Raw genomic sequence first — 44457 nt, forward strand, 5'->3', positions numbered from 1 at the left:
TGAGAGGTTGATACCTGTTTCTTGCATTCCTAAACCTGCCGAGACTTTGAATTGTGAAGGAGTGAAAGCACCTATCGTTTTAGTGAACGGTTGTTTTTTCAGATCGGCAATTTCTTCAGGAGAGAAAGCATTATTTTTATTGATAAAAGTGCCAAGCGTACTCACTTTCTTTGTAGCAATAATGAAATCTTTTTTCATAAAACTATCTCCTTTTGTGAATACTGGAATGACATCTTTGTAGAATTGCACGCTGAGCAATACGATCATCATACCGAACAGATTGGCTAAAAAGAAACCGGCTAATTGACCGATATTTATATGTTGGCGGAGAAGTTTCCAGACAAGAGTGTTCATTTACAATCTTCTTATTTATGGTTTACATATAAAGGGTTCATCAAGCATTTTACTTTGGAAAGTGTGTTATAGTTGCAACACCCGATTGTAAGGCAATTCAATATGCTTTCCAATAGAGGTTACAATCACTCCGGCACTTTGCATTTCAGCTTCAGCAATGATGAGTTCGCCCATTATTCGGCTATTCTCATCATCGAGATGACTGATAGGTTCATCCAGAAAAATAAAGTCGAAAGGTTGGCAGAGTGCACGTATAAAGGCAACTCGTTGTTGTTGCCCAAAAGAAAGTTTCCCTGCTTTCACGTACAATTTATCGGTAATGCCCAATTTTTCAAACAGCGATAAAATTTCTTTTTTCTTTTTATATCCCGTCAGGTTATTTTTTAATTGTACATTTTCAAGAGCAGTAAGCTCAGTAAAGATGCGTAAATCTTGAAAAAGCATACTCAATGAATGTTTTCTCAGGTGAACCCATTGATTCACAGAGTATGCTTTGATATTGGTATCATCGAAATTGATAATCCCTTGATAGTCGTTGCGATTGCCATAAATGTAGCTACACAACGATGATTTTCCGGTACCGGAAGCGGCCTCTATCAAGTACATCTCACCTTTCTGAAAGGTGAGATTCTGATGCCATACATCTGAGGTTACCGAATTACGGTCAGCAAACACTTGGGGCAGTGTTTGCTGGAGGTGAATACTATTCATACCGTTCATTTGCAGATTACATGCCGGCAAATTGTTTGGCAGAATCTACTATTTGTTTAAGTGCATTAACATTTTTATCTTTCAGGCAAAGAGCAACTTCGTTGACTTCACTTTCTGAACTAGAAGACAAATAGGAAATCTGAGAAGCTAAATCAAAATATGTTTTAGCCTCTTTGCCTCCAAAGCCTGTTACCATTTTTACAATAGGCAAGTCCAGAATAGCTTCTACATTAACAGCTATAAACATATTCTTATCTTTCATGCCGGAAGCGTACGGAGTATCTTTGATAGACTTATCTTCTGTCTTACCAATATTCTTATAGAGCAGTTCGTCATTAGTGGCGTACATAAATTTATCTTTTACTCCGAAGAATACATTCATATTTTTCGTTTTGTAAACATACTCATTTTTGCCTAATTCAATAATATCTTCTCCTTTTTTTAATCCTAGGTTTTGTTTGTTTTTATAGAGAGCTTCAAGTACAGAGCCATTTTTCATTTCTGCATAAGCTGCAAAAGTAGGCATGCTGGTCATAGTTACATTGATCAGCCCACCAGAGATATCGCCATTGAAGGAGCTGAATAAATCCTTTATTTCAGCAGCCTTTGCGATAGATACTTGGTCGCGAAATTCTGCATTCTCGTTGATTATATTATATATTGCTTCTCCATTGACTCCTGCATTGAAGAACATTAATGTAGATGCCGGGAAGTATTTCGTAAATGTATTATTTGATTTTTTAAAAGCTTCTTGTTGCTTCTTAATCAGAGCTTTTGCTTCATCATTTTCTGTATAATTTTCAGTCTTGAGCACAATACGTCCTTTTTCAAAATTCAGTCCACCTAACAACGTGATGTCTTCTAATTTAATATTAGGAGGAAGTGCTAAACTGACTGGTTCTCTGTATTTTTTTGGAGTAGCCATCATAGAAACGAAGAAATTGATATCGTTCTTTGCCTTTATTACTCTCTGGAAAGCAGCGGATTTAACAATGCTGCTATCGGGCGTTTGTTTCATCAAGTTTCCGATTGCTTTCTTAGCTTCTTCTGTCTGTGTGTGTCCATTTACTGCAACGATCATGATTGCAGAATTGTTGAAAGCAATTAAGCTACCATTCATGGTAGTAAACCTATAATCTTCAGTTTCTGTAATGGGTTGAATAAGTTGTTCCTTAAGCATTATGTCTAAAGAAGAATTCAGGTCGTCTTCGTTATTTATTTTGGCTACCACTGTAGGATAAGGAAAAGTAGGAGAAGTAAATATATAGAATGGCGATCCCACATCAATTCCCGATTCACTGGGAGACTTTATCACTTTTTCCAGTTGCTGGAAGGTCGCTGCATTCATTCCGCTTTTCAATGCGTCCAGTACTTTTTGTTTAGCTGCTTCATTTTCTTTATCATTTAATCCGGCTTTGTCAATTAACGATTTCAAATCGATAGCTGCTACAGCCGAAGCATCAGAAGGTATTACGTTTGTATATTCCGATTGTTTGGAACATGCTGCGAGAAAAACAATCAGTACTGCCAGTGCTGAGAGTTGTGAAATCATTTTCTTTACCATACTATATTTTTTTAATGTTAAGCAATTATTGATTCATCAGATTCAGTGTGTGGCAAGCTACCAATGCGGCTGTTTCTGTTCGAAGTCGAGATTTCCCGAGGCTGATTGGGATAAAGCCATGTTCAATAGCTTTCCTGACTTCCTCTTCACTAAAGTCTCCCTCCGGACCAATCAGAACAAGAGCGTCCTCTCCGGAATTCAATTTATTTTTTAAAAACGGTTTTTCCCCTTCATAACAATGAGCAATAAACTTCTGTCCTTGAAACTCCTGAGTAATAAACTTATCAAAGTCAATCATTTCGTTGAGTTTGGGCAGACGAGCTTTTAGAGATTGCTTGATGGCGGAAACCAGAATCTTTTCAATGCGCTCTGTCTTAATTACTTTCCGTTCCGAAAACCGGCAATTAAGAAAAGTCAGTTCATCAAATCCTATTTCTGTCGCTTTTTCTACAAACCATTCGTTACGATCCATATTTTTGGTGGGTGCCATAGCAATATGTAAATGGCAGGGCCAAAGTGGTGCCTGAAAAATAGTTTCTTTTATGGCAACGAGACAACGTTTGTTTGTTGCCGCCGTAATCTCTGCTTTATAAAAAAATCCTTTTCCGTCTGTCAGAGTTATCTCATTCCCGGTATTCAGGCGCAAAACGCGTGTACAGTGTTGAGCTTCCTCCTCTGGAAGTTCATTACTGGTCTGTATATTGGGAGTATAAAATACGTGCATAATAATTTATTGATTTTGATTTCTTACATTGATTTGATCCCGTATTTTAGCCGCCAGTTCATAATTTTCGGCCTTGATCGCTTTTTCTAATTCTTCTTCAAGTGATATGGAAGTGGCATTGGAAGGTACTGGGTTTTCCTGCTCCTCTTTGTTATTGCCGGAATCTTCATTACGGGGCCTTTCTTCATCTGACATATGGAGACATTCCCGTTCAAGGATCGAATCATATATAAGAATAGGACAGTCTGCACGCACAGCTAAAGCAATAGCATCTGAAGTACGTGCATCAATACGTGTAATTTCGTCGTCTTTTTTAAGGTAAATATAAGAAAAAAAGATACCTTCTTTTGCTTTGTAGATTAATACTCGGAGGAGACTTGCACCCATTACAGTAAGACTCGTCATAAACAAGTCATGAGTTAGAGGGCGAGGGGTTTTGATTCCTTTTAGGTACAAAGCTGTTGCTTGAGCTTCTGCGGGACCGATGATAATGGGCAACTGCCGTTCACCGTTAACTTCACCCAGCAACATGGCAAAAGCACCGACTTGTGCCTGGCTATTTGTGATATTTCTAACTTGTAATTCTATCTTTTTATCCATTGTTCTTTAACTTAATTTTCTAGCTTTCCTCGTTGGTGCTTGTATTTAAATACTAGTGCAAATAAAATGCCTATAACTAAGGCATAAGCTGCAAAAATAAGCCATATATCAACCCATTCGCGGCTAACTAACTGGCCATTAGCATATACAGAGAAAGCGTCTACAACAGCACCACTGGCATATCCTCCTATAATCGCGCCTAATCCGTTGGTCATCATGAAAAATAATCCTTGTGCACTGGCACGGATGGAAGAATTTGTCTCTTGTTCAACAAATAACGAACCTGAAATGTTGAAAAAATCAAAAGCCATGCCATAAACAATCATAGAAAGAATCAGCATCCATAAGCCACTTCCCGGATCTCCGAAACCGAACAATCCAAAACGGAATACCCACGCAAACATGCTGATAAGCATTACCTGCTTGATTCCGAAATGTTTCAGAAAGAAGGGTATGGCAAGAATGAATAATGTCTCAGACATCTGTGATATAGACAACAGGATTACCGAATGTTTCACACCAAATGAATCTGCGAATTCCGGAATATTGGCAAAGCTGCCGAGGAAGAGGTCTCCATAAGTATTTGTAATCTGTAGTGCCGCTCCCAAAAGCATGGAGAATAAGAAGAAAATAGCCATTTTCTTTCTTTTGAATAATACCAGTGCATCCAGCCCAAAAGAGGAAAGAAGTGATTTTCTTTCAGTCTTGGCAGGAGGGCAGGCTGGGAGAGTGAAAGAATACAGTCCCAACAATAAAGCAGATGCACCACCTACATAAAGTTGGGCACTTGAATTTTTAAAACCAGTAAGGTCTACCGCCCACATGGCGCAGATAAAACCGATAGTTCCCCATACGCGGATTGGAGGAAAATCTTTGATCAGATCGCATTTATATTGTTCCAATGCATTGTACGAGACGGTATTCGCAAGTGATAAAGTAGGCATATATACCAGCAGATTGAGTAGCATAGCCCAATACATTTGGTCGTATCCGGTAGCTGTAGAAGCGTAGAAAAGACATGCGGCACCTGCTATGTGGCAAAATCCGTATAAGCGTTCGGCATTGAACCATTTATCGGCAATAATGCCGATAATGCCGGGCATGATCAGGGAAGCAATTCCCATAGTGGCGAAAATGGCTCCAATTTGTCCTCCTTCAAAATGAAGTTCTCTACCCATATACCCGCCTAATGAAATTAACCATGAACCCCATACAAAGAATTGCAAGAAATTCATAATGATCAAACGAACTTTTACACTCATAACTTTTTTAATTTGTGTTTCTCTTTTATTGAATAATAGATGCAAATATAATATTTTCGTTGATTGAATGGTTAAGTAAATCGATAAAAAGGTAATATAATGGGATAAAAAGGGGTAAAATCGTAAAGAAAGGTATATAAAAAAGAAGGCTATCTATCCCAGACAGCCAATCTTTGTTAACCTTAAATCTAATACCATGAAAAACACAGTGCAAATATACTGCGTTTTATGTTATAGAACATAATGTTTTGATGAAAATCTTCTATTTATTAACTCTAATTAACTTTGTTGGTGCTTTAATTCTGTTATGTAATCCAAAAGTATCAAGGATTACTCAACGTACAGCACTAATCCCTTTAGGTATTCACCTTCCGGATGATAAATATTAACCGGATGATCGGCAGGTTGAGTCAACTGGTGAAGAATACGAACGCTACGACCTGACATAGCTGCTGCTGTGAATACTGCTGTACGGAAATTATCTTTGGTGACTACTTGCGAACAAGAGAATGTAAACAGGATACCTCCAGGTTTTATTTTCTCAAAAGCTTTTGCATTCAACTTTCGGTAGCCTTGCAGTGCATTTCTCAGTGCATCTTTGTGTTTGGCAAAAGCCGGTGGGTCAAGAATGATCAAATCATATTGATCTCCCATGCGGTCGAGATACTTGAAAGCATCTTCGGCAAAAGCCTCGTGACGCGGATCATTGGGAAAATTCAACTCCACGTTTTTATTCGTTAAGTCGATTGCTTTTGCAGAACTATCTACAGAATGAACAAGTTTAGCTCCTCCACGCATAGCATAAAACGAAAAACCGCCGGTATAGCAAAACATATTTAATACAGAACGGTCTTTTGCGTAACGTTCTAGCAATGAGCGATTCTCTCGTTGGTCTACAAAAAACCGGTTTTCTGTCCTTTCAACCAATCTACATGAAATTTCAGACCGTATTCCTGAGCCACGTTATCACTGCTCCCTCCTTTCAGGAAACCGTTTTCAGGGAAAAGGTCGGCTTTGAAAGGAAGAGTTGTTTCGGATTTATAATAAATGTTCTCGATTTTATCCCCCATTACTTCGGACAATGCTTCCGCAATAACCATACGGTCTATGTGCATTCCGGCAGAGTGTGCTTGCATGACAGCGGTTTTTGCATAAATGTCGATGACTAATCCAGGTAAATTGTCACCTTCTCCATGTACCAGACGATAAGTGTTGTTTGTCGGATTGACAGCGATACCAATGCTGCGGCGCATATCGTAGGCGATAGCAGTTTACGTTTCCAGAAATCCGGATTAATAGGTTCTTGTTGGAAAGAAAGCACTCGTACGGCTATACTTCCAATCTGGAAATGACCTTCGGCTATAAACTCTTTTTTAGAGGTATATACTTCTACTACTTCACCTTCTTCTGGTTCTCCGTCGATACGTGAAATAGCTCCGGAGAAAATCCAGGGGTGAAATCTTTTAAGAGACTCTTCTTTGCCGGGTTTGAGATATACTTTATGCATGGTCGTTTATTTTAGATAGAATAGAAATAAAATACTATTTTTCAATTATTTGTTAGCTGTAGCCGGTGAATTGGTAATTATTTCTTCCTCGGGTGAAGGAAGATTCTCAACTTCATAATCCCCTGTACGTTTCAGTTCCTGCAAGAGATTATAAATGTTAAGACATGCCCAAGCGTCAGTAGCGGCGTATTGTTTTTGTCCGTCACTTAATACGTCAGCTTCCCAATTGGATAACCGTTGTGATTTGGAGATCTTTTCTTTAAACAAGATGCCATATATTTTCTGTAAGCTTTTGTCTTGTATTCCAAATTGGCGTACATAATCCTGTAACTCGACACAATTCTTTTGATTAAAAGGAGCCCGCTTATGCAACATCATGAAATCATCTTTCAACGAAAGTCCCACTTTGATAATATTCGGATTTTCTAATAGATCAATGAGCGGCTGTATAAGTCCCATCATATTGAGGCGGAACAGAAAACAGCATTCATCAGAAGAAATCTGAAGGAGAGCTACCTTGTGAGATTGTCCTTTGGTAAAAGACGGACGTGTTTCGCTGTCAATACCCAATATGGGTTGGGACTGGAGATATGCAACCGCCTTGATTGTTTCCATTTCCGACTGGATAACATGAATTCGTCCCGGAAAAATAGTTTTCGGGAGATCTTTTATTTCGTCTTTATTTATAGTTCTTTTTAATATCATTTTGTTTATTCATCATCATGACAATGGCAGCCGTCTTCGTGGCAGTGACAATCATGATCATCGCAATGGCTTTCATCATAGTCGTGGCAATGGCAATCATCTTTTCCACAACAATAATCGTCATTGTCTGGTTCGTTATATTCTTCTTCGTTATTCTCATCCTCCTCATCATTCTGGTTGTATTTCACATCGTGAAGTGCACGTAGTGTATTCACTAGTTTCTGTCCCCAGAGCATTCCGAAGTTTTCCTGGCAGATGGCCAATGAATCGTTCATCGTTTCATTCAATCCAAGTTGGAAGACGAAAATAAAATCTTTAATATCCTGGTAGATATCAGCCAGATCTTCCGAAATAGATTTCTTGATGGGCTGATCGCTATAAGCCATGTCCTGTACGAATACATCCAGATAATCATCCTTTTCCCCCATTAAACCTACTAGGTTTATACGTAGAATTTCATAAATTTCTTCAGTGACATACGTTTCAGGAGCCTCGTCTCCAATAGTTTCGCATTTGGGAAGCATGGAAGCTTTTAGATAAAGTAGGGGCAATATTTTTAGTGACGTATCAACGAAAGCACTACGTTTCATACTTTCGGCACGTTCGAGAAATCTGCAAAACTCGGCAGCCACCGTTACAAATTCAATCACATTTTTTTCAAATATCGTTCGGCTCTCTTTTTCCATAATCAGCTTGATTTGAAACGCAAAGGTAAGAAAAAGGATTGAATGAGCGCAGCGCTCGTTATTTTTTTATTATTTTTGCGGCTTAGATTCAGATTCCAATTTATTAAAAGTTATAATGTTCATGGCAAAAAAGAAATTAGATAAGGAGGCAGATCAAACTCCATCTTCCCTTAGTAAGATTGTTGCGTATTTTAAGAATGAGACGATCCACTTTGTGATTGGATTGATGTTAGTTATCTTTTCTGTTTATTTATTGTTGGCATTTTCCTCGTTCTTTGCTACGGGAGCGGCTGATCAGAGTATCATTGATAGCGGAAATCCCGCTGATTTGGCAGCAGTAGATAACCATGTGAAGAACTATGCCGGTTCGCGTGGAGCGCAGTTGGCAAGCTATTTAATTAATGACTGTTTCGGAGTCTCTTCTTTCTTTATCCTTGTCTTTTTGGCAGTGGCAGGATTGAAGTTGATGCGAGTACGCATTGTCCGTTTATGGAAGTGGTTTATTGGCTGTACTCTCTTACTGGTTTGGTTCTTCCGTTTTTTCGGATTTGCTTTTATGAACCATTATCAGGATTCTTTTCTCTATTGGGGAGGTATGCATGGTTATAATGTGAGTCGTTGGCTGATATCTCAAATAGGTGTACCTGGTGTATGGATGCTTTTGTTGGTCACAGCGATTTGTTTCTTTATATATATGAGTGCACGAACTGTTGTTTGGCTACGCAAATTATTTGCGTTGAATTTCTTGAAACGGAAGCAAAAAGAAGAAGGTCAAGTGCCACCGATGGGAGAAACACAAGAGTTTACTACCTCTCAGCCACAGGAAGTGGAATTTAACCTGAAGAGAACTTATAAACAAAATTCTCCTGCACCGATAAAAGATGTACCAGTTGAAGAACCGCAGGATGATTCATTCTTATACACTTCAGAATCGGAGACAGTTTCTAAAGAAACTAATGAAGATGAAGTAACAATGGTTTTTGAACCGGCAGCTCCCAATACAACAGTTGTATCAACAGAAGACTCCGGCAATGGATTTGAACCGGGATTTGATGTAGAATCGGCTCCTGAAGAAGAAGAATACCAAGGTCCTGAAGTAGAACCTTATAACCCGACTAAAGATTTGGAGAATTACCGATTCCCGACTATCGACCTGATGAAGCATTTTGAGAATGATGATCCTACTATTGATATGGATGAGCAAAATGCAAATAAGGACCGTATTATCAATACATTACGTAGCTTTGGCATTGAGATTAGTACGATTAAAGCAACGGTGGGGCCTACGGTTACTCTGTATGAGATTACTCCTGAACAAGGAGTACGAATCTCTAAAATTCGCGGTTTGGAAGATGATATTGCATTGAGTTTGTCTGCTGACGGTATTCGTATCATTGCTCCGATACCGGGTAAAGGTACGATCGGTATTGAAGTTCCGAATAAGAATCCGAAGATAGTATCCGGCCAGAGCGTGATCGGAAGCAAGAAATTCCAAGAATCTAAATTTGATTTGCCGATTGTACTGGGTAAAACTATTACTAACGAGGTATTTATGTTCGACCTTTGCAAGATGCCACACGTGTTGGTGGCAGGTGCGACCGGTCAGGGTAAGTCTGTTGGATTGAATGCTATCATTACCTCTTTATTATATAAAAAACATCCGGCTGAGTTGAAGTTTGTATTGGTCGATCCCAAAAAAGTTGAGTTCAGTATCTATTCGGTTATTGAAAATCACTTCCTGGCGAAGCTTCCTGATGGAGGCGAACCAATTATTACCGATGTGACAAAAGTAGTTCAGACATTGAATTCGGTTTGTGTGGAAATGGATACGCGTTACGACCTACTGAAAATGGCTCATGTGCGTAATGTGAAAGAATATAATGATAAATTTATCAATCGTCGTCTGAACCCTGAAAAAGGGCATAAGTTTATGCCTTATATAGTGGTGGTGATCGATGAGTTTGGAGATTTGATTATGACTGCCGGTAAGGAGGTTGAACTTCCTATCGCCCGTATTGCACAGTTGGCACGTGCAGTTGGTATTCATATGATTATTGCTACACAGAGACCGACTACAAATATTATTACCGGTACGATTAAAGCCAATTTCCCGGCTCGTATTGCATTTCGCGTTTCTGCTATGATGGACTCTCGTACTATTCTTGACCGTCCGGGAGCCAATCGACTGATAGGTAAAGGGGATATGCTTTTCTTGCAAGGGGCTGATCCGGTACGTGTGCAATGTGCTTTTATCGATACGCCGGAAGTAGAAGAAATTACGAAGTTTATTGCCCGTCAGCAAGGTTATCCTACTCCGTTCTTCCTGCCTGAGTTTGTCAGTGAAGATAGTGGTAATGATGTGGGTGAAATAGATATGGGACGTCTTGATCCGTTGTTTGAAGATGCTGCCCGCTTGATTGTGATTCACCAGCAGGGGTCTACTTCATTAATTCAACGTAAATTTGCAATCGGTTACAATCGTGCCGGACGCATCATGGATCAGCTTGAAAAGGCTGGAATTGTAGGACCTACCCAAGGTAGCAAAGCGCGTGACGTACTTTGTATGGATGAGAATGATCTTGAAATGCGTTTGAACAATTTGCAATAAAAGAGCGTTATATAAGTAAATGATGAAATACATTTTTAGTGTTTTAATAGCTTTACTGTCATGGCCTGTGGTTGCTCAGCAATCACAGGCTAAAGCTGTTTTAGACAAAACTGCCGAAGCTTTTCGGAAAGCAGGTGGAATACAGGCAGAGTTTAGTGTGAAATATTATAATAACGGGCAGTTTGCAGGAACTTCCAGTGGGGTAATTTGTTTGAAAGGAGAGAGGTTTCAACTGAAAACTCCTGAAGCGGCTACATGGTTTGATGGGAAAACACAGTGGAGTTATCTGGAAAATAGTGAAGAAGTGAACATCACTACTCCTACTCAAGAGGAATTGCAATCTATCAATCCATATACATTATTATATATGTATCAGAAGGGGTTTTCATATAAGCTGGGTTCTATTAAGAGCTTCGGAGGAAAATCGATAACGGAAGTGACTCTGACGGCAACTAGCAAGAAACAGGATTGGGAGTCTGTTACTCTTTATGTTACTTCGGGTACGTATCAGCCTGTTTTCATAATGCTTCAACAGCGTGGTGCAAAAAATCGAAGTGAAATCACGATTACCAGCTATAAGACAGGATTGAACTATCCTGATACTGAATTTGTTTTCGATCGGAAACAATATCCGAATGCAGAAATTATAGATTTAAGATAAAAGAGATCAGAAGATGGAAACAGAAAAAGTAAAATGCCTGATTATCGGGTCAGGACCTGCCGGATATACGGCAGCTATTTATGCAGGTCGTGCCAATTTGTGCCCTGTACTTTATGAAGGATTGCAACCCGGCGGTCAGCTGACTACAACAACGGATGTAGAGAACTTCCCGGGATATCCCGAAGGAATCAGTGGTCCGCAGTTGATGGAGGATTTGCGTAGCCAAGCTTCCCGCTTTGGAACGGATGTCCGCTTTGGAATAGCTACAGCAGCTGATTTAAGTAAAGCCCCATATAAAATAACGATTGACGGAGAAAAAGTAATTGAAACGGAAAGTTTGATTATTTCTACCGGAGCTACAGCTAAGTATCTGGGGCTGGATGACGAAAAGAAATATGCTGGTATGGGTGTAAGTGCTTGTGCTACTTGCGACGGCTTTTTCTATCGTAAGAAAGTTGTAGCTGTAGTTGGTGGTGGTGATACTGCTTGTGAAGAAGCTATTTATTTGGCTGGTCTGGCATCAAAAGTATACGTGATTGTCCGTAAGCCTTATTTGCGTGCATCAAAGATCATGCAGGAACGTGTGATGAAGCATGAGAAAATTGAAGTGCTTTACGAACATAACGCTGTGGGATTGTTTGGTGATAACGGAGTGGAAGGTGTGAATCTGGTGAAACGTTGGGGAGAACCTGATGAAGAACGTTATAGTTTGCCTATTGATGGTTTCTTCTTGGCTATCGGTCATAAACCGAACTCAGATATATTTAAGGATTACATTGATACGGATGAAGTAGGATATATTATTACTGAAGGTAATAGTCCTCGTACAAAAGTTCCAGGAGTATTTGCTGCCGGAGATGTGGCCGATCCGCATTATCGTCAGGCTATTACAGCCGCAGGAAGTGGTTGTAAGGCTGCAATTGAGGCTGAACGTTACCTTTCGGAAAAAGGAATTATTTGACGTTTACTCAAAAAGAATTGATCACGCAGGGACGAGAATCTAATTCTACTTCTTAGTGTTATAAAAAGCCTGTTTTATTGTCACTTGTCACTTTTTGAAGCTAATAAACTAATAATCAGAAGGATAAAAGTGACAATAGCAAGGTGATAATAGAGTGACAATAGGTTTTAAAGCAAAGTCTATTGTCACTTTTTATTCTAATGTGTTGATGTATTTGTCTGATTATCAATGTAAAATAACTATTTCCTTTTTTTTCTCTTTTTTTCCTGATATCCTTCTTTTGGGGCAATAAATCACTTTTTTATAGTAATGAGTAACTGGAAAGTCTCTTTTGCTCTCTCATTATTTCTTTGTTTTTATTGTAATCTATTATTTAACTAGTTTGGTATTATAGTTTCCATTGCCTCAAACCTTTAGTTTCAATAGCCTGAAACTTTGGGTTTCAAGGCATGAAACTAAAGGTTTCACACTGATAAACTAAAGGTTTCACCCAATGAAACTAGAAAAGTATTGTACGAATTGGAAGAAAGTTACCTACTACAATGTAATGTGATACCTGCTGTATCTATATCAGCTCCCATGGGCGGATTTCTTTTGGAAAGACTGATTTCAATCTCTTCAACGGGAGGAAATGCAATAAAAAGTTTAGATACTATTCGCTTGCACACATGTTCTAAAAGTTTAGCCGGAATAGACATTTCATTCTTAATGACTTCATGTATTTCAGCATAATTGACGGTGTCCATTACCTCGTCCGTTGCGGTGGCAAGACTAATATCTACTTTTAGTTTTATATTGATGATATATTCATTACCGATAAGATTCTCCTGTGGTGCTACACCGTGATAAGCATAGCAACGAATGTTTTCTAAGAAAATGTAACTGCTATTTATTCTCATATCTTTTTATTTCTGTCGAAGTAAAGGTAAAGCTTTATTTCTTTTTATAGAACATTTTCACTATTTTTGTTCGCTAAAATATAATTTTATGGGACTGAAAGACTTTATAAAATCGGATTTGAATAATCTGTTATATCGTGAATATCGATTGAATCGGAAAGTGAAAAGACATTTATCTCCTTACTACAACGAACAAGAGCCCGTTGGAAAGAATGAGAAGAAAATAATTATTTTTATGGCGGACGGGCGAAAAAAACATGGTGGATTGGCAGATCGTCTTCGTGGTATGATCTCAACCTTTAAATATTGTCAGGAGCATAAATTGGAGTTTCGTATTCATTTCACATCTCCTTTTGAATTAGAAGATTTGCTTGTTCCCAATCAATATGATTGGCGGATTCGTAATGATGAGATTTCTTATAATTCGTCCTTCTCACTCCCTGTATATATTGATTCCAGTCATTATCCGGAAGCCGATAGGATATTCCAGCGTAAAATGGCAGAGAAAATGCTGAGTAAAAATTATAAGCAAATTCATGTGTATACTAATATGTATTTTGCTGATGATGAATTCGGACCTTTGTTTAATCAATTGTTTAAACCGACACCTGCTTTACAGGCGTGGATTGATGAGAATTTATTAAAATTGGGGGACAATTATATTTCTTTAAGTTTCCGTTTCCAGAATTTGTTTGGTGATTTTCCTGATGGAAGTACAGTTTATTCGCCAGAAGAACAAAAGGAACTACTTGATAAATGCATAGCAAAGATACAATCTTTGCATGAAGCACATCCTGAAGCGAATAAAGTTTTGATAACTGCCGATAGTGAATGTTTCCTGAAACAAATATCGAAATTGGATTTTGTATATGTACTGCCCGGTAAAGTGGGACATATGGATCATCGTTCGGAACAAGATATTAACGTACACATGAAAACATTTCTTGATTTCTTTGTACTCTCACATTCCCGAAAGATCTATTTACTAGTTACTGGGAAAATGTACAAGAGTGGTTTTGCTAAAAGAGCTGCAAAATTACAGGGAGTTCCTTTTACAGAAGTCGATTTTTAGCAAATCTTTTTGTGCTACCAATTGCGGAATTACTTTTAAAAGAAGGGGTGTCAGCAAAAGGCAGATAGCCAGTGTCAGTAATAATAGTACGATGGCTTGTAACCAACTATTATGAATATAGTGGTCTAATAGAGGACTGACAAAGTGCAAGATAGGAGCATGGATACTGAGGGTGATAATTGAATATCGTCCTAAGTATGAAACAATAGCTAGCTTTTTTATTTTTTTGCATAATAGCATAATTGTGAATATTCCGGCAAATGCGGCAATGTACACTTGGAAAATATTTCCTGGGTAATTGTTTGTGCGCATTCCTAATGGGGTAGCAGTTAAATACATCACAACTAACGCTAAAGATATAAAGGCAGGGATAATCTTATCGAACCGATGATGGGGAAAAAGAAAAAAGTTGTATCGGCGAATCCAGAATCCTGCAACATAGAAGGGGAGTGCTGTCATGGCAACATCTAAATATACAGGAAGTACGATTTGTTGTTTTCCTAGGTAGAATCCGGTACTTCCTATCAACAGAGTCACTATAAACATTGTAAATAAATGTTTGTCGCGTAGAAAATGTACAAAATAAAATAGTATATTACAATTGAATAAAGCTATCAAAAACCAGAGTGGGGGATTGAATCTGATTAGATCATGTCCTTCAAAAACAATTAGTAATTCTTTCCACGACACTGGAAGATGGAAAACTCCGGGAGCTATTTTCCATACAATATATTTAAGCAAAAACGAACTGATATAGAAAAAGAGAAAAGGAATAATCAGTTTGTTTATTTTTCTAATAACAAAGCCAAACAATCCTTCGTAGGACTTAAAAAATATTCCTGAAATAAAAAAGTAAAGAGGCATACGGAAGCATGACAACATGGAATCATAGTCGAGCTGGTCGAAAGCTCCTCCAATATGTGACATAACTACTAGAATAATACAAATTCCTTTCGTTAAATCTACAAAATCAATACGTTCGTGTTTGTTGTCCTCCATTAAGCTTCTTTTTGTTTTGTTTTCGGTGCAAAGATACTTGATTAATTAAGAATAAATAGGAATCGGAAGAAAATAAATGGGCAGAATTGTCTGTATTAATTTGTGTTTAGTGACTATGTTTGAACTTTTTTCTCGTTCTGAAGATCAATGAAATGACGCAGTGTAGATAAAAGATTGTGTCAAGTTGAAAAACAACCGAATATAGAATTATATAAAGTGCAAATTTTGTAAAATAACATGGACCTTAGGACACATGAATCATACAAAATCTGCACTTGAAAAGGAATTCTAAAACTAATCTAGAAGTATTTTCTATGAGCTTTTTATAATGAACTCTTTGTTTTTTCTACTTCTTAGGATTTCTTCCGGTGTATTTTATCAGTTCGCATATTTTTTTATTAAGTTCATCGGCTTTCATCAATTGCTCCAAAGTTAGATGCATTCGATAACGCCAATAATTTCGTGGGTTGGAGGGTACATTAATCCGTTCTTCTTCTACATTGGGATTTCTCCATTTTCCATCAATAGATAGCCAATCCTGTAGGGATAAAATGCAAAGAATAGAACTGCTATTCAGATGGTTACGAACCACTTCTTCGCATATCCCGGGAGGTGCAACAGTGGGAGCTGTGCCGTAATGTCCAAGCATTAAGTTGTAATAACGTTGTGTTTGTTGATAATCTTCTTCCCACCACCCACGTAAAGTAGACATATCATGTGTTGAAATAGTGCAAACCGAGCGATATGGATATTCGTTCAGGTGATCGAATTCATACATTGGATTCTTCGGCATTCGCTGGATTTCAAGACTAAGAATACGGAGATTATTCATGACTGAAGCAACACAGGAGGGAATCATTCCAAGATCTTCTCCACAAACCAACATACGAGTAGATTGTGTAAGTTGAGGTAACTTTTTCATGGCTTGTTGTTGCCAGAATTCATTATGACGATGGTAGTAATATTGGTTATAAAGTATGTTGAAGGCATTTCTTTCTTCTTCATTCAGTGAACGAAAAATAAAATCACGTTGTACGCTGATTCGTGGGTGGTATTTGTCTTCTTCTTTATTATCCGGAACAAACAAGACATCACTAATTAATGTGTAAAGTCCTTCGCGTATCCATATGCTGTCTTCATCATTTTTTTCCATGAAGAAAGTCTCGACTTCCCTTTGTGTCCGAAATCCCGGTCTCATACAATAGATATCCGGAGTATCTGTAGGTTGGATGAAAGTTTGCTTTACATATTCAGTATGTGGACCAAATAACTGCCCGAGGAATGATTCGTGGATATAAGGTGTCAGATATTCTTTACGAAAAGGGAGCCCGTAACTTTCAATTTCTTCTTTACTCATAGGAAGGGAAGGAGCAAATTGACCTAATAATCCATGTACAGCATGCATGGGAATTTCCCAAATGCGGAAGAAGCCGAGGATATGGTCAATACGATATGCATCAAAATACTCTGCCATCTTCTGGAATCGTTTCATCCACCAGCGATAGCCATCTTTTTCCATGACATCCCAATTGTATGTTGGAAATCCCCAATTCTGTCCGTTTATAGAGAAGTCGTCAGGAGGTGCTCCTGCCTGTCCGCTAAGATTAAAATAATGAGGTTCTGTCCATGCTTCAACGCTGTTACGGCTAATGCCGATTGGAATATCGCCTTTTAATACAATTCCATGTTTACGGGCATATTGTGTTGCTGACTGTAATTGCAGATGAAGGTGGTATTGAATGTAATAATAGAGAGCAATATGTGGGTAATCAGTCGATCCGGGTTGGCATATCTTCTCTATTTCTTGCTGATTATAAACCGTATATTGGGGCCATTCACGGAAATTTGGAGTCTTGTAAATATCTCGTAGATAACTGAATACAGCGTAAGGCTGTAACCATTCTTTGTTGGCATTGAAGAACCTTTTAAAATCGTTGGATGCGAGAACTTTTTCTCCTTCCTGTTGGAAAATCAGGTGGAAAAAATCCCATTTTATTTGATTGACAGCTTCATAATCAATAGCCGGTAAGTTGTTCAACTCCTTTTGGCGTTTGCTGAATTGGGACATCGCTGCTTTATCCTTTAGTGCTCCCATTTGCGTAATGTCTATATACATCGGGTGGAAAGCATAAATGGAAATACTATTGTAAGGATAAGAATCTGTCCATTTATGAGTCATAGTCGTATCATTGATCGGTAGAATCTGTATTACCTTCTGGTTTGTACTGACAGCCCAGTCAATCATATCTTTTAAATCACCAAAATCTCCAACACCAAAACTCTTTTCTGATTTCAAAGAAAAGATAGGGATGGCTATACCTGCCCCCTTCCATATCGGAGTGTCGAAATAGACGTATCGGTCGGAAATGACCAATGTTTCATTGATTTTTAATTCAGGATCGGCAAGATAGCGGTTGGGATTGTTTTCCCAACAATCGGCTTTCTTTTCTTTCTTATTATAAAGGATAAATTTGTATTCCAGAGGAAACTTTAGTTTGCTTGCATCTAACTCTATTTGCCATTCGGGAAAGTTTGCATCGCTCATAAGAACAGCTTGCTCTGGGTTCCAATTTCCTAATGCTTTTTGGTTACCACAAATGGCTAGGCAATAATCATTGTTTATGCGAGGAGCATAGGCTTTAATCATCAATCCCTTTTTATAGCTGATGGGAGTTTCTGCTTTCTCAGGATGTGTTAATAATACTTCTGTAAAAGCTGAACTATAAAAATAGAGCTGTTCGGGAATGTTTTTCCAACAATCATTTACTATGTATTTCTTTTTAGTTACACCCGATAAATGTAGCTGCCGGGGGAAACTATTCCACTCTTTACGGGTCACTACTCCATTCTGCTCTATTTGGTAACTATAATTGATAGCTATACCTTCCTTGGGGACATCGAGTTCGATGTTCGCTGTCCAATATATGCCGTCCGTTGTATGCATGGGGATAGATTCATGAAACAGGTCCGCTATCCTTACTTCTTCCCCCAATTGGTGCGGTATTCGATGTTAAACGATAGATTCATAAATTAGATTTTGATTAGATTTCTTTATGAAAGTGCAAGTATAAGATTTTCTTTTTGAATAAAAAATTAAAGGAGCCCCGAAGGACTCCTTTAACCTTTTGTTTATATATTAATTAACATACATCAGTGGATCATCCACATCTGGAAGCACCGCAAGTGGTACAAATCAGACAACCTTCTTGATAAACCAATGTTTCATTGCCACAATTCGGACATTTTTTGCCTTTGGCTTCTGTTCCATCTTGAATGTATTTTTTCAGTGCTCGTTCAACACCATTTTTCCATGTGTTGATACTTTCACTATTCAACTGTAATGAACCGACTAACTTAATCACTTGTTCAATTGGCATTCGATAACGAAGTACACCTGAAATCAATTTTGCATAGTTCCAATATTCTTTGTTGAACTTCTCTGACAGTCCTTCAATAGTTGTTTTGTAGCCACGCTTGTTCTCAAATTGGAAATCATAACGTTTGTTTCCGTCTTCATCCACATTTTTAATGATACGTCCCGAGGTTACGCTCTTCGGTAGTAAGATGCCTTCGTCATCATCTTGTAAACCAGTGAAAATCTCATACGGATGACCATCTAATAATCCGACAAATGCTACCCACTTTTCTTTATTGTTTTGGAAACGTACTACATCTGCTTCCAATATTCTTGGACGTACTTCTACTACTGTAGGAGGTTTACAAGGAGGAAGCTCTTTTTTCTGGTCTTTATCTGATTTCGTAGAGATTAATACTCCTGATCGGGAACCGTCACGATAAACAGTACATCCCTTGCAACCGGACTTCCAAGCTTCTACATACAACCGATTGACTAAATCTTCGTCTACGTCATTTGGAAGATTGATAGTTACACTAATAGAGTGATCCACCCATTTTTGTATTCTTCCTTGCATCTTCACTTTCATCAACCAGTCTACATCATTTGAAGTAGCTTTGTAATATGGAGACTTAGCTACAAGTTCATCAATTTCTTCTTGAGTATAGCGTTTGGAAGGATCATATCCGTTAGCTTCCATCCATGTAACAAACTTGTGATGGAATACAATATATTCTTCAAATGCATCGCCTGTTTCATCAACGAAATCAACGCGTACGTTTGTATCATTAGGATTTACTTTTCTTCTACGTTTGTAAACAGGTAGAAAGACCGGTTCAATGCCCGAAGTAGTCTGTGTCATGAGACTGGTAGTACCTGTAGGAGCGATCGTCAAGCATGCAATGTTTCGACGTCCATACTTTTTCATATTCTCATACAATTCCGGATCTGCTTCAGCCAGTCGCAGGATGAACGGATTGTTTTTTTCACGTTCGCTATCATAAACTTCAAAAGCACCACGTTCTTTCGCCATTTCGACTGATGAACGGTAAGCACCGAGAGCAACAGTCTTATGTACTTTTTCGGAGAATTCTGTAGCTTCTTCCGTTCCGTATCGCAGTCCTAAAGCAGCAAGCATATCACCTTCTGCTGTGATACCTACCCAGTACGGCGTCCCTGGGCACTCTTTTCATAGATCTTTTTCCATAATATAAGCTCGGCACGTTTTACTTCTTCTGTTTCCGGATCAGTTTCTATTTTGTGCATGATACGTTCAATCTTCTCCAATTCGAGATCAATAATATCATCCATGATACGTTGAGCCAAAGCAACGTGCTTCTTGAAAAGTTCGAAATCGAAATAAGCGTCCGACTTAAACGGGTTCACTACATAAGAATATAGGTTGATAGCCAGCAAACGACAAGAATCGTAAGGGCATAATGGAATTTCACCGCATGGATTAGTAGATACAGTTTTGTATCCTAAATCTGCATAGCAATCTGGCACTGATTCACGGATGATCGTATCCCAAAATAGCACACCCGGTTCTGCCGATTTCCAAGCATTATGCACAATTTTTTTCCATAAAGTAGAAGCGTCTATCTCTTTGGTTGAAGTGGGATTGACTGCATCAATCGGATATTGTTGCGTATAAGTTTTCCCTTCAACAGCAGCCTGCATGAAAGCGTCATCCAGTTTTACAGAAACATTGGCTCCTGTTACTTTGCCTTCAGTCATTTTCGCATCAATAAATGCCTCTGAATCCGGATGCTTAATGGATACACTTAACATTAATGCTCCACGACGTCCATCCTGAGCTACTTCACGTGTAGAATTGGAATAACGTTCCATAAAAGGAACGAGGCCGGTAGAAGTTAGTGCTGAGTTTTTAACGGGAGAACCTTTCGGGCGGATGTGTGACAAGTCATGTCCCACACCTCCACGTCTTTTCATCAGTTGAACCTGCTCCTCGTCAATTTTGATAATTGCACCGTAAGAGTCGGCGGAACCATCTACGCCGATTACAAAACAATTAGATAACGAAGCTACTTGATAGTCGTTACCGATACCTGTCATCGGACTACCTTGAGGAACGATGTACTTGAAATGATCCAGTAAATCATAAAGTTCTTGTGCACTTAAAGCATTTGAGTACTTCGCTTCGATTCGTGCTACTTCATTGGCAATTCTCCAATGCATATCTTCCGGAGATTTCTCATAAATATTTCCGAAAGAATCTTTGACTGCGTATTTATTCACCCATACCCTTGCAGCCAACTCGTCACCTTGAAAATATCGTAAAGATTCTTCGAAGGCTTCGTCATAAGAATAAATTTGTTTTTCCACGATGCAATGTGTCTTAGATTTCATTATTTAATAAGTAATGTGTAGAAGTATACTTATCATTAACAAATGCGCTGCAAAGCTAAGAATGTTTTTTTATCTATCAAAATAAAAATGAAATATTTTATTAACAGGTTGCAGGTTTTCTATTTGTTTTAGTTAAGTATTTGATTAACAATGAATTTGTGCTTTTGTTTAATGGGTGAAGTTCTCCAAAAAGAAAATTATTCTTTTTCATAAGTGTAATGAAATGATTTTTTCTTTTTATATCTTTGCAAAAAAAAGATATGTTTGATACCGTAAAGAATAGAAGAACTATTCGGAAATATCTTCTTAAAGATATTACTCCTGAAATGTTAAATGATTTGCTTGAGACCTCTTTCCGCGCTTCTACGATGGGAGGGATGCAGCTTTATAGTGTAATCGTTACTCGTGACGCTGAAATGAAAGAGAAACTTTCTCCTGCTCATTTTAATCAGCCAATGGTAAAAAATGCACCGGTAGTGCTTACTTTTTGTGCTGATTTCCGGCGCTTCAGCAAGTGGTGCGAACAACGGAATGCTGTGCCGGGATATAATAATTTAATGTCTTTTATGAATGCTTCTATGGATACTTTGCTCGCAGCTCAGACTTTTTGTACATTGGCGGAGGAAGCAGGGCTAGGTATCTGTTATTTGGGAACTACTACTTATAATCCTCAAATAATTATTGATACTCTTCAGTTGCCGGAACTAGTGTTTCCCATAACTACCATAACCGTAGGCTATCCTGACGGTATCCCTGCGCAGGTGGACCGTTTGCCTTTAGATGCTTCTGTGCATCAAGAGGTGTTTCACGATTACACTCCAGAGGATATCGATCGTATCTATTCTTATAAAGAATCATTGCCGGAAAATAAGCAATTTATAGAAGAAAATAAAAAGGAGACTTTGCCACAGGTGTTTACGGATGTCCGTTATACAAAGAAGGATAATGAATTTATGTCTGAGAATCTGTTGAAAGTACTTCGTAAACAAGGCTTTATAGAATAAATATCAGCAAGGAGTATTTTAAACATCAGGCGCAAATGATATAATTGCTATATCATTTGCGCCTGAAATTTTTATATTGGTTTATCACTTATTCCTTATTTCTTTTCTTCAACAATGATTCTATTTCACCTACTTCTGCATGAAAGTTCTTATCTACTTCCAACTGCCCTTTTACAGTTTTGCAAGCGTGGAGCACTGTTGCGTGATCTTTGTTTCCGATGAACTTACCGATCTTTGAAGTAGAGAAATCTGTGTGATTCTTAGCCAGATACATAGCAATCTGACGAGCTTGAACCACTTCTCTTTTTCTGGATTTAGTGTGGATGGCTGATGGCTCTAGATCGAAGTGCTTGCACACTACCTTTAAGATATCATCAATTGTAATTGCTTTAGTCTCATTGTGAACCACACCATGCACAATGTGTTGTGCCAAGTCTAAATCTATTTCTTTGTTGAAAATAGTAGAACGTGCCATAATAGCTATGACGATACCTTCCAGATCACGGACACTTTCGTTTACATTCTCTGCAATGTAATCAATAACTTCTTCAGGGAACTGCAATCCGTCACGATGAATTTTATTCCTCAAGATGTTTTTACGAAGTTCTACAGTTGGCTTTTCAAGTTCCGCTACCATTCCCCATTTAAAACGAGTCAGCAAACGGTCCTCCATACCCTGCAATAGGATAGGGGCGCGATCGGAAGTTAATATTAACTGTTTTCCGTTCTGATGCAAGTGATTGAAGATATGAAAAAACGTATTTTGCGTTCTGGTCATTCCGGCAAATTCCTGAATATCATCAATGATCAATACATCAATTGTTTGGTAGAAGTTGATAAAGTCATTGGTAGTATTGTTTCGTACCGAGTCTGTATATTGAACCTGAAATAGATGTGCTGAAACATACAATACTCTTTTTTCGGGATATAATTCTTTAATTTTAGTTCCGATAGCGTTTGCCAAGTGAGTTTTTCCCACTCCAGATGCACCATAAAGGAATAATGGATTAAAAGCTGTACCCGCAGGTTTTTGTGCTACGGCTTCTGCTACGCTTCTGGAAAGTTTATTGCTATATCCTTCAATGAAATTCTCAAAATTATAGTTAGGGTTCAAATGTGGATCTAGTTCCTGAATAACAGGAGCTTTCAGGAAGTTAGGCGCTTTATTGGCATCAGTGATGTTTTTAGGAGTGATAGCTGTAGAACGATTGCTTGCTTCGAGATTCACAGTCTGATTTGGAATCGAAGTTTTATCTACCATGACATTATACATCAATTTAGTGCCTTCGCCAATAGCTTTATATAATGTTTTCCGTAGCAAATCCACGAACTTTTCTTCCAGTATTTCATAAAAAAACTGGCTCGGGATCTGTACGATTAATGTTTTGTCCTCATATTTTAATGGAACGATGGGGGCAAACCAAGTATTATATGTCGTTTCGGGAACATTGTCTTTTATGATATCTAAACAGCGGTTCCAAAGCACGACATGATTTGATTCAATCATAGTGACTTTAATACATTTTATTAGTTAAGCAAAACTTCTACGTTTGCAAAATTGGGAATCTTATTCGAAATAAACAAATCGATTTTTTCTTGTTTTTATTGAACAAATAATAATGTGTTTACTTTCAATGACTTATCTAACTGTTTGGAAACACTCTAAATACAATATGTGTTGTATTGTTATAAGTGATTGATTATTATGTGATTATGATCCTATTTGTATTCGTGTTATTTACTTCTCTGTGCATGTTCAAGAATATTATTTTGGTTTATCGATAGACATTTCAGGCTATTAGTCTTTTTTTATATAGTATTTCTTTATTTAGAGTAATTCTATATTAGGAGGGTTCTCTTACTTATCTTTTTTGCCGAATAATGAGAAATGGACATAGCGTTTAGGGTGTGCTTTCAGATCTTCCAATAAACTTGCAGCATTTGCAGAGGTTGCGTTTAAGTTATTGTATAAAGATGGATCATTGAAAAGTAAACCTAACGTATTGTCTTTGCTATTTAGCTTTTCTGTAAGTATTTTTACATTAGCCAATGTCTCGTCTATCTGTTTGATAGTGGCAGCATAGTTTATATCCTTCAGGTTATTGCTAATAGTGATGAAATTATCTCCAATAGTATTTAGCTTTCCTGTAAGCTGTGGAATATCCTTGCTCATTAATCCTCTCATTTGTGAGCTTACTACAGCAAGATTGGCAGTAAGGGTTTCCATTGAGTGCAGAGTTGCAGGAATACTCTTATCATTTAAAGTATTATTTAAAGAGGTAAGGATCGAATCTAATTTGGGTAGCATCTGTTCGACTTTGGGCATGAGTTTGGCTACATTTTCCATCATACCGTTGTTCAGTGTTCCAGGTATGGTATCGCCTATAGCATATTTTTCCCTGGGGGTGTTTGCTAGAAGAATATTCATACGGACACCTCCCATCAGTTCTGATACAAGTTCTGCAGAGCTTCCTTTAGGAATACGTAACTCTGTATCCAGTTCGACTTCCACAATTACGTTTCCTGGGTTGGAATAATCATAAAAAATCTCGCGTACGATGCCTACACGAACACCGTCTGCAAATACAGGACTCGACTTAGTCAATCCATTTACATTTTGAAACTTTGCATAGAAATAGCTTGAAGGCTGGAACATATGGATTCCTTTTAACCAATTGATTCCATAAACAAGCACACATAGAGCTACAATACCTGCAATACCTATTCTGACTTCTTTTGTAATGTACTTCATTTTATTTTTATTTATTTCTTCTCTTTTTATATTCGGCAATTGCCTCGTTGATATTCATTTTCTCACCATTCCGGAAAGCAATGATAAATGCATCCTTGAATTGTGGAGTGATTGTACGTCTGGTGCGCAATACTTTGTTATAATCAGTAGAAGCACCATAAGTATATTTATAAATCCCTTTTTCTTTGTAATAATCGACTCCTTTTAGGCCTTTCAACTGTTTGTCGTTTTTTGAGAGAGGCTTTGAAGAAGTCAGAATTTGTACTTTAAACGTTATCTCGCTATCATTTGTTGCACTCTCAGATACAATGGGGCGAGTTGTTGTTTTAGACTCAATAGGACGAGACTTAGTTTCGGCTAAAAGTTCCTTTGTTGAAACAACATTTTCCGAATCATTATCTGTTTGAGTGATAACAGGATCATTTTCTGTTTCTTCCTGTTCAGTTGGAATGATGGTTTTACTACTTCCAGTTAGACGTAGTTCATGTTCTCTTTTGTAATTCAAGAAAGCATTATAAATACCTTTTGCTAATGTACTCATGCCGTTTTCAGAATTCAGATAACGTTCTTCTTCCGGTGTTGAAATAAATCCTAATTCCACTAGGATGCTTGGCATTGCACTAGCTTTTAGAACAAGAAAACCAGCTTGGTGTACTCCCCGGTCTATCCGACTGCAAGTATGTCGGAATTGTTTCTGAACCAATGAGGCTAGATGTACGCTCTGTTCCATATATTTGTCTTGCATGAATTCAAAGATAATGTATGATTCTGCGGAGTTCGGATTAAAGCCAGCATAACGGGTTTGATAATCACTTTCATAAAGTATTACAGAGTTTTCCCGTTTCGCTACCTCTAAGTTGGCGTCCGATTTTGCCAAACCTAATGTCCAAGTAGAAGCACCTTTTGCAGTACGGTTATTGGCTAAGGCATTGGTGTGAATAGAGATAAAAAGATCCGCTTTGGCATTGTTAGCAATTTCTGCTCGACGATCCAATGGAATGAAAACATCCTTTGTACGTGTATAGACTAATTTTACATCGTCGCAGTTCTTCTTTATCAGATTACCTAGTTTCAGAGCGACATTCAGATTGATATTTTTCTCCTTAGATATTTTTCCTATGGCACCGGGGTCGTGTCCGCCATGTCCGGCATCAATAACTACAGTAAACCTCTGTCCCCATAGATTGCAGGTACATAGGGGAGAAATAAGTAGCCAGAGGCAAGCTAATATATATAATATGTATGATCTATTTAGTTTCATATTTTAATACGATGCAAATGTAGTAGAAATTTGCAGAAAACTTATGATTTACTATTAAGTTTTGTGTTTTTTTCGGTTTAATGGTAGCTTTTTTCCTGAAAACTCCGTTACTTTGCGCCCCGAAGATAAAATATACAGCCATGCTTAAGTTTTTGAAAAATTGGACATTACCAGTCGCAATGCTGGTTGGGACAGTTGTTTATTTCCTGTTTGCCCACGTTTCGTTTCTGGCTCCGGTAAAACCGGCTGTGTGGCTAAGTGTTTCTGTTTTAACTCCTTTCTTGATTTTTTTCCAGTTGTTGCTGACATTTTGCAAGGTTGAGCCTAAAGAATTGAAACCTGTTTTGTGGCATTGGTGGTTGCTGTTGTTTCAACTGATATCATGTTTGCTTGTAGCTGTAGTATTAGTTTATGTTCCCATGCCTGAAGTATATCGTGACGTGTTTGAGGGAGCGATGGTTTGTTTGATTTGCCCTACGGCTACAGCTGCAGCTGTGATAACTGGAAAACTAGGTGGAAATGCGGGAAGTTTAACTACTTATACATTGCTGTCTAATATTTTGGCAGCAATCATTGTTCCTTTGTTGTTTCCTATTGTTGAAATACATTCAAATGTTAGTTTTTTGACGGCCTGTTCGCGTATTCTTATTAAAGTCTTCCCATTGTTGCTTTGTCCTTTTATAACGGCTTGCTTACTTCGTTTTTTTTTGCCAAAAGTACGGACATATTTGGCTAATTTTAGTAATTTGGCTTTTTATCTATGGGGAGTTGCTTTGGCAATTGTTTCCGGTCAGACCGTTCGTTCTCTGGTTAATAGTGATGCGTCAGGGTATGTGAAACTTTTAATTGCCTTGGCTAGTTTAATAACCTGTTGTATTCAGTTTTATTATGGAAAGCGTATTGGTGGGCATTATCAGGAACGTATTAGTGGTGGACAAGCTTTAGGGCAAAAAAATACAGTGTTGGCTATTTGGATGGCTTATACATATCTTAATCCGCTATCTTCGGTTGGTCCTGGTTCTTATGTACTGTGGCAGAACATTATCAATTCTTGGCAGTTGTGGAAGAAAAGAAAGAAGGAAAATTAGAAATTCTATTTTATATATATTTGCTCCGAATTATCGGAATAATATATTTTTATTTTTGAAATTACTTCAACTAATATCGGATATTGTGAGATAATAATCTGGTGTACAGGCTTAACTTCTCGATAAATCTCGGCTTATTTGCCGAACAAGAAGATTATATTCTATTTCGATCTTCTTTTTTCATAAGAATGACGTTTAATTATGTTTTGTTATACTTTTAAGGGGCTGTACAAAAGGGAAAATCAGACAATGATGAAGACGTTTATTGTATTTTGTTTTAAAGATAAATCCGAGAGCGAATATGGAATTGGATATAAACAAATAATAATTAAGAATATGGAAATTAAAATCAGACAAGAACAAGAGAACGATTATAAAGTTGTTTATGAATTAATAGAACTTGCTTTTAGAAATATGGAAGAAAGCGATCATCGTGAACATTTTCTAGTGGAACGCTTACGTAAATCAGAAGCGTTTATACCAGAGCTTTCTTTAGTGGCAGAAAAGGATGGTGAAATTATTGGGTATATTCTGATGACTAAAGTGGAAATAGTATCAGATGTTAAAGCTATGTCTTCTTTAGCTTTGGCTCCGGTAGCTGTGTTACCTAAATATCAGGGACAAGGGGTTGGTGGTACACTAATTTGTGAAGTACATAAACGTGCTGTTGAATTAGGGTATGGGTCTGCTGTTTTATTGGGGCACAAAGATTATTATCCTAAGTTTGGATATAAAAAGGCCATCGATTTAGGCATTGAATTTCCCTTTGAGGTTTCTTACGAATATTGTATGGCGGTTGAATTGTTGCCGAATGCTCTAAAAAACGTACGGGGTATGGTTAAATATTCAAAACCATTTATTAATTAATAACGTTCATAAAAGATTATACTATATTTCTTCCATTTAAATGGTTAAAAAAAGCACATTTTCTCAGATTTTTGAAACACTATCTTTATCTTTGTTCTAGTTATAAAAACTGAATACAATGAGAGTGAGCAAGAAAAAAATATTCTGGGGATTTATGTTCCTTATATTAATAGCAGGAGGTATTATTTGTAAAATACGTTGGAAAGTTTGGTTCTATAATAGACCGGAAATAAGTTATGTGCTTACTAATGAACCTCAGCGAGTGATCCTAACTTTTGGAAATGATGGTGAACTTTCTCGTAATGTAAGTTGGGTATGCGGGGGAGTTTCTAAACAGGCAAAACTAGAATATACAAAAATAGGCTCTGGAGATACTCTTCTTATCGATGGCTCTTCTAAATTCCTTAAAACGTTAGGAGGTTTTAGCTATGCTAATTGGGCAAAGTTTAAGGATCTTGCTTACGGGGATTCTTATTCTTATCGAGTATGGAACGATGATCGGGCTTCTAACTGGTATTCATTTACTATGCAACAAGATTCTACGGATCACTTTTCTTTTATTTTTGTAGGTGACGTGCAGGATACACTACATGGAAAGACACGTGATTTTATGGAAAATGTACGCTATCGTTTTCCGCAGACCGATTTCTATATGCTTGGCGGTGATTTTATTGAACGTCCGATGAATTGTTATTGGGAAGAAGCATATCGGAGTGTTGATTCCATTGCTCCCAGTAAGCCTTTATTAGTTTCTCCTGGGAATCATGAATATGTAAAAGGAATGGTAAGAACTTTGGAACAACGTTTCAATTATTCCTTTTCATATTTGTTAGAATCCGAATATAAGAATAATAATGTGTATTCTGTTGATTATAAGGATGCTACAATTATTGTCCTTGACAGTAATCGTGATCCTTGGTTTTTATTTTCACAACGTGAATGGTTGGAGAAGACATTGAAGAATTCTGATAAAAAATGGAAAATTGTAATGTTACATCATCCTGTATATTCTATTAAGGGTAAGACAAATAACATATTAGTGCGCTGGATGTTCGATCCTTTGTTTAAAGAATATGGAGTTGATTTGGTGCTTCAAGGACATGAACATAACTATGCACGTATGACAAACAAAGAAGGTGATGGAAAAATGACTACACCTGTTTATCTGGTTAGTCATGCTTCTCCGAAAGGATATCGATTGAAGTTCAATGGTAAATATGACCGTTTTGGAACTAACAACCGTTTTTATCAAAATATTGATGTAAAGGGAGATACTCTTCGTATACAAGCATTTCTAGAGAATGACTCCCTGTATGATGATATGCAGGTTGTGAAAAATGCTTTGGGTATTCAGATAATAGATCGTGCACAGAACATTCCCGAAATATTAGAAATGCCTTGGCTAACTGGTAAAAAAGCAAAGGAATTTGAACAAAATGCAGAAAAATGGCGTAAACGGTCTTTAGTACAATAAATATTTTTTTCTCATACTTTGATACGTCTGTAGTTCCTTTTGCCAACTGTTACGGATATCTTGTTCTGAATCACCTTTTAGGATGGCTTTACGGACAGAATCTGTTCCCATAAGTAAATCGAACCATCGTGTACGTGAAAAAAAAGCTTCTCCTTCGCCGGATAGTTGGTAAAAATTCAAGAAGTAACGAAGAGTAAATCCATGTACATCTGTCACATTGCGTAAATCTTTTCCGTAACAAAGTGTCCCTTTATGCATTGGTTTTTTGTCGAATCCGGGTAAAGATTCAGGAGTGAAAGTAAAGCTACCGTATTTTTTATCAGGTGCGCCCAATACTTGAAAAGGAAAGGTTGTTCCACGCCCTACACTTATCTGAGTTGCTTCGAAAGGGCAAAGAGAAGCATATAACCGAATGGATTGTGCATTAGGTAAATTAGGAGATGGTTTTACGGGAAGTATGTAGGGTTGTCTATGTTTCCATCCTTTCATCGAAATAACAGTAAGTGGACAAGGGGACTTAGTTGTTGTTATCCAACCTTCTCCATTAATCATTTGTGCCAGTTCCCCTATCGTGCAACCATGGAGAATAGGAATTGGCAACATACCTACGAAACTTTGATAAGCAGGTTTTAATATAGGACCTTCTACGTAGTCGCATGGATTTGGACGATCGAGCACAATCAGTTCTTTTTGATTTTCGGCACAAGCTTCCATTACATAAAACATAGTACTTATATAGGTATAGAATCGTGCTCCTACATCTTGTATATCGAATAAAATAACATCCACATTCTTTAATTGTGCACTAGTAGGTTTTTTATTGTTTCCATAAAGCGAAACGATTGGTATTCCGGTGCGACTGTCTTTCCCATCTTTTACCTCTTCTCCTGCATCTGCATTTCCCCGAAAACCATGTTCCGGTGCAAATACCTGAACTACTTGAATATTTAATTTCAAAAGAGTATCGAGTAGATGAGTCTGTTTTGAACCAACAATAGATGTGTGATTTACAACCATTCCCACTCGTTTACCTTTGAGCAACGGCAAATATTGCTCGGTACGTTCGGCACCTGTAATCACTTTTCCAAAGATCGACACTGGAAAGGCTGTGAATGCTAGTATTGAAAGAATGAGGAAGAATCTGGTTTGCATATCAGTAAATTTTTGTAATATTGCACAAAAATATTCATTTATCCATAAGAAAACAAGTTATAAGTAGTAAAGAATATGAATCCAAATGAAATCATTGATAAATATTATCCGCAAGATAGTGCGCTGAGGTCAGTTTTACTAATACATAGTTATGCTGTAGTCCATAAGGCAATGAAAATAATAGATGCTCATCCGGAACTTTCATTAGATCGTAATTTTGTGCGCGAAGCAGCACTTTTGCATGATATAGGTATTTTTCAGACCGATGCTCCTGCTATTCATTGTTTAGGCTCCCATCCTTATATCTGCCATGGTTATTTAGGTGCTGACCTCTTGCGTAGTGAAGGATTTCCGCGTCATGCATTAGTGTGTGAGCGTCATACAGGTGCCGGACTGTCCTTACTGGAAATTATTGAACAGCAACTTCCGATTCCTCATCGTGATATGCTTCCCATCAGTTTAGAAGAGCAATTGATCTGTTTTGCTGATAAGTTCTTTTCGAAAACGCGCCTTGATGAAGAGAAATCTGTAGAAAAAGCCCGGAAAAGTATTGCAAAGTATGGTGAAGAGGGCCTTATACGCTTTAATAGATGGTGTTCTCTCTTTTTATAGCACTAAAAAATAATTAAATAACGAAGATTCGCACGTATAATTGATGAAGATTGTGTACTTTTGCCACTTCAAGCGTAAACTATTAGTTAATGGCGCCATTGAAAGTAAAAATAATTATATCATTCATACTGTTGATTGTCTTACTGATGCTTCCCGACGAGGCTGTGTCCCAACGTCGAAGAAGAGGGATGATTGCCTCCAACACTGCACAAAACGACTCCTTACAGGGGAATGATTCCCTGAGAGCAGATACAGTGACGGTGCAAATTGACTCTTTGCCACCAGCACAGAAGAAACAACCGCTTGATGCACCGGTTGTTTATGAATCTAATGACTCTACTGTCTTTACTTTAGGAGGTGCCGCTACATTGTATGGTGGTGGAAAGGTTAATTATCAGAATATTGAGCTTACTGCGGAAGTAATTTCCATGAATCTGGATAGTAGTACGGTTCATGCCTATGGTATTAAAGACTCTGTCGGAGTGATAAAGGGGAAACCTGTTTTTAAGGATGGAGATACTGCTTATGATACAGAAACGATTCGTTATAATTTCAAGTCTAAAAAAGCTGGTATCACAGATATTGTTACTCAACAGGGAGAAGGTTATGTGACAGGTAATAAGGCAAAGAAAGGTGCTAATGATGAAATCTTCATGCAGGATGGTCGGTATACGACTTGTGACCATCATGATCATCCGCACTTTTATATGCAGCTGACTAAAGCAAAAGTTCGTCCTAAGAAGAATGTAGTAACAGGACCGGCTTATCTTGTAGTTGAAGATGTTCCTTTGCCCTTGGCGGTACCCTTTTTCTTCTTTCCATTTTCCAGTAGTTATTCTTCGGGCTTTATTATGCCGACCTATATGGATGACTCCAGTCGTGGATTCGGTTTGGCTGAAGGAGGATATTACTTTGCAATCAGCGATATGATGGATTTGAAATTGACGGGAGATATATTCACAAAAGGTTCATGGAGACTGTCGGGATTAACTAATTATAATCGACGTTATAAATATTCTGGTACCTTGCAGGCCGATTATCAGGTTACAAAGACTGGAGATAAAGGAATGCCCGATTATGCTGTTGCCAAAGACTTTAAAATTGTATGGAACCATCGTCAGGATGCAAAGGCTAGTCCTAACAGTACGTTCTCGGCGAGTGTAAACTTTTCAACTAGTAGTTATGAACGTTCCAATATCAACAACCTTTATAACTCTCAGTTGCTGACTCAGAATACTAAAACATCAAGTATCAGTTATTCACGTAGTTTCCCGGATTTGGGTTTGACATTGTCAGGAACCAGTAATATTGCGCAGACCATGCGTGACTCTTCTATTGCAGTGACTCTGCCAGATCTTAATATTTCATTAAGTCGTTTGTTTCCGTTCAAGCGGAAGAAAGCAGCGGGAGCCGAACGTTGGTATGAAAAGATTTCTGTTAGTTATACCGGACGTATGACAAATAGTATCCGTACTAAAGATGATCGTTTGTTCAAAGCTGGATTTAACGAATGGGAACATTCGATGAATCATAATATTCCAGTTAGTGCTACTTTTACTTTATTCAAGTATTTTCAGGTTTCTCCTTCGGTGAATTATACAGAACGTTGGTATACCCGTAAGATAGATCAGGTGTATGATATGGAAAAACATCGGTTAGATCCGTTAATGAATGATACTATCAATGGTTTCTATCGTGTGTCCAACTATTCGGCCAGTTTGAGTTTGAGTACTAAGTTGTACGGTATGTATAAACCGCTTTTTATGAAGAAGAAGGAAATACAACTTCGTCATGTTTTTACTCCGCAGGTAAGTCTGAGTGGTGCCCCAGGTTTTAGTAAATATTGGGAAGAGTATACTGATTATAATGGGGTGACACAGTACTATTCTCCTTTTGGTGGACAACCTTATGGAGTTCCTTCACGAGAAGGTTCCGGAACTGTAAGCTTCTCTGTATCGAATAACTTGGAAATGAAGTATTATGATGCGAAAAAGGATACATTAAAGAAAGTGAGTTTGATTGATGAGTTTGGTATGGGTATGTCTTACAATATGGCTGCAAAGGAGAGACCTTGGAGTGATCTGAGCATGAACATCCGTTTGAAGTTGACTAAGAACTATACTTTTAATATGAACGCATCGTTTGCTACCTATGCTTACACATTCGATAAAAATGGTAATGTAGTTACTGGTAATCGTACGGAATGGTCTTATGGACGTTTCGGTCGTTTTCAAGGATACGGTTCTTCTTTCAATTATACCTTGAATAATGATACTTGGAAGAAATGGTTTGGACCAAAGGATGATGTGGATAAGGATAAAGATACTGAAGATGATGATGAAGAATCGGAAGATATAGAAGGAGAAAAGAAAGAAAAGAAGGTTGAAAAAGCACAAGCGGATCCAGATGGCTATCAGGTATTTAAAATGCCATGGTCTTTAAGTCTTAGCTACTCTTTTAATATTCGCGAAGATCGCACAAAACCTATTAATCGTTATTCTATGCGGTATCCGTTTACTTATACTCATAATATCAATGCGAATGGAAATGTAAAGATCTCCAATAACTGGTCACTTTCGTTCAATACAGGTTATGATTTTCAGGCGAAGGAAATAACACAAACTTCATGTACAATTTCACGTGACTTACACTGTTTTAATATACAGGCGAGTCTATCTCCGTTTGGACGTTGGAAATACTATAACGTTACTATTCGTGCCAATGCAAGTATTTTGCAAGATTTGAAATACGAACAGAGAAGCCAGACTCAAAGTAATATTCAGTGGTATTAAGCATATTCTAGATCAGTTTTTTCTAATAAAATAGAGAGTTGTATTTTGTTTGAACCTTATCAAGTAAATGCTCATTGATGATAAAATGACAGTCAGCAATTAAAAGACTGAAAATGCTCAATTGAACTAATTTTATCTTTATAATAAAAAACGAAGCTAGATTCTATTATAGCTTCGTTTTTATTATATAGTATCTTATAGAGTTTAAAGAAAGCGAGGTACTTTTACCAAACGATTTCTGTTTCTCCATGTGATTTCAAGTATTCATTTGTTCGGCTAAAGTGTTTATTCCCGAAAAAACCATTATAGGCTGAAAGGGGAGAAGGATGCGCTGAGTTAAGTACTAAATGTTTATTACGGTCAATAAATGCACCTTTTCGTTGGGCATACGCTCCCCATAAAATAAATACGATATGCTCTCTCTCTTCTGCTAACGCGCGGATAGCTGCATCAGTAAATACTTCCCAGCCGCGGTTTTGATGTGAACCGGCCTGATGGGCACGTACTGTTAAAGTAGCATTGAGCAATAATACGCCTTGTTGAGCCCAACGAGTTAAATTTCCAGTAGCAGGTGTTTCAGTTCCTAGATCTGCCTTTATCTCTTTAAAAATATTAATTAGAGATGGAGGGAAGGGAACGCCATCGTTTACGGAGAAGCAGAGCCCGTGTGCTTGTCCCGGACCATGATAAGGATCCTGACCAATAATAACTACTTTTACTTTGTCGAAAGGGCAAAGATTAAAAGCATTGAAAATGAGTTTTCCTGGAGGAAATATTTGATATTTACTGTATTCGTTTCTAACGAATTCTGTTAATGTTCGAAAATAATCTTTTTCAAATTCGGGTTGTAGATGTGTTTTCCAACTTTCTTCTATCTGTACATTCATGGTTATTATATAAGGTGTATATTAAGTTCTTCACATTCTTTACGCATATCTTCGGGCCAAATGCTAGCCTGTATTTCTCCAATATGAGCTTTACGTAGGTAGAACATACACAAACGAGATTGTCCGATACCGCCACCGATAGATAAAGGAAGAGTATCGCTCATCAATCGTTTGTGGAAATAGAGTTCTAATCGTTTTTCTTCATTTTCTTCTTTCAGCTGACGTTGCAATGCTTCTTTATCCACACGAATCCCCATGGAAGATAATTCGATAGAACGCTGTAGAACCTCGTCCCAAAGTAAGAGATCACCATTAAGTCCGGGCAGATCATTCAGTCCAGTAGAAGTATAGTCGTCATAATCGGGAGCACGTCCATCATGCTTCTTTCCATCGCTTAGTTTGCAACCGATGCCGATAATAAATACGGCTCCATATTTCTGGCAAATGGCATGTTCCCGACATTTAGGTTCTAAATTCGGATAAAGCTGGCGTAACTCTTCAGAATGTATAAAATGTAATTTTTGTGGTAAGCAAGGTTTGATTTGCGGATACATCTCATAAACCATGTATTCTGTACGAATCATAGCTGCATAGATGCGATTAACAATCTCTTTCAGGAAATCAATATTTCTATCTTCGTTGGTGATAACGCGTTCCCAATCCCATTGATCCACGTAAAGAGAGTGAAGGTTTCCTAATTCTTCGTCCGAACGAATTGCGTTCATGTCGGTATAGATACCGTATCCCGGCTCGATACGGTAATCTGCTAAAGTGAGCCTTTTCCATTTTGCCAATGAATGCACTACTTCAGCTTGGGCATCTCCAAGGTCCTTGATTGGGAATGAAACCGGACGTTCTATTCCGTTTAGGTCATCATTGATCCCCATACCTTTCAGTACAAAGAGGGGAGCTGTCACGCGTCTTAAGCGCAGCTCAGATGACAGGTTCAACTGGAAGAACTCTTTTATCTGTTTTATTCCTAACTCGGTCTGTTTTAGGTCGAGCAATGGTTTATAGTTCTTAGGTTTTATCAAGTAACTCATAGGTTTTTTGGATGTTATTTGTCGGCAAAGATAGAAATAATATTGATATATGTATTGCATATTCTCTAAAATATTGTCTATTTGATAAAGTATTTACCATATATGTATTCAAAATAACAATATGATATATAAGATAAACTTATGATAAATGTAATAAATAGCATCTGATCATCGTTTTTTGGTTAATAGTTTGTTGGGATAGTGAGATAAATTGTGAAAGATAGGAACATTTATAGGTTTTATTCCTATGTATTTGAGAAATAAAGGTATGCTGATAAAATGAAGATTTTATTAGGAAGATGCGAAGATTTTTTATACTTTTGCCCTCGCATTTTGGGAATGATCTAGTAGCTTAATGAATAGAGTGGCAGATTCCGATGCAAGGGAATATTTTGAGTTGGGTTGTGAGAGTACAATTTGTGAGTTCAAAATATAGATTAAGGTAACTAGTGTAAAAACGATATAGGCACCTGTAGTTCAATGGATAGAATACAAGATTCCGGTTCTTGAGATGAGGGTTCGATTCCTCCGGGTGTACAACGCAAAAGCTAACTTGTAAAAGTTGGCTTTTGTTGTTTATACACGTGTTGTTATATAACTTTGCTTTTGCTGTTAAAAGTGATTTTATTATATTACAGAGACGATTAATTGGATGATCTGTTTTGTATCAGCAGCATAGAATAACGTTTCTATAGATTTATATTACTTACAAGAATTAACTTCTTGACACTTGTAATCCTTCCTTTGATAATGACATTTCTACAAAACGTGCACGTGGGTTAGGAGCTTGTTCAGTTAGTATTCGCCGGATCTTACCAGCTGCTTCTGGATTTTTGGCTACCATATATAGGTATCCACCACCTCCTGCACCAGGTAGTTTACAGCCTAATGTATAATCTTGGATCTGATCTATAATAGCTTTCACTGCAGGAGGATTGGTACCACTGTCCAAGGCTTGGTTTTGTATCCAAGTCTTGTTGATTAAATGCCCGAAGTTGTTGAAGTCTCCCCGTAAAATAGCTTCACTCATATCCAGTGCATGTGCTTTCATTTCTGCAAGTAATCCAAGATGTATGCCTGAATTCAGAAACATAGAGCTGACTATCTCTGAGAGAATACCTTTAGCTGTACGAGTGATTCCTGTGTAATAGAGTAAGTGACAGTTTCGGTAGTCGGGCTGAACGAAAAGTTGGTCGGGGAGCCAGCGTATTAATGGAGTTTGTTCAAATCCAGTTTCCGATTGAAGTAATTTTACTCCAGGAAAGACTCCTCCGTATTGATCTTGCCATCCGCCTCCTGTGGTTAATAATTGTTCTAATACTAACGTATAATTGCAAATGTCATTCTTGTCCCATGCCAATCCGCAGAAGTCATTGATAGCTCCAAGTACGGTAGAGGCTAGAATGGAACTAGTTCCTAGACCTGATCCCGCCGGTATAGCGGCTAATAAAGTAATTTCAAGTCCTGAACCAAAAGATTTTAGTTGATCTTCTAAAGAAACATAAGACTCTACTGAGAATATCGGTGCGAAACCGGCTAATGTAAGTGCTGCTTTGGGGATAGAAAAAGGAGAACCTACTTTCTTGTAATCCTGTAATTCTTCATAGTTTCTGATAATTTCCATAGCTCCCATGTCAATGGAACGAAGAACAATATGAAAATCTTTGCTTGGTTTGATATATACTTGTAACGGTGGTTGTCCGTTCAACTCAATGGAAAAATTGACTACATTTCCTCCTGAATAAAGAGAGTAGGGAGGAGTATCTGTCCATCCACCTGCAATGTCAATTCTTACCGGGCTACGCCCCCATACAATTTGATCGGAATACACATTGAGTTTCGGTTGATTCTTTCGCTCTGCAACTGCTCCTAACAGGCTGTCCCGAAGAAGTTGGAAAGCAGCTTGTTCTTCTTTCTTATAATTGTTGTCATTATGCAGTTTCATGATACGTGCCCGTAGCATTCGGTTATGGATGCGTATCATTGGTGCTGTTGTTCCTTTCAAAATGTCGGGAGTTGGCAGATTCTGGTTTACAAACTCTGTGGCAGCATCTTGTAAATCCAGTTGGTAGAAGATACTTTTCTCATAGTTGGCAACCAGCTCTTGCCAGTTGTTTCGTCGGTAAGCAGTACGTTGTGCATAAAGGCGCTTTAAATTTGCTTTTGCTGATATTTCGTCAGCGGATAGTTTTTCTGCTTTCATCCAAAGCCTTTTCCCCTCTTCAAGTTGAGGTTCGGAGATCATCCAACGTACTAATATGCCGAGTTCTTCTATTGAATCTGTAACAGGAAAGATGGAGGCGGCCTGTAGATCATCTTTACGTCCTTTCAGGTAATCTAAAGATAATCCTCTTTCTTTCATCCATTGCGGGAAAGACTTACCGAGAAATATAGTTGTTTCGCAGGCAAGTGATCCTTTAAAGACATCATCCAGTCCGTAAGGTCTTGCCACGAAGTCACTCTCTTCTAATGGAACAATATCGATGCAGACTCCATTTGGTAGACTGATATTCCAATGATTCTCAGGGATGCCGGTGATAATTTGACAGGAACCAATCTTCCATCCTTCTCCTACATGGCTATTTTCTATCCATAAATTCGCATTATCAACCGACAAGGATATTTGTGTGATAGAGTTTTGTATGAAGATGGCCGGATTGGGTTTCACTTTCCGGTGCATAATCTGTCTTTGGTCGCGTACTTTATCTTGTATGGTTAGAGTCGAAGAAATTAGCTCCCGACTTGTTCCATAATGATAAAATTCTCCACCAGGGAGAGGAAGTATAGTTACTGAGAGTTCATTTATCTCTTTATCTGCGATTTTAGGGTGTTCCCCTAAAGCTAATCCATAATCCGAATATAAATCGTAATAATTGATTTCTTTTGTTCCTTCTTTAAAGGAACGTTTCATTAATAATTCTATGGCTCGGTCACTCAATATCCATATGCCGATATCCATTAGAAAAAGATGTGATTTGGATAAGTTCTCTAATTCTACCAATGAAGGTTTTTGTAACATGAAATCGAGCACTTCCGGATTTTTTCGATTGGACACAAATACACCATGGTGGGTTGCTAAAGAAGGATTTACCCATAGACCATAGCATACGACATCTACATTAGGAATCTTTTGCAAAGGTTTCTCCGAACGGATGTATACATCTCCACTTGCAATCAGAGTATTCAGACCACCCGGTGTCTGTTGCATGATTTTCTCATAAAGAGGAAGTTGTAATGAAAGCAGGTTTTGGCTAAGCTTCTGACCTCGTTCCCAACTAAAAACCGGTATTGGAGTTAATATCTTTCCGGAAGGTGCATATCCGGGTAGACGACGACTTTGTCCTCCCGCATGGAGTAATATTCTTTTCTCTTTTCTTATCCACTGGCTAAAAGATTCTTGCGGAGCAAATTCCTGATGACAGGCTTGTAATAGCCAACTAGTTCCACCGCCCGAACCTAATTTACTTCCTATCGGATCCGATGTACAAAACCAATCTGTGTGATCAACATTTTCCAGTTCATGAAAACAATTGATTAAGTTCGGAGGTAAGGATAGTAACTTTTGCATAGTAATAATTAGTTTGAATAAAATCGTTATAAATTAAACTTAGACAAAAATAGCATTAATATTTTTGCTTTCCGATTTTTATTCTGTTTTTATAGGCTAATTCATGTGTTGCAAGTGTATCCTTTATCGTCAATATAGTGAATTGTAAATACACAAAGAATAAGAAAATAATCATCAAATAGCTTTTTGAAAGCTTATTATCCAATTTTGCTTATTTTCTTTAATCTTTCTTCATCTATAATCTTGATTTTCCTTCCATCGATGGTGATCAAGCGTTCCGTCGCGAATTGAGAAAGGGTACGGATAGCATTTGATGTGGTCATATTGGATAGACTTGCAAGATCTTCGCGTGAAAGATAGATACTTAAAGTAGAACCATCCTCTTCCAAACCATAATTCTCTCTCAGGAAGAGTAAAGATTCTGCGAGTCGTCCGCGAATATGTTTTTGAGTAAGATTGACCGTACGTTCATCGGCAATACCTAAATCAATAGAAAGTTGGCGGATAAAGAACATTGCCAGATCATTATTCTGGGAAATTAAAATAGTAATAGCATTCATGGGAATCAGACAAACTATCGAAGGCTCAAAAGCGGCAGCGGCAGTAACGAAATCTTCTTTGGCGAAATAAGCGCGGTAAGCAAAGTATTCTCTCGGTTTGATCATACGAATAATCTGACTTCTACCTCCTACGCCGTTTATAAAGATTTTGACTTTACCTTTGATGAGACACATCAAATGGGTGGGTGTTTCTCCTTCGCAATAGATGGTTTCGTTTTTTTTGTAGGTCTGTATTGTGTAATTGTTCATCAGAAACTCCTTCTGCTCATTGTTCAAAGGAGCTATCAAATCGGACAAAGGCTCCGAAATATTGATATCTGATATGTTTATTTTTACCATTGGTGCTACAAAACTGTGTTATACAGCACAAAAGTAGAAAGAAAAAATGAAAAAATGAAACGAATCTATAAAAAGATTGCACAAAAGAGGCCTCTTTCGTGCAATCTTATTTTTCTCATTCTTGTTTATTATTTAGTGAATAAGAGCTCTCTGTATTTAGGTAATGGCCATATTTCATCATCCACTTCCATTTCCAGATGGTCGATGTGATCACGTATTTTGTCAAGATACGGGCGTACATTTTCTTCGTATTCAAATGCCTTTTCTTTGTAGTGCTCTTTATGATTGGCCACTTTTCTTGCTTCGGTCATATCATGCACTAACATTTTGATAGAAGTGACACGATGAGATATTTCGCGAATCAGTTCTTTACGGTCAGCACTTAATACTTCAAATTCTTCTGGAGAGAAGATTTCTTTCAATCCTCGTAAATTCTCGAGCAAACGATTTTGATAAGCTACAGCTGTCGGGACAATGTGATTGATGGCAAGGTCACCCAATACACGACTTTCGATCTGCACCTTCATTGTATATTTTTCCAGTTCCACTTCCAGACGGCAGTTCAATTCTGTTTCATTGAAGATGCGTTCACCGATAAGAACAGCTTTTGACTGGTTATCGACGTAGTGCATCAGAGCTTGTGGCACGTGGCAAATATTGGTTAGTCCACGACGGGCAGCTTCTTGTTTCCATTCTTCCGAATAACCATCACCTTCAAAACGGATCGGTTCGGAAGCAATAATTGTTTCTTTCAGCAGGCGGAAGATCGCTTCGTCTTTACCTACCCCTTCTTCCATCAGTTTTTCTACCGATGCGCGGAATTCGTTCAGTTGATTTGCCATAGCTGCGTTGATGGTGATCATGGCAGCAGCACAATTTGAAGAAGAACCGGCAGCACGAAACTCGAAACGATTGCCGGTAAAAGCGAAAGGAGAAGTACGGTTACGGTCTGTTGTATCGAGTAGGATTTCAGGAATACGTCCAATACCGAGTTTCAATGTTGTTTTCTCTTCCGGAGTCATTTTTTCGTTTCCTACTTGGCGGACAATTTCGTCTAATGTAGCCGATAGTTGCTTTCCCAAAAAGCAGGAAAGGATGGCAGGAGGAGCTTCGTTGGCTCCTAGTCGGTAGCTATTGCTGGCACTCATGATAGAAGCCCGCAGTAAATCCTGATTTTTATATACCATCATCAATGCATTGACCAAGAAGGTGAGGAATAACATATTACCTTTCGGGTTCTTGCCCGGAGCAAACAAGTTGATACCGGTGTCGGTACAAAGTGACCAGTTATTGTGTTTGCCGGAACCATTTACACCACTGTATGGCTTTTCGTGTAACAGTACATTAAAATGATGTTTGCGCGCGATACGTTTCATCAGGTCCATAACGAGCTGATTGTGGTCATTTGCCAGGTTACAGTTTTCGAAGATAGGAGCCAGTTCAAATTGATTGGGAGCCACTTCGTTGTGCCGGGTTTTGGCAGGTATTCCCAGTTTATGACATTCTATTTCCAGCTCCTTCATAAAAGCGGTGACACGTGGAGGGATTGAACCGAAATAATGGTCTTCCAATTGTTGGTCTTTGGCAGATGAATGTCCCATTAATGTTCTTCCTGTCAGGCAGAGATCAGGGCGTGCATTATATAAAGAAGAATCTACAAGGAAATATTCCTGTTCCCAACCAAGATTTGTATATACGCGTGTTACATTCTTATCGAATAATTGACAGACTTCAGTAGCAGCTTTATCTACAGCTGCAAGAGCTTTCAGTAAAGGAGTTTTGTAGTCGAGTGCTTCACCGGTATAGGAAATAAAGATAGTTGGGATACAAAGAGTTGTATCTACGACGAATGCGGGAGACGAAACATCCCATGCTGTATATCCGCGAGCTTCGAAAGTATTACGGATACCACCGTTAGGGAAAGAAGAGGCATCCGGTTCTTGCTGTATAAGAAGCTTTCCGGAAAAACGTTCGATTACTCCACCTTCTTCACTGAACTCAATGAAGCCATCATGCTTTTCGGCCGTCCCGTCTGTCAGAGGTTGGAACCAGTGTGTGTAGTGAGTCACATTAAGTGATTTAGCCCAACTCTTCATACCATTGGCAACCAAGTCTGCTACATCCCGACTGATGGGTGTACCTTTTTCAATGGCATCGATTACAGCCCTGTAAGCTTCTTTCGGAAGATACTCCTGCATCTTTTTGCGATCGAACACATGGCTACCATAATAATCTGAGAGTTTGTTGGAAGGGGCAGTTACTTCCAGAGCTTTCCGATTGGAAAGTTGTTGCAAAGCGAAAAATCTCAATTTGGACATAAATAGTCTGATTTTTATCGGTTGATGGTGCAAAATTATATGTTTTTTCTGAAAGTACCCCTATTTTTTAGGGGGTAATTTGAAAAATAGTTTGTTTTTTGAGGGGACTCCCCCCTTCGTATGCAAATGGAGAGACATATTTATTTAAATTTGTCCGTTTACAATAAAAAGTTACCTAATATACCCCATGTAGTTATAAACCAATAAAGAATTTGATGATGGAAAATAATAGATTTACCACTTGTGCGAGTAATTATATTGCTTCTTTAAGGAAAGAAGGTCGATACTCTACAGCACACGTATACACAAACGCTATCCGTTCTTTTACTCAGTTTTGTGGAACGCCGTCCGTTGCGTTTTCTCAGATAAATCGCGAGAATCTGAAACGATATAGCAATTACCTCATAGCCCGTAAATTGAAACTTAATACAATATCTACTTATATGCGTATGCTGCGATGTATTTACAATCAGGGAGTCGATGCAGGTCAGGCACCTTACATCTATCGTTTATTTCATGATGTCTTTACAGGAGTGGAGACTCGACAAAAGAAAGCACTTCCCGTACGCGAACTTCATACCTTATTATATAAAGATCCTCAATCCGACTCTCTCCGTCGTACTCAGGCTATTGCCAGCCTATTGTTTCAATTTTGTGGTATGCCTTTTAGCGATCTTGTTCATTTGGAGAAAACGAACCTGAAACAGGGCATCCTTAAATATAACCGTATGAAAACAGGCACTCCTATGTGTCTTGAGATTTTGGATACTGCAATGGAGGCTATTTTTCAGCTTCGCAATACACAACATACTCATCATTCTGATTATCCAGATTATCTATTTCATGTGTTGAGTGGAAATTATAAAAGAAATGAGGAAAATGCTTATAAAGAATATCAATCAGCTTTGCGTCGTTTCAATAATCAACTGAAGAGTTTAGCCAGACGATTATGTGTTCGCTCTTCCGTAACTTCATATACTTTTCGGCATTCTTGGGCTACTACTGCCAAATATCGGGGGACTTCTATTGAAATGATCAGTGAGTCGTTAGGTCATAGGTCGATCAAGACTACTCAGATCTACTTAAAAGGTTTCGATTTAGCAGAAAGGACTAAAGTAAATCGTATGAATTATTCTTACGTAAAGAATTGTATAGAGATGAATATAATATAGATAAATGATTGAATAATAATGTTGTATGTCGTCCGTTACTTCTTAGGTAACGGATATGAATTCGATGCAAAGATAGATAAAATAGTAAATAGCAAGCAAATAAAAAATATCTTTTTTTCTTTTTTCTTAGAATATATAGCAAAAAAATATCTGGACACGAATAAAAATTATTGTGTCAAGGAATCTTCTATTACTTGAATGTTAATGAACTCTGTTATGTGTCAGAAAAGACTCTTCTAGCTTCTGATAACAACATTCATATCCGTTACCTAAGAAGTAACGGATAAACATGGGGTAAAAATAGATGATTCTTAACAAAAATGACGATTCCCAAGTTCTGCCGGCAAATGTGACTGGCAGAAGCGTAGCACGCTCAAAACGTTGGTTGGTGGCTATAGTACGTATCTGCCATGAGAAAAAGACAAGCGAGCGTCTCACTAAAATGGGAATTGAAAACTTCCTTCCTCTTCAACAAGAATGCCATCAATGGAGTGACCGTCGTAAAGTGATCGATCGTGTTTTACTTCCTA

31 protein-coding genes, 1 tRNA gene and 3 pseudogenes (1 of these 35 cut by a window edge) are annotated in these 44457 nt (G+C 38.0%); 13 read left to right on the forward strand and 22 right to left on the reverse strand.

Annotated elements, in window-relative coordinates; all coding sequences use genetic code 11:
* From JCM17102_RS05625 to JCM17102_RS05665, 9 genes and pseudogenes are all read right to left on the reverse strand, one after another.
* A protein-coding gene (locus tag JCM17102_RS05625) for a transporter (RefSeq protein ID WP_025074336.1) crosses the window boundary here: on the reverse strand, positions 1–354 show its beginning. The gene continues 852 nt to the left of window position 1, outside the view; only the first 354 of its 1206 coding nucleotides appear in the window; the start codon lies at positions 352–354; its stop codon lies beyond the left edge, outside the window.
* Positions 355–420: 66 nt separating this feature from the next.
* A complete protein-coding gene (locus JCM17102_RS05630) occupies positions 421–1065 on the reverse strand; it encodes an ATP-binding cassette domain-containing protein (protein WP_025074337.1) in 645 nt (214 codons plus the stop codon).
* Between the two features lie 16 nt (positions 1066–1081).
* Positions 1082–2629: a DUF4836 family protein gene (locus JCM17102_RS05635; protein WP_025074338.1), complete on the reverse strand. Its 1548-nt coding sequence runs from the start codon at positions 2627–2629 to the stop codon at positions 1082–1084.
* Positions 2630–2654: 25 nt separating this feature from the next.
* Complete coding sequence (locus JCM17102_RS05640; RefSeq protein ID WP_025074339.1) at positions 2655–3353, reverse strand: 16S rRNA (uracil(1498)-N(3))-methyltransferase; 699 nt, start codon at positions 3351–3353, stop codon at positions 2655–2657.
* 6 nt (positions 3354–3359) lie between these two features.
* The gene (locus JCM17102_RS05645; protein ID WP_025074340.1) at positions 3360–3953 is read right to left on the reverse strand and encodes a bifunctional nuclease family protein; all 594 of its coding nucleotides are present in this window, start codon (positions 3951–3953) and stop codon (positions 3360–3362) included.
* Between the two features lie 11 nt (positions 3954–3964).
* Complete coding sequence (locus tag JCM17102_RS05650; RefSeq protein ID WP_025074341.1) at positions 3965–5215, reverse strand: nucleoside permease; 1251 nt, start codon at positions 5213–5215, stop codon at positions 3965–3967.
* 330 nt (positions 5216–5545) lie between these two features.
* A pseudogene (locus JCM17102_RS26370) lies at positions 5546–6722 on the reverse strand (class I SAM-dependent rRNA methyltransferase).
* A 45-nt stretch (positions 6723–6767) separates the two neighbouring features.
* Positions 6768–7427, reverse strand: coding sequence for a 3'-5' exonuclease (locus JCM17102_RS05660; protein ID WP_025074342.1), 660 nt, complete (start codon positions 7425–7427; stop codon positions 6768–6770).
* 5 nt (positions 7428–7432) lie between these two features.
* Positions 7433–8113 (reverse strand): DUF5063 domain-containing protein, encoded by a 681-nt coding sequence (locus JCM17102_RS05665; RefSeq protein ID WP_025074343.1) that lies wholly within the window; start codon positions 8111–8113, stop codon positions 7433–7435.
* 121 nt (positions 8114–8234) lie between these two features.
* Between JCM17102_RS05665 and JCM17102_RS05670 the strand changes: the two genes are divergently transcribed.
* From JCM17102_RS05670 to trxB, 3 genes are read left to right on the forward strand one after another with little or no spacing between them, the layout of a single operon-like run.
* Complete coding sequence (locus tag JCM17102_RS05670) at positions 8235–10721, forward strand: FtsK/SpoIIIE family DNA translocase (protein WP_025074344.1); 2487 nt, start codon at positions 8235–8237, stop codon at positions 10719–10721.
* Between the two features lie 19 nt (positions 10722–10740).
* Entirely contained in the window at positions 10741–11382 is a 642-nt protein-coding gene (lolA1, locus tag JCM17102_RS05675; protein ID WP_025074345.1) for an outer membrane lipoprotein periplasmic chaperone LolA1, read from the forward strand.
* A 13-nt stretch (positions 11383–11395) separates the two neighbouring features.
* A complete protein-coding gene (trxB, locus tag JCM17102_RS05680; protein WP_025074346.1) occupies positions 11396–12343 on the forward strand; it encodes a thioredoxin-disulfide reductase in 948 nt (315 codons plus the stop codon).
* 530 nt (positions 12344–12873) lie between these two features.
* Here trxB and folB read toward each other — a convergent pair.
* Positions 12874–13242: a dihydroneopterin aldolase gene (gene folB / locus JCM17102_RS05685; RefSeq protein ID WP_025074347.1), complete on the reverse strand. Its 369-nt coding sequence runs from the start codon at positions 13240–13242 to the stop codon at positions 12874–12876.
* Positions 13243–13330: 88 nt separating this feature from the next.
* On the opposite strand from folB, the gene JCM17102_RS05690 reads away from it, so the two are divergent.
* A complete protein-coding gene (locus tag JCM17102_RS05690) occupies positions 13331–14314 on the forward strand; it encodes a hypothetical protein (protein WP_025074348.1) in 984 nt (327 codons plus the stop codon).
* Here the strand turns inward: JCM17102_RS05690 and JCM17102_RS05695 are convergent.
* The 3 genes and pseudogenes from JCM17102_RS05695 to JCM17102_RS26380 form a co-directional block, all read right to left on the reverse strand.
* A complete protein-coding gene (locus JCM17102_RS05695) occupies positions 14279–15313 on the reverse strand; it encodes an acyltransferase family protein (protein WP_025074349.1) in 1035 nt (344 codons plus the stop codon). The genes JCM17102_RS05690 and JCM17102_RS05695 overlap by 36 nt on opposite strands.
* Positions 15314–15659: 346 nt before the next feature.
* Positions 15660–18340, reverse strand: a pseudogene (locus JCM17102_RS26375) (4-alpha-glucanotransferase).
* Positions 18341–18471: 131 nt separating this feature from the next.
* Positions 18472–21014, reverse strand: a pseudogene (locus tag JCM17102_RS26380) (adenosylcobalamin-dependent ribonucleoside-diphosphate reductase).
* Positions 21015–21298: 284 nt separating this feature from the next.
* Between JCM17102_RS26380 and JCM17102_RS05710 the strand changes: the two are divergent.
* Positions 21299–22042: an NADPH-dependent oxidoreductase gene (locus JCM17102_RS05710; protein WP_025074350.1), complete on the forward strand. Its 744-nt coding sequence runs from the start codon at positions 21299–21301 to the stop codon at positions 22040–22042.
* Between the two features lie 88 nt (positions 22043–22130).
* Here the strand turns inward: JCM17102_RS05710 and dnaA are convergent, their stop codons facing one another.
* From dnaA to JCM17102_RS05725, 3 genes are all read right to left on the reverse strand, one after another.
* Positions 22131–23549 carry a chromosomal replication initiator protein DnaA gene (dnaA, locus tag JCM17102_RS05715; protein WP_025074351.1) on the reverse strand — a complete coding sequence of 473 codons (1419 nt, stop codon included), beginning with the start codon at positions 23547–23549 and terminating at the stop codon, positions 22131–22133.
* 351 nt (positions 23550–23900) lie between these two features.
* Complete coding sequence (locus tag JCM17102_RS05720) at positions 23901–24794, reverse strand: MlaD family protein (protein WP_025074352.1); 894 nt, start codon at positions 24792–24794, stop codon at positions 23901–23903.
* Positions 24795–24801: 7 nt separating this feature from the next.
* Positions 24802–26055: an N-acetylmuramoyl-L-alanine amidase family protein gene (locus tag JCM17102_RS05725; protein ID WP_025074353.1), complete on the reverse strand. Its 1254-nt coding sequence runs from the start codon at positions 26053–26055 to the stop codon at positions 24802–24804.
* A gap of 80 nt (positions 26056–26135) precedes the next feature.
* Here JCM17102_RS05725 and JCM17102_RS05735 point away from each other — a divergent pair, with 80 nt between their 5' ends.
* The 3 genes from JCM17102_RS05735 to JCM17102_RS05745 all read left to right on the forward strand — a co-directional run bounded on the left by JCM17102_RS05735 (position 26136) and on the right by JCM17102_RS05745 (position 29484).
* A complete protein-coding gene (locus JCM17102_RS05735; RefSeq protein WP_081800196.1) occupies positions 26136–27143 on the forward strand; it encodes a transporter in 1008 nt (335 codons plus the stop codon).
* A 336-nt stretch (positions 27144–27479) separates the two neighbouring features.
* Complete coding sequence (locus JCM17102_RS05740) at positions 27480–28010, forward strand: GNAT family N-acetyltransferase (RefSeq protein ID WP_025074355.1); 531 nt, start codon at positions 27480–27482, stop codon at positions 28008–28010.
* Positions 28011–28128: 118 nt separating this feature from the next.
* A complete protein-coding gene (locus tag JCM17102_RS05745; RefSeq protein ID WP_025074356.1) occupies positions 28129–29484 on the forward strand; it encodes a metallophosphoesterase family protein in 1356 nt (451 codons plus the stop codon).
* Here JCM17102_RS05745 and JCM17102_RS05750 read toward each other — a convergent pair.
* Positions 29473–30636, reverse strand: coding sequence for an exo-beta-N-acetylmuramidase NamZ family protein (locus JCM17102_RS05750; protein WP_025074357.1), 1164 nt, complete (start codon positions 30634–30636; stop codon positions 29473–29475). The genes JCM17102_RS05745 and JCM17102_RS05750 overlap by 12 nt on opposite strands.
* A gap of 75 nt (positions 30637–30711) precedes the next feature.
* Here JCM17102_RS05750 and JCM17102_RS05755 point away from each other — a divergent pair, with 75 nt between their 5' ends.
* Both JCM17102_RS05755 and JCM17102_RS05760 read left to right on the forward strand, forming a co-directional pair.
* Positions 30712–31248, forward strand: a complete 537-nt coding sequence (locus tag JCM17102_RS05755; protein WP_025074358.1) for an HD domain-containing protein — start codon at positions 30712–30714, stop codon at positions 31246–31248.
* An 89-nt stretch (positions 31249–31337) separates the two neighbouring features.
* Positions 31338–34040, forward strand: coding sequence for a putative LPS assembly protein LptD (locus tag JCM17102_RS05760; RefSeq protein ID WP_025074359.1), 2703 nt, complete (start codon positions 31338–31340; stop codon positions 34038–34040).
* A gap of 224 nt (positions 34041–34264) precedes the next feature.
* On the opposite strand, the gene JCM17102_RS05765 is transcribed toward JCM17102_RS05760, so the two are convergent.
* Complete coding sequence (locus tag JCM17102_RS05765; RefSeq protein ID WP_025074360.1) at positions 34265–34927, reverse strand: uracil-DNA glycosylase; 663 nt, start codon at positions 34925–34927, stop codon at positions 34265–34267.
* 5 nt (positions 34928–34932) lie between these two features.
* The gene (gene asnA / locus JCM17102_RS05770; RefSeq protein ID WP_025074361.1) at positions 34933–35970 is read right to left on the reverse strand and encodes an aspartate--ammonia ligase; all 1038 of its coding nucleotides are present in this window, start codon (positions 35968–35970) and stop codon (positions 34933–34935) included.
* Positions 35971–36436: 466 nt separating this feature from the next.
* Between asnA and JCM17102_RS05775 the strand changes: the two genes are divergently transcribed.
* Positions 36437–36507, forward strand: a tRNA-Arg gene (locus tag JCM17102_RS05775).
* Positions 36508–36685: 178 nt separating this feature from the next.
* On the opposite strand, the gene JCM17102_RS05780 is transcribed toward JCM17102_RS05775, so the two are convergent.
* The 3 genes from JCM17102_RS05780 to JCM17102_RS05790 form a co-directional block, all read right to left on the reverse strand.
* Entirely contained in the window at positions 36686–39544 is a 2859-nt protein-coding gene (locus tag JCM17102_RS05780) for a bifunctional fucokinase/fucose-1-phosphate guanylyltransferase (RefSeq protein ID WP_262481096.1), read from the reverse strand.
* A gap of 191 nt (positions 39545–39735) precedes the next feature.
* Positions 39736–40437 carry a Crp/Fnr family transcriptional regulator gene (locus JCM17102_RS05785; protein WP_025074363.1) on the reverse strand — a complete coding sequence of 234 codons (702 nt, stop codon included), beginning with the start codon at positions 40435–40437 and terminating at the stop codon, positions 39736–39738.
* A gap of 128 nt (positions 40438–40565) precedes the next feature.
* Positions 40566–42755 carry a glutamine synthetase III family protein gene (locus tag JCM17102_RS05790; RefSeq protein ID WP_025074364.1) on the reverse strand — a complete coding sequence of 730 codons (2190 nt, stop codon included), beginning with the start codon at positions 42753–42755 and terminating at the stop codon, positions 40566–40568.
* 218 nt (positions 42756–42973) lie between these two features.
* On the opposite strand from JCM17102_RS05790, the gene JCM17102_RS05795 reads away from it, so the two are divergent.
* Both JCM17102_RS05795 and JCM17102_RS05805 read left to right on the forward strand, forming a co-directional pair.
* Positions 42974–43927, forward strand: coding sequence for a tyrosine-type recombinase/integrase (locus tag JCM17102_RS05795; protein WP_025074365.1), 954 nt, complete (start codon positions 42974–42976; stop codon positions 43925–43927).
* Between the two features lie 304 nt (positions 43928–44231).
* The coding region (locus JCM17102_RS05805; protein WP_025074367.1) for a transcription termination/antitermination NusG family protein at positions 44232–44457 on the forward strand (226 nt) is incomplete at its 3' end.

The sequence above is a fragment of the Bacteroides faecichinchillae JCM 17102 genome (genome assembly GCF_000614145.1).
Classification (GTDB): domain Bacteria; phylum Bacteroidota; class Bacteroidia; order Bacteroidales; family Bacteroidaceae; genus Bacteroides; species Bacteroides faecichinchillae.

Excerpts from the sequence above, each read along its gene's own strand:
- JCM17102_RS05630 (WP_025074337.1), bottom strand. The coding sequence starts at position 1,065 with ATGAATAGTATTCACCTCCAGCAAACACTGCCCCAAGTGTTTGCTGAC.
- JCM17102_RS05635 (WP_025074338.1), bottom strand. The coding sequence starts at position 2,629 with ATGGTAAAGAAAATGATTTCACAACTCTCAGCACTGGCAGTACTGATT.
- JCM17102_RS05640 (WP_025074339.1), bottom strand. The coding sequence starts at position 3,353 with ATGCACGTATTTTATACTCCCAATATACAGACCAGTAATGAACTTCCA.
- JCM17102_RS05645 (WP_025074340.1), bottom strand. The coding sequence starts at position 3,953 with ATGGATAAAAAGATAGAATTACAAGTTAGAAATATCACAAATAGCCAG.
- JCM17102_RS05650 (WP_025074341.1), bottom strand. The coding sequence starts at position 5,215 with ATGAGTGTAAAAGTTCGTTTGATCATTATGAATTTCTTGCAATTCTTT.
- JCM17102_RS05660 (WP_025074342.1), bottom strand. The coding sequence starts at position 7,427 with ATGATATTAAAAAGAACTATAAATAAAGACGAAATAAAAGATCTCCCG.
- JCM17102_RS05665 (WP_025074343.1), bottom strand. The coding sequence starts at position 8,113 with ATGGAAAAAGAGAGCCGAACGATATTTGAAAAAAATGTGATTGAATTT.
- JCM17102_RS05670 (WP_025074344.1), top strand. The coding sequence starts at position 8,235 with ATGGCAAAAAAGAAATTAGATAAGGAGGCAGATCAAACTCCATCTTCC.
- lolA1 (WP_025074345.1), top strand. The coding sequence starts at position 10,741 with ATGATGAAATACATTTTTAGTGTTTTAATAGCTTTACTGTCATGGCCT.
- trxB (WP_025074346.1), top strand. The coding sequence starts at position 11,396 with ATGGAAACAGAAAAAGTAAAATGCCTGATTATCGGGTCAGGACCTGCC.
- folB (WP_025074347.1), bottom strand. The coding sequence starts at position 13,242 with ATGAGAATAAATAGCAGTTACATTTTCTTAGAAAACATTCGTTGCTAT.
- JCM17102_RS05690 (WP_025074348.1), top strand. The coding sequence starts at position 13,331 with ATGGGACTGAAAGACTTTATAAAATCGGATTTGAATAATCTGTTATAT.
- JCM17102_RS05695 (WP_025074349.1), bottom strand. The coding sequence starts at position 15,313 with ATGGAGGACAACAAACACGAACGTATTGATTTTGTAGATTTAACGAAA.
- JCM17102_RS05710 (WP_025074350.1), top strand. The coding sequence starts at position 21,299 with ATGTTTGATACCGTAAAGAATAGAAGAACTATTCGGAAATATCTTCTT.
- dnaA (WP_025074351.1), bottom strand. The coding sequence starts at position 23,549 with ATGATTGAATCAAATCATGTCGTGCTTTGGAACCGCTGTTTAGATATC.
- JCM17102_RS05720 (WP_025074352.1), bottom strand. The coding sequence starts at position 24,794 with ATGAAGTACATTACAAAAGAAGTCAGAATAGGTATTGCAGGTATTGTA.
- JCM17102_RS05725 (WP_025074353.1), bottom strand. The coding sequence starts at position 26,055 with ATGAAACTAAATAGATCATACATATTATATATATTAGCTTGCCTCTGG.
- JCM17102_RS05735 (WP_081800196.1), top strand. The coding sequence starts at position 26,136 with ATGGTAGCTTTTTTCCTGAAAACTCCGTTACTTTGCGCCCCGAAGATA.
- JCM17102_RS05740 (WP_025074355.1), top strand. The coding sequence starts at position 27,480 with ATGGAAATTAAAATCAGACAAGAACAAGAGAACGATTATAAAGTTGTT.
- JCM17102_RS05745 (WP_025074356.1), top strand. The coding sequence starts at position 28,129 with ATGAGAGTGAGCAAGAAAAAAATATTCTGGGGATTTATGTTCCTTATA.
- JCM17102_RS05750 (WP_025074357.1), bottom strand. The coding sequence starts at position 30,636 with ATGCAAACCAGATTCTTCCTCATTCTTTCAATACTAGCATTCACAGCC.
- JCM17102_RS05755 (WP_025074358.1), top strand. The coding sequence starts at position 30,712 with ATGAATCCAAATGAAATCATTGATAAATATTATCCGCAAGATAGTGCG.
- JCM17102_RS05760 (WP_025074359.1), top strand. The coding sequence starts at position 31,338 with ATGGCGCCATTGAAAGTAAAAATAATTATATCATTCATACTGTTGATT.
- JCM17102_RS05765 (WP_025074360.1), bottom strand. The coding sequence starts at position 34,927 with ATGAATGTACAGATAGAAGAAAGTTGGAAAACACATCTACAACCCGAA.
- asnA (WP_025074361.1), bottom strand. The coding sequence starts at position 35,970 with ATGAGTTACTTGATAAAACCTAAGAACTATAAACCATTGCTCGACCTA.
- JCM17102_RS05785 (WP_025074363.1), bottom strand. The coding sequence starts at position 40,437 with ATGGTAAAAATAAACATATCAGATATCAATATTTCGGAGCCTTTGTCC.
- JCM17102_RS05790 (WP_025074364.1), bottom strand. The coding sequence starts at position 42,755 with ATGTCCAAATTGAGATTTTTCGCTTTGCAACAACTTTCCAATCGGAAA.
- JCM17102_RS05795 (WP_025074365.1), top strand. The coding sequence starts at position 42,974 with ATGGAAAATAATAGATTTACCACTTGTGCGAGTAATTATATTGCTTCT.